A 54,993-nucleotide genomic window follows, 5' to 3' on the forward strand; every position below is an offset into this window, starting at 1 on the left:
ACGATCAATGTCAATGCCTACACCGGAGGCGTCGCCAATTCCGGTTTGGTCAGTCAGGTCGGGGCCGATGTTGTCATCAATCTCGGTGGCGGCAATATCATAACGGTGCTGAGCGCGACCCAGGCCGATGTGCTTGCCCAAATGGTTTGGTAGGTCAATCGGAGAAGCGATAGCCGATACCCGGTTCGGTCAGGATAAAGCGCGGGCTTAAGGGATCGTCCTTCAGCTTCTCGCGCAGATGCTGGGTATGGATGCGCAGATAGTGGTTCTGCTCGGTTGAGCGCCGGCCCCAGACAGCGTTCAGAAGCTGGGCGTGGGTCAAGACCTTGCCGGAATGCTGGATCAGCGCCGTCAACAGGCGGTATTCGATCGGCGTCAGGTGGACGTCTTCGCCGTCCAGCCACACCCGTCGCGCCGAAAGGTCCAGCCGCAAACCGTTGCGCTCGAAGATCTCCAATCTGGGGCCGGCGTCGCGGGCAGCGTGACGCAGGGCCACCTTAATCCGGGCCAGCAGTTCGCGCGGCGCAAACGGCTTTGTCAGGTAATCGTCAGCGCCGCTTTCCAGCGCCTCGATCTTGTCGGCCTCCTGCTCACGTGCCGACAGGACGATGATCGGCACCTGCGACCACTCCCGCACCGCGCGGATAAAGTCCTGGCCATCCTGGTCCGGCAGGCCGAGGTCGAGCAGAACCAGGTCCGGTTGGTTAAGGGTCAGGTTCTGCACGCATTCCTTCGCTGTGGCGGCCTCCAGGACACATCGCCTCAAGACCCCGCAAGGCAAGGCCCTATGCGCTCTTCCTAAACAGACCTCAGTACCCGTGTTTGACACTATCAAAGCCGTAATGGGATTCCGACAATTCCACTTGCGCGGCCTAGAAAATGACCAGGCAGAGTGGAGCCTCGTTACAATGGCATGGAACATCAAGCGCATGTTCAGCCTCGCCCCAACCTGAAGGGTCTCCTAAGCGATTAACTAACCATACCGAAGCGCCTGGGCGGACCCGGCTGTCTCAAAAAGTCAGGTTTCGATCGAAAAAAGATTGATCATCATGAGCCAGGTCGTGACCGAGCTACCATGAGCTTTGGCTTGCGCCAAACCGATCGCACGGTCACAAATTGATTTTAACCGTGTCCGACAGGCTGCTGGGCGCAAGCGCATATGGCCGGCGTATAGATGCGCCACAGGCCTGTATAGATTCTATATAGGCTTAAGGAGGCTGGGCGTTCCTGTGAACTCAGGGCTTCTGCGCCGCTCGGGTGGACGGGTCGTCGTTACCGATGATCCCAACGGCAAGCTCGGCCTGGGCCCGGACCAACTGGGCGGGGTTCAGGTTATAAAAACCGATGATCACGGCACCCAAGGCCGCCATGGCGGCCGGTACCAGGCCGATCAGAATACGGATATGGTCCAGCAATTCGGTCGAGGCTTGGGTATTGGCGGTATAGCCCTGCACGGTGAGGGCCCACGCGATCAGGGTAATGGCTATCGTGGCGCCGATCTTGCGGGCCACCATCAGCAGGGCAAACGTCATGGCGGTGGCGCTCTTGCCCGTGCGCCAGGCATTGAAATCGGCGACGTCGGCATACATGGCCATGGTGATGGCCCAGATCGGACCAAGCGCCAGGCCGCTCAGCAACTGGCAGAACAAAATCAGGCCGATCTGGTCGTGAGGCGCCAGGTAAAGCCCGAGGCTGGAGGCCGCCGTTAAACCCAGCATGTAAGCGATCAGGCTGCGTCGATGAAGCCAGCGCGTCAGGGTCGAGGTCATCGCTGCCCCGGCCGCCAGGCCCAGGCCGAACAGCATGATGAAGCCGGTAACCAGGCCCGGATCGCCAATATAGTATTTGACGTAATAGGGTGCCACGCCGGTATGCAGGGCAAAAGCGACCATTTGAACCAGGGCCAACGCGAATAAGACCACCCACGGCCTGCAGGTGAACAAATCGCCCACATCAAGCAGCGGATTGGTGTTGGGAGGGGCTTGCGGCGTAAAGCGTTCGTGGGTGTTGAGGAAGAGATTGATAAATATCCCAGCTGCGACGACGCCGAACAGGGTCATGGCGAACTGCCAGCCCAGGGCCTCCTCGCCGGGACCGGTAAAGCCGACCAGTTTCGGCGTTAGCCAGGTCAGAAAGACCATGGCCAGGAAGCCGCCGCCGAAGCGGGCGCTCATCAGGTATTCGCGCTGGCCGGAATCCGGCGTCAGAGCGCCGGAGATCGCGTTGTAGGGGACCATGATGGCGGTATAGATCAGGTTCAGCAGGCAGAAGCTGATATAGACGGCGGGCAGACGGCCGGCTTCGAAGAAGCTAGCGGTTGAAAAGGCCAGTACGCCGGCCGCCGCCAGTGGCAGGGAAAGCCAAAGGAAGTAAGGTCTGTAACGGCCGAATGTGGTATGGGTGCGATCGGCGATGGCGGCGAAGATGGGCTCGGCGACGGCACTGCTGACGCGCATGCAGACCAGAAGACCGCCAACGGCTACGGCGCTCAGGCCTACCACATCGGTGAGGTACAGCATTAAAAACGCTGTCAGCGGCGCCCAGTACAGATTAAAACCGATGTCGCCCAGGCTGTAGCTGACGGTTTCGACTGTGCCGACCCTTTGATAGGCCGCAAGACCAGCCCTGGATGTTGCAACTGTCGCCATTTGGGTTCGCCACTCCGAAACCGGACTATGGGGCAATAGTGTGAGGAAACCGTAAAACGCGCGTCATTTTACATCTGTTATGACCGTATAACGTCTTAAAATTCATAAGTTTACGGGTACTCGATCTTGCAGTGGCGACTCAATCTATTGAGGTGACGTTTGTAGTACGTCGTGGCGGGTTGGATATAGAAAGAAATTGCTGGCCCGGAGGCGGTAAGGTAGCTACCACTACGGCAAAATGTTTTGCGGGAGCCGTCATGTCCAATTCCTTTTCCATCTTCAGCCGCCGGGCATTTTTGGCCAGCACCGCGGCCATGGCCGCCACCTCGGCCTGCGCGAAAAGCGAAGACCTGAGGCTGTTTGTCGGCACCTATAATGGCGACGATGCCAAGGGCCTTTATCCGCTGAATTATAGTACGGCGACCGACACTTGGAGCGTTGGTCAGCCCGTGCCTCAGGTGGAAAACCTGTCGTTTGGCGCCTATAGCCCGAAATTCAAACGGCATTACCTCCTCAATGAAAGCGATAATGGCCGTGTCGCAGCCTGGACCTCCGCCAACGGCAAGTGGACCCGGACCAGCGACCAGTCGAGCGAAGGATCTTCACCCTGTTACGCCGCCCTGTCCAGGGACGAGCGCGCTTTGGCGATTGCCAATTACGGCGGTGGTAATATCGTGGTCTACCCCTTGAGCGACGCTGGTGAGTTGCTGGCTTCTGCCGCCAACCGCAAAAATAGCGGATCCGGCCCGAACAAAGACCGCCAGGGTGGTCCGCACGCCCACTGGGTCCAGTTCTCGCCGGACCAAAAGCACATCTACAGCGTCGATCTCGGGACCGATCAGGTTCTGGCCTATGGCTACGATGCCGCCCGGCGCACGGTCGCAGAGGCCGTCACTGCCTTTCAGGCGCCGCCGGGATCGGGGCCTCGCCACCTGGCCTTCCATCCGGCGGGGGAGGTTGCCTTCCTGGTGACGGAACTCAGCAACCAGTTGATCAGCCTGAAGAAAAATGCCGACGGAAGCCTCACGCAGATACAGACTGCGTCACTGCTGCCGGCCGATTTTGCCGGCAAGAGCCAGGCGGCCCATATTGCCGTCAATGCTGCCGGCACGCGGGTCTATGCTTCCAACCGCGGCCACCATAGCATTGCTGTGTTCGAAACCGATGCCCTTGGCGGGTTGAAACTGCTACAGATCGCCCCGACCCTGGGTGATTGGCCGCGCTTCTTTGCTCTCTATGAGGACCACAAGCGTGTCGCCGTAGCGCACCAGCGCAGCAACGATATCGTCATCTTCACGCTCAATGATGACGGTACCTTGACACCGAAAAACCAGAAGGTCGAGGTGCCGCGTCCTGTCTTTATCGGGGCGGTGTAACCACTTCAACGTAATAGGTTTTCCCGGACTCGAAGCCCCGGATCAAATTGCCGTCAACGGTTGCTCCCGAGCAGATGACGGTTGTCGTCGTAACCGCAGCGTCGCTGCGGATGGCAAGGTCGAAAATTGCACCGCGGAAGCGCCGGGTGACGCGCGCCGTCGGCCATTGCGATGGCAGTTGCGGTGAAATGCGCAGGCCGTCACGGCAACCCTTCAGCCCGAAAAGGCCCTCGATGACGCTGCGATAGATCCACGAAACTGTGCCGGTGTTGAACAGGTGCGACGACCGACCCGCCGCCTCAGGAAACTGGCGCTGCGCGCCGCGATAATAGTTGGGCACGAAGACTGGCATCTGGCCGCGACGAAGGTAGTCGGCGTCATCCGGTCCGACCAGCATCCGGCGCAACAGTTCGAAGGCCTTGTCGCTCTCGCCGACCTGATAGAGGCTGTAGATGTAGAAGGCGGCGGCGTGGTTATAGACCGAGCCGTTTTCGGCGACGCCCGGGTGCTTTTGGGTCAGTCGGCCGACGTCCTCACGCATATGCGTATAGGCGGGCGCCAGCATTTCGACGCCAAAAAGCGTCTCAAGTTCCGCTTCTATAGCTCTGATCATTATAGGCTTTTTAGTATCGTCTGCAACCCCGCCCATAAGGGCAAAACTTTGCGGGTTGAGGTATATCCGGCCTTCATCATCGGCCTTGACTCCGAACAGGACGCCGTCGTCGGTGATGCCCCGGCCATACCAGTCGCCGTCCCAAAGATGACTATTGGCTGCGTCGCGGAACCTGGCGCCGGCAGAAGCGAACTGCGTGATATCGCGGCCATCGTTGGCCAGGATCTGCGCCCACAGGTTCAGGCCATAGGCGGTGGCGATGGTGAGCCAGCCTGATACGCCCTTGCCCTTCCAGCCAACCATGTTCATCGGGTCGTTCCAGTCGCCCTGCTCGATGAAGCTGAGGCCGCGATAGTCGACCTTTTCAATCAACCATTGCATGGCCCTCGAAACACGGTCCCGTACGGTTAGTGGCCTCCGGGTTTCCTGGTCCGTCACCATGACGTCGAGAACGTCGTAATCGCCGGTTTCATCGAGATAGGCCTCCAGCAGCATAGGCAGCCAGACGCAGTGATCGGTGTGCGGAACCTGGTTGATATATTTCAACTCGGCACCATCATACAGGGTGATGCCGTCAGGCATGGAACCGTTGCCATGCTGTTGCGACAAGGCTTTGAGCAAGGTGGCGCGCACAGTCTGTGGGCGGATATAGACGTTGCCCATAGCGTCCTGCAGGAAGTTGCGCGTTTGCGGATCGGTGGTCAGTCGGTTGGTGTCGCCGTGGTAGTGGACCTGACGCGGCAGCCAGCAATTGATGAAGGTGGCGAGGTGCTCTTCATCAAAATCAATATTGAGCGATCCCGCACCGTGGGCCATATAGGCGGTATACTCCCTGCGGGCGCGTCCGAAGCCAGCGGGGGACAACCAGGCGTCTTTGGCCCGCTGGATCTCGGCGTGGTCGAAGGCCGGGCCGAACAGGAAACGATGCGTCACCGTTTCACCAGCCGCCAGGTCGTGGTCAAATTGCAGCGCTGCGATCGGATTTTCGTACAGGGCCGTGCCGCCCAAAAGGCGCTCAGCCACCACGGCGTCAGGGTGGTGCAGTCCGCCTTCGCCTTCGAACGGGCGCTGACAGGTCTCAAACGCCACAGGTACCGTTTCGGACAGAAGAAACACTTTGTCCTTCAGCTCCTTGTTCTTGAAATAGTCGGCGACCTTTTGGTAGGGCGTGACCGAACTGGCTACGATGCCGTTAAGGGTGGCGTCGAACCGCGCCGCCTGATTCATCCAGCTCATGAGGCCGAGAGGAAAGACCGGGTAAAGGCTGAGGCGACGCGATGCGGCACCGGTGTTACTCAGGCGCAGCTCCCACAGTTCGACAGCTTCGTCGACCGGCAAGACCAGATCGAGTTCGAGCCGCAAGCCCCCCTGTTCTAGCACCCAGCCAATGGTTTCTGGCCGGACGTTGAAAGCGAACCTGTCCCAGGACGCGCGAACCGGCTCATAGGGCGCGGAGCGCAGGTCGCCGCTGTCGCGGTCTTTAAGGTAGAAGAAGCGGCCGGGATGGTGGGCATAGGTGCCTTGCTCCGGCAGCATGAAGTGCTTCTGTTCCAGAACCTGGGCGCGTGCGTATTTCGACGGCTCCGGCTGCATGAACTGGGCGGTAGCGTAACCGCGAGCGTTCATATGGATCATCATCCGCTTGTTCCACAGGTAACCTGCGGCCAGGGGGAGGGCGGTCGGGCTGTTCAAACGGCACAGCCGGGCCTCGAAATCGATCAGGGGCATGGGGAGGCTTCAGATCCTGGACCTGCGCGCGTCCAGGTCGGCCTGGATGGTTTTCAGCCTGGAATCGTCGAGATTATAGAGGAGGAGGATCAGGACCGACAAGAAGGCTACGATGCCGGGCACGATGCTCATCAGCAGGACAATGCCCTCCTGCGACGCGCCTGTCTGGGCCTGTTTGGCGACGTAACCCATGGAGGTCAGTACCCAGCCAATAACGGCCGAGGCCAGGGCTCCGCCCGTCTTTTGCGAGAAGGTGGCGGCGGCAAAGGTCATGGCGGTGGCCCGTCGGCCTGTCCTGTGTTCGTTGTAGTCGGCCGCGTCGGCATACATGGAAAAGGTCAAGGGTGATTTCGGTCCCAGGCACAGTCCTATAGCCGCCTGGAGTACGTACATCAGAGCCATATTGTCTCTTGGTATCAGGTAGAAGGCGCAGGACAACAGGCCAACCAGCGTCATCAGGATGATCAGCAATCGTTTCTTGTCGACAAAGCGCGTCAGGACCGGAGTGATCAGCGAACCGACTGCCAGGGCAACGCCATAGACGGTCAGGAACATGCCGGCATCGCTATCGTCGCCACCGGCAAAGTATTTGATGTAATAGATGCTGGCTCCGGCGCGAGTGCTGATTGTCACCATGATGACCAGGGCCAAAGCAAACAAGATTACCCAGGGACGGTTCTGCATCAGATCGCCGATATCCTTCAGCGGGCTGGCCTGGGCTTCCGAACCCGGCTGGACGCGCTCACGCGTCACCAAGGCCAGGATCGCGAACAGGAAACAGGCCAGCAGACCGTACAGCGCCATGGTTGCCGGCCAGCCGTCTATGGTTCCCAACTTGTCGAACCATCCCACAAATTTGAGCGTGAAGTAGTTGACGAAAGTGGTGCCAAGGAAGCCGCCCACGAAGCGAAAACTGTTGATCTGGGTGCGGATTTGCGGATCGTTGGTAAGCACGCCGGACAAGGCGCCATAGGGAATGTTGGCGACCGAATAGAGGGCGCCCATGGTGCCGAAGGTCAGGGCGGCATAGACCAACTTGCCGTTCAGCGATAGATCGGGGGTGACGAAGGTGATGACGCCGAAAATGGCCAGTGGAAGGCTGCCCCATAACAGCCACGGACGAAACCGCCCCCATTTCGACCTGGTCCGGTCGGCCACAGCGCCCATAATCGGATCAACGCAGGCGTCGATCAGCTTGACGACGAGTAACATGGTCCCCGCAGTAGCCGGATCCAGGCCGACGCTGTCCGTATAGAAGTACAGCAGAAAGGTCGAGATGGTCGCCCAATAAAGGTTGAAGCCGAAGTCTCCGAACCCGTAAGTAATGCGCTCCAGCCATGAGGGCTTGCCGCCGCGCTGCGTCGTTTCTGTCATCTTCCCAACCGTTTTTGTTTTATCGTTGAGAACGGTGTTAGCAGCCGAACGCCGTTTTGACCAGGGTTGTCACCTCAAAAAGCGCGCGCTTTTGCTGCGGCAGGTAAGGAGTTCGCGGTCACCATTTTGCTGTGAAGGCTCGATTTCCGAAGCTTCATGCCATTCGTTGAACGACACGATCAGGATCCAGTCGGGATCGGCGGCGATGGCGGCGTCCCACAGGGCGCGGAACAGCCTGCCCCGGTCCCGGTCGATGACCGGTCGCGGTTTTGGCCGGTCCGGCACCAGGCGATCGTCATATCCAGGCATGAGCGTGGCGGTCTTGACGCGCAAGGCCTTCTGGTAGCCTACCCAGCCGCTGTAGAACTGACGGCGCCACAACCAGGAGATGTCGCGCTTTTGGTTGAGATAGAAGGCCATGTCGTAGATATGGACGCCGTCGAAATAAGGCGCGCGTTCTGCGATCTGGTTGCGACCGTTACCAGTAGCGATAAACGCCAAAGCGCCCTTGGCATTTTGTTCGATCAAGGCCTTGGCTTGCTTCCAGCCCTCAAGGCCAAGAGTTTGCAGGACTCGATCATAGAGGAAGACGACGGGCCGGCCATCCAGTGTCAACCATTGCCGGTGACCGGCGTGGGTTCGGTGAAGGTACAGAACCTGTTCGGCCAGGGCCTGCGGTGTCGCGGCGTTCTCGACATAGGCGCAGACCTTCAGACCGGCCTTGCCAGCGGCGCGGAGCAGCTTCGGCAACTGTTGATCTGTGGCATCGTTCGGCCCCCACCACGAGGCAATGAAGCCGCTAATGCCGTTGGCTTTCGCCTGGTCGACATGGCGGGTGATGACGGCGTCATCCTGGCTGTCGTAAGGCCCACGGATGGGCATGTTGGGCGAGCCGGGATTTTGCCAGTGCGCCTGCGCGTCCTTTGTGCGGTACCAGCCGTAATAGAAGGCCAGGACCTCTTTCTTCGGTCGCGTAGCCGCCAGGACGCGCAGAGGCGCCAGAACCAGAGCCGACAGTGCCGTAAGCAGACTACGCCTCAGCATCAGGTTTAACCATTCGTGCCTTCTTGCGGATTTCCTTGAGTTTTAAGCCCTGGCGCACAGACAGGGTGCCATTCATCGCACCCTTGTCAGGATCGGCAAACGCGCGGCCATAGGTCTTGATGCGCAAGGCGACATCCTCGATGAACTCGCTTTCCCAGGGCGACAATTCGACGCCGGACTGGGCGGCGTCGTGGCGGGCTTTTTTCAGGGCGCGCAGAGTCGCGCTTTGCAGGGATTTTTGCTGAGCCTTGCGTTGTCCGGAGGGCGAGGGCGGGGCGGCTTTCATACCGCTGCCAGGTCTCATGGCCGTCTTGGTTTGCAGCGATTTGGCGCGCTTGAGCGGCTTTCCGGGTTTGGAGGTGAAGGCCATGACCAAGATTTGAGCGCGGTCATGGCCTGCGTCAAGCCTTACATGCCTATGGCCGACATGTAGAGGTCGAGCAGGGCGTCCTCTTCGTCACGCTTGATCTTGTCCTTCTTGCGGATCGACACGACCTTACGCAGGATCTTAACGTCGAAGCCTTCACCCTTGGCTTCGGCATAAACTTCCTTGATGTCGTTCGCGATTACGGCCTTGTCTTCCTCCAGACGCTCGATGCGCTCGATGATGGTGCGCAGGCGGGTCTGGGCGGCGCCAGTGATAACGTCATTGGAGGTGATGGAAGCGGCGTCGTCGGCCATGGCGATAATCCCGAAACTGAAAAAGTTGGACTGAACCATAGCCAAGGTGATTCGCCACCTCAACGCCCAGTTTGCAGATGACGCGGATCGCCTGTGGATAGTTACAAAACGCCCGCCGCAGCCAAGGCCGGACGCAGGGTTTTCGGATCGTCGAACAGATGGGTGACAAAGCCTATGGACTTCGCAACATCAATATTGGCAGCATTGTCGTCCGTGAAGAATATCTCCTCAGGCGGCAGGCCTAAGCGACGCAGCGTAATGTCGTAGATGGCGGGATCGGGCTTGATCACCTTTTCGACGCCCGAGACGATGATGTCGCGGAAATAGCCGAACACCGGGCTTTTCGAGAAAACCATGGCGGACTTCTCGGCAGGCATGTTTGTCAGGGCGTACAGGGGCACGCTGTTTTTGTGCAATTCTTCGATGATGGCGACGGTTTCAGCGACCAGCTCGCCGAGCATCTCTTCGAAACGCTCGTCAAACGCCAGGATTTCCGCCTTATAAGACGGATAGGTCAGCAGTCGTTCCTTGCGGTTCTCGGCGAAGGTCACGCCTGCGTCATGGGCTGCGTGCCATGACATCGGCACGACGGTCTCCAGTACGAAGGCGCGTCGTACCGGATCGGCAATCATCGCGTTGTACAGATTGGCGGCATGCCAGGTAATGATGACATTGCCGACATCAAACAGAACGGCCTTAACCATAAATATCATCCTGACATGAAAAAACGCTTGAAATCCATAGACTTCAAGCGTTTTTTTGAACTAACGTAACTGGGCGCCGGAAAGATTAGCCCTGCTTGGCCTTGAAGCGCGGATCGGTCTTGTTGATAACATAGACGACGCCTTTGCGGCGCACGATCTTGCAGTCGCGATGGCGACCCTTGAGCGACTTGAGCGAGCTGCGGACTTTCATGGTTCTACCCGAAAATGACTGTGTTATGTCAACCTGGCGCGACGCGCTTTGCGATGACCGGCATGACAAGAGCGGTGGCTTCTAGGTGAGCGCCTCAATTTTGTCAACGCGATAAAGCAGCCCTGAACCACAATTTGGTGCACTGCCCGTTATTTTCGTTGCAGGTGTGGCCTTTAATGCCTTGGAAATCGACTCACAATCGGGGTAGATTGTCGCAAAGTCAGGAGCCCACATGCGCCTTCGTTATCTCAGCCTGTTCGCCCTGTTGAGCGCCTGCGCTACCAGCACACAGCCGCCTGCGCCCATGCCAGAGGTTCCGGTGGCGCCCCCCGTTGCGTCGGGTGAGCCGGCACCGGCCTCTTCCGGTTCCGCCTCTTCGGCGCCTGCCGCAGCTCAGCCCGCCCCGGCGCCGGTGCCGGCCATTTCCTACGCCAATTTCGACCAGTGGAAGCAGAACTTCATCAGCAAAGCCGCTTCGCGCGGCTTCGATCCCATGTTTACCAGTCAGGTGCTGGAGGGCGTTAAGCCGCTGACCAATGTTCTGTCGTCGGATAACCAGCAGCCCGAATTTTCCAAGCCGGCCAGTTCCTACATGCGCCAGTCGGTCAGCCCGCCGCGCGCCGCGGCTGCCCGCAGCAAACTCGACGCCAATACCCATGTGCCCGTCATCGTCACGACCTTTGGTGTGCCTGCGCATCTTCTGGGCGGAATCTGGACCATGGAAAGCGATCTTGGCCGCGTCCAGGGCAATATAGATGTCATCTCGGCCCTGGCGACCCTGGCCTATGACGGCCGCCGCCGGGTGTGGGCTGAAGACGAGTTGATCGCTTGCCTGACCATTCTGCGCGACCACAAGATCGGACGCGAGACCTTGAAGGGGTCGTGGGCCGGGGCGATGGGGCAGACCCAGTTCCTGCCGGATAACTATCTTCGCCTCGGTACCGACGGCGACAAGGACGGCATTGTCGACATCTGGAAGTCCGATTCCGATGCCTTGGCGTCATCGGCCAACCTCCTGGCCAAGGCGGGATGGAAGACTGACCAGGATTGGGCTGTCGAGGTGATCCTTCCGTCCGGGTTTGACTACTATCTCAGCGAAACCGCCAGGAAGACACCGGCCGAGTGGGCGGCGATCGGCGTCAAGCGGGCTGATGGTGGCTACTGGCGGCCGTCTGAGCAGGCCGAGCAGACCACCTTGCTGCTGCCATCGGGCGCGAGGGGGCCGGCCTTCCTGGCCCTGCCGAACCACTATGTCATACGCAAATACAACAACTCGACCAGCTATGCCCTGGCGGTAGGCCTGATCGCTGATCTGATCGCCGGCAAGCCGGCTTTGAAAACGTCGTGGCCGGTAGAGCCGCCCCTGAGCCTCAGCCAGCGCAAGACGTCGCAGGCGGCTTTGACTGCGGCTGGCTACGACGTCGGGACGATCGATGGAGTCATCGGCGTCAAGACCCGCCAGGCGATAAGGGAGTGGCAAAAAGCGCGGGGCGAGGTGGCGGACGGCTATCTCAGCTTCGACCTGGCCAACCGATTCGTGGTCATGCAGGGCGGGACTCCAGCTTCGCCGCCGTCTTAGAGCGGGATGAGTTCTGATAGAATCAAAACCCCGCTCTAAGTTTCTGTTTTGTCGCGCAATTTATCCGAAAAGTGCTGCACACTTTGTCGGATTACGCTCTGGAAAACACTTAAACACGAACGCTACGAACTTTTTGGCGTGAGCTTAATACCAGCCCGCGATGACCTTGACTCATCGCGGACTGGCAAGCGCGCCAAAGAACGTTCTTGGGCGCCCGAGCTTATGCGAGGAGCCATGGGGGGCGCCTAGTCCGGCGCTTGAGCTGAAAACATGCGAATACCAAGCGTCATTCTTTATGAGGCTTGGTATAAGCTGCTCGCGAGGCGGCTCTGACTTATGTTTTCGCTCCCTTTACAAAGCGGCTTCGCGGCGGTTCGTGATTTTCGTGATTAAATCCTCCTTTCTGAAGCTGGTAAAAATTCACGGTTAAAATTCGCCATCAGGAAACCGGGCCTTAATGATTAACCGAGATAGTGGGCGAAAGATTCGCGCGTGGGCCCTCAATGTTTCAGATTATCGGTATCGTCCTCCTCTTCGGCATGGTGTTTGGCAGCTACATGCTGGCCGGCGGCAACTTCGCGCCCATCATCGAAGCTGCGCCCCATGAGTTTATGGCCATCGGTGGCTCCGCTGTTGCCGCCAGTCTGATCAGCAATTCGCTGACGACCCTAAAGGGCATGGGTGGCGGCATGGGCAAGGTTTTTGGCGGCCCCAAATGGAAAGCGTCAGACTACCGCGACCTGTTGTCGCTGCTGTTTCTGCTAACCAAGACGATGAAGTCCAAGGGCGTCATTGCACTTGAGAGTCACATCGAAAAGCCTCATGATTCCAGTATCTTCAAGCGATTTCCCAAGATTGTAAAAGATCACTTCGCCGTCGACTTCATTTGCGACACTCTGCGCATGATGACCATGAACCTGGAAGACCCCCACCAGGTCGAAGACGCCATGGAAAAGCAGCTCGAAAAGCACCACCATGAAGCCCTGCATCCCGCCCACGCCCTGCAAAACATGGCCGACGCCCTGCCGGCGCTTGGCATCGTTGCCGCCGTTCTGGGGGTTATCAAGACCATGGGCTCTATTACCGAACCGCCGGAGGTGCTGGGCGCCATGATCGGCGGCGCGCTGGTCGGTACCTTTATGGGCGTGTTCCTGGCCTATGGCCTGGTCGGTCCATTCGCCACGCGCATGTCCGGCGTGATCGAAGAAGAGAGCGCATTCTACAAGATCATCCAGTCGGTCCTCGTTGCCCACCTGCATGGCAATGCCGCCCAGATATCTGTCGAAATCGGCCGTGGTTCGATCCCCAGTCCGTCACAGCCCTCCTTCCTCGAAATGGAAGAGGCACTCAACAATATCCCGGCCGAAGCGGCCTGACCGATCGGTTAACCGTTATTGGCGCTGCCACGATGTGCCATCAGTTCCAGCGAAAACCAGGGAATCACCCTCTGTTTGCGTTGATCTCCCGGCGGGGCGCCCCGCGCCGGACTGGATTTCACCTCCGGACGGAGGCTTTTTGGGCTGTGTATAGCCGCGAATTCATCCTTTCTGTTGAAAAAGCCGGTCACAATCGCATCTGCGATCACAGTTTTGTGAAATAGCTCTTGCGAGACTCAGACGTTTTGAGTATGACTTGGTTCGTGGGCGTAGGCTTAAAGGTCCTGACGCTCTAACGTTAGAATCAAGGATCTGATCATGACCTCCAAAATCGTTCGCGTCGCCCTGATCGCCGCTGTTGCTGCTGCTTCGCTGTCCGTTGCTGCTTGCCAACCGAAGGCCACTGAAGCAACCGACGCTGCTTCGGACGCCGCTTCGGCCGTTGTTGAATCGGTTGAAGCTTCGGCCGAAGTCGTTGCTTCGGACGCCGCTTCGTCCTAATCCATTCGCCTCCGGGCAATGTATAGAGAGGGGCCGTACCTTTGGGTGCGGCCCTTTTTCTTTGCCCTCTTTTGATGTAGAGATGAGCCATGCGCTTTCTTCTGATCCCCGCTCTGACCATGGCCGTGCTGGGGCTCGCCGCCTGTGGCGACAAGCCTGCCGACAGCCATGAGGCTGCTGAAACCGAAGCTCCCGCCGATATGCCGATGGATGCGGCCAATGCTGACGCCGCCGCGGCCTTGGAAGCCGCTGTCGCGGCTGAGCCTGTCGCGGTCGCAGCGGGCGCACAGTCAGCATCCTCTTCGGCTGCAGCGTCCGCATCCGCCCCCGCGGCACCGGACAGCAAACCCGCCGCCGACCACCACTAGGTGACCGAAGCGGATTTCTATTTCACGGACGACGGCACGCCGCGGTCGGAGCGTTTCGGCGACATCTACTATTCTCCTCAGGACGGCCTCGCCGAGAGCCGAACAGTGTTTCTCGAGGGCTGCCATTTGCGCCAGAGCTGGGCCGGCCCCCGGGCTGAGGGCCGTGACTTCACAGTATTGGAATTGGGCTTCGGCACCGGGCTGAATATTGCCGCTGCCGTGCAGTTGTGGATCCGCAGCGGATGTCCTGGCAATCTGCATGTATTTACCGTTGAAGCGTTCGTGATCGCGCGTGATCAGGCGGCGACCGCGCTCGCAAACTGGCCTGAACTGGCGGAGTTTGCGCAAGCATTGACCGCTCAATGGCCCGCCAACCGGCGCGGTTTCCATCACATGGATTTTCCGCAGTGGCGGGTGAGCGTCACGGTCGCCCTGATGGAGGTCGAGGCGGCGCTGGATGCCTGGGAAGGGCAGGCGGACGCCGTCTTCCTCGACGGGTTTTCCCCCGCTGTGAATCCCGATATGTGGTCGCCGGCGGTTTTCGCCCGCATCGCAGCCCATACCCGGCCTGGCGCCCGACTGGCGACCTTCACGGTTGCCGGACATGTCCGTCGCGGTTTGCAGGCGGCCGGTTTCACGGTCGCCAAATGCCCGGGGTACGGGCGCAAGCGCGAGCGGCTGGAAGCCGTATTCATCGGTGAATGCCAATCGCCGTCGCCACGGCCGCGACGTATCGCCATTGCCGGCGCCGGCATAGCCGGAGCCTGTCTGGCATGGCAGGCTGGCCTGTTCGGCGTAGAGGCCGACATTTTTGATCCAGCGCCCGGCAGTGGGGCTTCGGGCAATCCCGCCGCTCTGGTGACGCCACGTCTCGATGCCGGCGACAATCCTATTTCGGCCCTGTTCGCCGACGCTTTCGCCTATGCGGTCGGCTTTTATGGCCGGCTAGCCCCGCAAGCCGTGATAGGAAGAGGGGTTTGGCAGTGCGCCCTGGATGACCGTGAGCAGGCGCGCTTTGGACGGATTTCACAGCAGGCCGGATTCGCTGCAGGCGACCTGGTGCCGTTTGGTGCCGGGGAACTGCCGGACGCGCCGGACCTCGGCGGTCTGCAAATCACGCCGGCGCTGTACGTGTCACCGGCGGAGCTTCTGGGCGTCCTGATGGCGGGGAGGCCGATTGTCCGGACACCCTTGCCGGACGATCTCAGCGGTTATGACGCTGTCGTCCTGGCTTGCGGTGACGGCATTCTTGATCGTCCAGACGTGGCTTTACCGCTGCAACCGGTGCGCGGGCAGATCGAAAGTGCCGCTGAGGACATGGACCGGGCGATGGCCTGGGGCGGTTATGCGGTGCCCCAGGCGGCAGGGATGCTGTTTGGGGCTACGCACGACCGCGGCGATCGTGGCACCGATGTACGCCGGGCGTCATCTGAAGCTAATCTCGCCAACCTGGCCAGGCTTCTGCCGGATCGTGCCGCGGCATTGCGTGATGTTGAGCTTGTTTCGCGCGCATCCGTGCGCGTGACCTCGCGCGACCACTTGCCAGTCCTGGGCCCGGTCGTGGACCCAAGACTGGGCGAAGTCACGCCGGCGATCCATGTTCTGACGGGCCTGGGCTCGCGCGGGTTTTGCCTGGCGCCGTTGCTGGCCAAGGCGGTTCTGGCGAACCTGACCGGTCTGGCGCCGCCCCTGACGGCCGCGGCGGCAAGGTTACTGCGCCCCGGTCGCTTTGTCGGGCCGTGACAACCGTTGAAAAACAGCTGTACCGACGCATTCCAGTAGCCAGGTGAAATTGCGATCGCGGCGGATGTTGTGAGACGGGCCCTTTTCAAAAAACCTATGACGACTCTTTAACCACGGCGTTCATCCACCGTTCAGGCGAGCGGGCGTAGCGTCACATGCAAAGTAAGGGATAGTGACATGAAACGCGTTCTTATGGTCTGCACCTGCGCTGCCACCTTGGCGCTGACAGCCATTGCGGCCGTCAGCGTGTCCTATGCCGGCTCGGCCCGTCCCGGCGACGATAGCCGCCAACTGACCCGCAATCGCAGCCAGTGTTTCGATCCCGACTTCGTCCGCAGCTATCAGACCCTCAACGATCACAAGGTCATCGTCACATCGGACCGCAATGAGGCCTTTGAACTGACACTGGGTGGGGTGTGTATCGGGCTGGATACCAGCTTCCAGATCGGCATCCGCTCGCGTCACGGCTTCAGTGATATCTGCGGTCCGTTCGATGGTGAGATCGTCTGGAGCGACGGCCTGCGTGGCCTGCAGTCGTGCCCGATAACCGCAATGCGTCACCTCGAAGGCGAGGACGCGGCGCCCTATGTCCGTGGCAAGCGGTCGGACGAGCGTAGCGACAGGCGTTCGGAAGACGGCAAATCACAAGAGGAATCATGACCATGAAGATTCGAAAGCCCCTCGGTTTCACCATTGCCGGCCTTGGCGCCGGCATGTTGGCCGTAACCCTGGTCTCGACGAGCCAGGCTGGCCCTTCCGATGACCGTCGCTCTGCCGATCGTGAAGTCCGTGGTGAGCGCGTGACCCCGCGCTGCCTGGACGGCGACAATGTCGGCCGGACTCACGTCGTCGATCAGAACACGCTTCTGGTCTACGACCGATTTGACAATGCGTACAAGCTGGACGTCGGCGGTCCCTGCCGCAGCATGAATGACATGTCCGTAATCGGTTTCGAATTCAACGGTTCGACGCAAATCTGCCGCGCCCACGACGCCATGCTGTTGCGCCATGAGCCGCCCAGCAGCATGGTTACACGCTGCCTGATCAATGGCATTCAGCCGCTGACCCGCGAAGAAGCGGCCGAATTGGATAATTAAGGGGTAAATATCATGAAGTTTCCGAAACTGGACAGAGTCGGCTGGGCCTTCCCGATGGTACTCGGTGTCGCTGTGGTCGGCACGGCCTTTGCCTTTGCCGCATCAGGCAGCCTGGCGCGTGAGGACTCTGATAAGCCGTCGGCCGCGCGCTGTGTATCGACTCCGCTGGAAACCAGCGACATCGTCGACCGAAAGACCCTCTATATTGAGGATCGTTCCGGCAACGCCGCCATCCTCACGATGAGCAATGGCTGCTTGACGCAAGGTGAACCGGTCGGGTTCGAGTTTTTCGGTGGGAGCCAGATTTGCAAGCCGATCGATGCCAATGTCACCGGCGGCATAAGCAGTGCCGTCCCGCTGCGCTGCATGGTCAAGTCTGTCCAGCTTTTGACACGCGAGGAAGCGAAAGACTACCGTTCGCGGTGATTGGGTGCAGGAGCACATATATGCGCAAACTCGTATTGGGCCTTGCTGGGGTGGCTGCCGCGGCGGCTGTTTTGACAGGCGGGGTGCTGGCGAAGGACGAAGATCGCGGCCGTGGTGTGTCGGCCGATAGATGCGTGGCGCGTCCACTCGATCAGACCAAGATCATCGATGAAAAGACCCTGTACATCGACGACCGCAGCGGGCGGGCCGTTCTGTTGCATATGTCAGGGGCTTGTCTGCATGACCGCCACGAGGCGATCGGTCTGGAGTTTTCCGGTGGCATGTCGCGCATCTGCGATCCGTTGGATGTCGATGTAACCGGGTCAGTGATGACCATGCCGTCGCGCTGTATCATTGCTTCGGTCGAGGCCCTTACGCCCGCACAGGCCAAAAGCTATCGCCAGATGCGGTGACCTTGCCGATGCCAGCCGCAAGGATTGGGTTGTCGCGCGGCCAGTGTGGAGGGCCGGAACATGCGCAAGGTTTTTCTGGTGATCGGCGGCATCGACAACTCGATACCGGTGATGTGCTCCGTCACCAAGGTCGAACGGCTCAGCCGAACTGAAGCGGAATCCCGTGCACCCAATCACGGGCCGTGGTGATTTCTTAACTTCGCCACAGTGCCTGATGGCGGGGACCGTGAAGGATATGGACGGTTAAGTCCGGATTGACTTTGCTCAGTCGTTGTCCATCTTGAGCGCAGCGATGAAGGCTTCCTGCGGGATTTCGACGCGGCCGAACTGCCGCATCTTCTTCTTGCCTTCCTTCTGCTTTTCCAGAAGTTTCTTTTTGCGCGTCGCGTCGCCGCCGTAACACTTGGCGGTCACGTCTTTACGCAAGGCTCGGACGGTTTCGCGCGCGATGATGCGGCCGCCGATGGCCGCCTGGATCGGGATGACGAACAGGTGCTGGGGGATCAGGTCCTTCATCTTCTCGCACATACCGCGGCCGCGCATTTCGGCCCGGTCGCGGTGGACCAGCATGCTGAGCGCATCGACCGGTTCGGCATTGACCAGGATCGACATCTTGACCAGATCGCCTTCGCGATAGTCCTCGATGGTATAATCAAAGCTGGCATAGCCCTTCGACACCGACTTCAGGCGATCGTAGAAGTCGAACACGACTTCGTTTAACGGAAGATTATAGACCACCATGGCGCGGTTGCCGACGTAGGAGAGGTCGACCTGCACGCCACGGCGGTCCTGGCAGAGCTTGATAATCGCGCCGAGATAGTCGTCCGGGCAGAAGATGGTCGCCTTGATCCACGGTTCTTCGATGTGCTCGATATAGACCGGATCGGGCATGTCGGCCGGGTTGTGAAGTTCGATAACTTCGCCCTTGTTCAGGTGGATCTTGTAAACCACCGAAGGCGCCGTGGCGATCAGGTCGAGATTAAACTCGCGCGTCAGGCGCTCCTGGATGATTTCCAGGTGCAGCAGCCCCAGAAACCCGCAACGGAAGCCGAAGCCGAGCGCGGCGGAGGTTTCCATTTCGAAGCTGAAGCTGGCATCGTTCAGACGCAGCCGGCCCATGGCAGCACGCAGATCTTCGAAGTCGGCGGCATCGACCGGGAAAATACCGCAGAAGACGACGGGCTGGACTTCCTTGAAGCCCGTCAGTGCCTTGTCGGTCGGCTTGCGTTCGTCGGTGATGGTGTCGCCGACGGCGGCGTCGGAGACTTCCTTGATCTGGGCAGTGAAAAAGCCGATTTCACCCGGCCCGAGACTGGCAGTATCGGTGGCCTTGGGGAAGAAGACGCCCAGCTTGTCGATCTTGTAGGTGGCGCCGGCGTTCATCAGCTTGACTTGCTGGCCTGGCTTCATAATGCCGTCGAAGATCCGCACCAGCACGACGACGCCGAGATAGGCGTCGTACCAGGCATCGACCAGCAACGCCTTCAGCGGCGCGGAGGCGTCGCCCTTGGGTGGCGGCAGGCGTTTGACGATGGCTTCCAGGACGTCCTCGATGCCGAGGCCGGACTTGGCTGAAGCCAGAACCGCTTCGGAAGCATCGATGCCGATAACATCTTCGATCTGGGCGCGGACTCTTTCGGGCTCGGCGGCCGGCAGGTCGATCTTGTTAAGGACCGGAACGATTTCGTGGTTGTTGTCGATGGCCTGGTAGACATTGGCCAGGGTCTGGGCTTCGACGCCCTGGGAGGCATCGACGACCAGGATCGAGCCTTCGCAGGCGGCAAGCGACCGCGACACTTCGTAGGCGAAATCGACGTGGCCCGGCGTGTCCATCAGGTTCAGGATATAGGTCTTGCCGTCATGGGCCTTGTAGTTGAGACGAACGGTTTGGGCCTTGATGGTGATACCGCGCTCACGCTCGATATCCATGTTGTCGAGCACCTGCTCCTTCATCTCACGCGCGGTGAGACCGCCGGTGTACTGAATCAAGCGGTCGGACAGGGTGGACTTGCCGTGGTCGATATGGGCGACGATGGAGAAGTTACGGATAAGCGAGAGATCGGTCATGGGCTGCGCGATAGCATGATGCGGCTGGAGAGGGAAGGCCGGGCGGAAAGTAGCCGGCAAAAAGCCCGAAACCTTTCGGTTTCGGGCTGTAGCGCACGCGCTTTTCTAAGCTTACTTGGGCAACACGACCTTGTCGATGACATGGATGATGCCGTTCTTTTGCTTCAGATCGGTCGCCGTAACGGTCGATACGCCGCCGGATTCGTCCGTCAGTTTGACAGAGCCGTGCACCAGCGTGGCAGTCAGGGTGTCGCCGCTGACGGTTGTGAAGGCGTAGCTGCCGCCATGCGCATTGATCGCGGCGATCAGATCGGCCGCCGTCACCTTACCTGCGACGACGTGGTAGGTCAGCACCTTGGTCAGGGTCGCCTTGTTCTCCGGCTTCAGCAGGGTATTCACTGTGCCGGTGGGCAAGGCCGCGAAGGCGGCATTTGTCGGCGCAAAGACGGTGAAGGGGCCTGCGCCAGACAGGGTTTCGACCAGGCCGGCGGCTTTGACCGCCGCGACGAGGGTACTAAAATCGGGGTTGGCAGCGGCGGCTTCAACAATCGTCGTCTTGGCCATCGCGTATCCGCCTTCACTGTGGCTGCCCGCCATGGCGGGCACGGAAAAAGCCGTAGCGCCGAAAATCAGGGCAGCGGTCAGCGCCCGCAGGACGTTGCGGTTGGTCATGAGTCGTCTCCATTGGATTGAAAATGCGAAAGGGTGTTGAGAAGCGCTTCTGGTAAAGTGTACGCTGGCAGAACTGACTTGGATCGCAGGCGGCGGCTGGGCGCGACAATCCGGTTGGCTGACGACGTCGTAAGCCTGAAGCAAAGGAGATGTTCTATGGACCGACGTTTGTTTCTCATGGGCGCGGCGGGAGCCGCTGCATCACCGGCATGGGCAGACCCCGTGGCACTGGGCGCCGATCTTCCCCTGTTGCGGCGGATCTATGAGACCCTGCATCCTGGCCTATACCGCTATCAGACGCCGCTGGCTTGGGCGAAGGACTGTGAGGATTTGGCGGCGGCCCTTCGCCGTCCCGCCGATGTCGCGCAGCAGTATCTGGCGCTGTCGCGGCTGGCCGGGCGGGTAAAATGTGGCCATACCTATGCCAACTTCTTCAACCAGTCCAAGGCGATCCGGCGTCGCCTTATTGAGCCCGCCAACAGGCTGCCTTTCCATTTGGTCTGGCTGGGTGACCGGATGGTCGTCACCGGCAATCCGCTGGGTGTGGACGGCATCGCGCGCGGCACGGAGATTCTCACCATTGATGGCGTTGCGGTAAGCCGAATTCGCCGGTCCATGCTGCCTTTGATACGGGCCGACGGTAATAATGACGCCAAACGATGCGCGCTTATGAATGTCCAGGGCGTCGATCGTATCGAAACCTTTGATGTCTATTACCCATTGTTATTCCCGTCCGATCGCCCGGTCTTTAAACTCGGTATCGCGGGGCGGGGACAGGTGTCGGTCGACAAGATCGATCTGGCGACCCGCCAGAAAACCATGCCACCGGGCTATGACGAAACCCGGTCGGACTACTGGAGCCTGATCTGGCGCAAGCCTGCTATCGCCGTCCTCACCATGCCGGGCTGGGCGCTGTACGACGTCACCTGGGATTGGCGTGCGCGGCTGGATGGCATGTTTGAAGAGATGGCCGCCAGGGGCGCGCGCGGGCTTATTGTTGATATCCGCGAGAATGAAGGGGGCGTCGACTGCGGCCATGAGATCATCGCCCGGCTGATCGACACGCCGTTGCCGCTGGATTCCGACTATGAGCGCCGGGTGCGGTTCCGGACCACGCCGGCCGACATAAGTCCGTACCTCGATACCTGGGACCAGTCGTTCGAACGGCTGGGAGAGGGGGCAGAGGACCTAGGCGACGGTTTCTTCCGGCTCAAGGCTGACGAGGAGGGTGTCGCCGTCATTACACCCAGGGGGCCGCGTTTCAAAGGCAAGGTCGTCGTCCTGTCTTCGGCCCAAAACAGTTCGGCGACCTTCCAGTTTATCTCCCTGGTCAAGCGTCACGGCCTGGCGCGGGTGTACGGCCAGACGACCGGTGGCAACCAGCGTGGTATCAATGGCGGCGCCTTTTTCTTTGTGCGACTGCCCAACAGCGGCCTGGAAATCGATCTGCCGTTGATCGGCACGTTTCCAAAAACGCCAAGGCCGGATGCCGGCCTCGAGCCGGATGTCTTCGTGGAACCATCGCTGCAGGACATCGGTTCCGGGCGGGATGCCGTTCTGGAACGAGCGATCGCCGATCTGGCCTGAAGTTGGCTGGGCGACGTGCCGCCGCAATGACCACGGATCGGTCTCTGGCGAGGGCAAAAAAAAGCGCACTTCCGTTTCTCTGATTTTGTACTATCATTCAAATTTCAAAAATTAGAATTCCCGGGCGCACAGCCGGGGATCCATGCAGGGAGACGTGAACTATGCTGAACCGCAGACATTGTATGGCTGGCCTGACAGGGGTGTCGCTGTTCGGATTGGCGGGCCTGGCCCGGGCGGCCGATCCATTGCTGGTCTATGCCGACGGGGTGATGCCGGGCTGGTGGATCGGCGGCTGGGCCGGGAATACGCCTCAGTTTCCGCTGGGCGATCAGAAGCCGGTTGAGATTACCATGGAGGGCTGGAACGTCTTCACCTTCCAGACAGGTAAGCCTTTGGATACGGCGCCCTTCAAGACCCTGACCATCGTGGTGCATGGCGGCGAGACCGGTAAGCAGGAATTCAAGATCTCCGCCAAGCTGGGCGACAAGCAGGTGTCCCAGGAACTTAACGTAAAATGCGTCAAGGGCGAGTGGGGACGGGTCGACATTGCGCTCAGCCGGCTGAAGATCAAAGGGCTGATGGATACCTTGTCCCTGCAGAATAAGTCACCCGACAAGATGGCGCCGTTCTACGTAAACTACGTCCTGTTCCAGTAGATCACCTGTTACGCAGCTTTTGATGGGACCAGGATGGCGTCGACCCCTTGGACGAAGCCTTTTCCTTTTTGACGTCAGGGGGAGTGATGCAGGTCTGAAAGTCACGATCACTTTTGATCGACAAGCTATCATTTGCCGCCGCAGGAGCCCTCAAAGGACCGCCGCCGATGGTGTCCCGGCTGTAACTGTCGCCATGGTCGACGACTTGGGTCTTGTAACTGGGGCAGTGATGTGACGCCGGTCACGAAAGATCAGGAGGACGTAATGCCACTCAGAGGAAAGTCTCGGGCTTTTCTTCGTCTCTGCACCCAAGGGAAGAGGACGAGATCTGGGCGAAGCGAAAGCGACCTTTTTCTTAGGCCTACTTAAACAATTCCAGCGGCACGGCGTCGGCCATGGCCTTGTAACCGGCTTCGGACGGGTGCAGGTGATCACCGCTGTCATAGGCCGGAAGCAACCGGTCGGGCTGGGCCGGGTCGCGCATGGCGGCGTCGAAGTCGATCACCGCATCGAAATTGCCCGGAGTCCGTATCCAGGCATTTATCGCCTGGCGGTCGGCCTCGTTGACTGGCTCCGGATGATAATAGGTGTTGCCGGCATAGGGCATGATGGTGGCGCCATAGACCTTGATCCCTTGGCTGCGCGCCTTGTGGACAAGCTGCGCATAACCCGAAGTCACCTGGGCCACCAGTTCGGCATGAGCCTCCTGCGTTGCGGGCGCATCGCGGGTTAGTGTGCCCAGGTCGTTGACACCCTCCAGAAGGATGACATAGCCGACATTGGGCGGTGACAGGACTTCGCGGTCGAAGCGCGCCAGGGCATTGGGGCCCAGTCCGTCCAGCAGCATGCGGTTGCCGCCGATACCGCCATTCAACACCGGCAGAGGCCGGCCGGCCGCGGCCAGTCGCTTCATCAAGCCGTCGCCCCAGCGGGTGTTGCGATTGTCCTTGACGCCATAGCCGTCGGTGATCGAGTCTCCGAAGGCGACGATCGCCCTTGTCTTCGGTTTTGCGGCGACCTCCAGGCCGGAGATCAGGTACCAGCGTTGAAACACGGTGGCGTCGCTCAGGCTGGCATCGTCGACTCGGTTACCCTTGACCAGATAGGACGGCGTGCGTGCGCCGGGGTGGCCCGTCTGGACCGTTGGCGGCGTGGCGATGTGGAAGCTGATGGCGGTGTCGCTCAGGCCCGGCAGGTCTATGGCCACCGGATCGGACAGGTAGTCGGCGCCAGAGGGAATGGTGACCTTGTCGCGGCCGGCGAACAAGACCTTAACGGTGGTGGCGGTATCGATGGTGGACGTGTCGGGCGTTGCGATGCGGGCAATGCGTACCGAATCGACCGTCAGCGGTTCCTTGCCGTAGACATTCGACAGGCGCAGGCGATAGGCCTTGCCGGGGTAGGTCACGCGCACGACTTGACGCAGGGTGGCGTCGGTCAGCTGCTCCGGCGTCAGGGCGTTGTTGCCTTCGGCGATCATCTGGGAGGAGCCCCAGGCGGCAACCCAATGTTCCTTGTCTTTCGCCAGAACGGGCGGCGCCAAAACCAGACAGGCAGCAAGAGCAAGAGCGGAAAAACGCAGATGGCGCATGGCAGTCCCTGTGACATTATCGTTGGAATTGGTCTGACCTTAAAATGTGTCGGTCGCCCTGACAAGAACGGTTTTGGTTGCATCCGAGAGGATGTCCTTGACACGGCTTCGCGACCTTCTAGCATTCGCTGCCTGAGCTTTCCGGAGGTTTCGATGTTCAAGTCCGTGTTGTTGGCGTCCGCTGCCCTGATCGTCGCCACGCCGTCCCTGGCGCAGTCGATCAGCGCCGCGCGTATCTCCCGCGATATCATGGTCGTTTCCTCCGACGCCTTTGCCGGGCGCGGCATCACCACGCCGGCCGAACAGAAGACGATCGATTACCTCTCAAAGGGCTTTGCTGCGGCGGGTTTCGAGCCGGGCGGACCGGACGGCAAGTGGACGCAGGAAGTGCGCCTGCGCCAGTTCAAGGTCGTCGACCCCAAGGTCAATCTGGCCTTTGCCGATGGAACGAAGCTGGATCTGCGTCAGGGTGAGGAGATCACGGTCTCGACGCGCGGCACCACGTCGGACGTTAGCTTCGACAAGACGCCGATCGTCTTCGTCGGCTATGGCGTTACGGCGCCGGAACGCGGCTGGGATGATTTCAAGGACGTCGACGTCAAGGGCAAGATCATCGTCGTGCTGATCAACGACCCGGATTTTCCCGAGCCGACCCTGAACACCTTCAATGGCAAGGCCATGACCTATTACGGGCGCTGGACCTACAAGTACGAGGAGGCCGCCCGTCGTGGCGCCGCCGGCGTCATGATCATCCATGATGCCGATGCCGCCTCCTATGGCTGGGCGACGGTCAAGAACTCCAACACCGGGCCAAAATTCGATATCGTCCGTCCCGATCCGTCCGCCGCCAGCCCGAAACTGGAATCGTGGATCAGTCTCGATACGGCGCAGAAGCTGTTCGCGGGCTCGGGCCAGGATCTGGGCGCGCTGCGGGTTGCTGCGCGGTCTAAGGATTTCCGGCCGGTCGAACTGAGCGCCACCTTGAACGGCAGCTACACGGTCGACTCGACCGAGATCGTCACGCACAACGTTATCGCACGTCTGCCGGGGGCGACGCGGCCGCAGGAGACTGTTATCCTGGGCGGCCATTGGGACCACCTGGGCGTTGGCAAGCCGGACGCCAATGGCGATGCGATCTTCAATGGCGCTGTCGACAACGGCACTGGCATCGCCGCGCTTCTGGAGTTGGCGCGCGCCTTCGGCAAGGCACCAAAGCCGCAGCGCAGCGTGGTGCTGATTGCCTTTACCGCCGAGGAAAGCGGGCTTCTGGGCTCGGAATACTATGCCAGCAATCCTGTCTATCCGCTGAGCCAGACGGTGGCCGGCATCAATATGGACGCACTCAATGTCAATGGGCGCACAAGGGACCTGGAAGTCACCGGAGCCGGTCAGTCGTCCCTGGAGGACCTGTTAAAGCTTTACGCGGCCGGGCAGGGGCGGACGTTGACGCCGGACCAGACCCCGGAAGCCGGTTTCTTTTTCCGCTCGGACCACTTCCCCCTGGCCAAGCGCGGCGTACCGATGCTGTACGCGGCGTCGGGCAAGGACATGGTCAAGGGTGGCGTGGCGGCCGGCGAGGCCTTCGACAAGGACTATGTCGAGAAGCGTTACCATCAGCCGGACGACGAATGGTCGGCGCGGTGGGATCTGTCCGGGATGGTTGAAGATGTGACGCTCTACTATCAGATGGGCCGCGCCTTGGCGAATTCCGATATGTGGCCGACCTGGCGCGATACGTCGGAGTTCAAGGCGGCGCGCGACAAGACGGCGGCGGAGCGGAAGTAGCCGGCAGCCGTGCCCTCAGTAGGCCACGAGACAGATGTCGCCTGCCATGCGCGGATACCCGCTTTGCGCGTTAAGAATGAAGGCAGCGGACGGAATTGCGACAAGCAAAAGCGGCGCCATCACCCAGCCGATCCGCCGCCTGTAAATGGCGACATAAACCGCGCAGCTGAAAATCAGAATGGCATGAACCGCTATGTTTACGAACTCAAGCGCGCTGTAACGCTCGCAATAGCCTCGATAGCCGATTAGCCAGGGGCCGATCACCAACATACTTGGAATCAGAAGATAAGTTGCAACTATCACCCAAAAGGCCGGGATGGGGGCTTTCGGCAATTTTCCGAATGTTCGGTCCATGTGTTGATCCTAGGCAATTCCGCATCCGGAATGACCGACGTGGACTGGTATTGAGACGTAGGCTGTCGCGATTCCGGTTATGGACATGAGGTTCAGGGCGAGCCAGACAAGCAAGGGAATTGTCCAAATCAAGCGGTGTCTGGCAAATACCGCAATCATCCCGATCATGGCGATCCCGGCCAGACACAAGACAAGGCCTGCGACCGTCTCCAAAGTCAGGCCGGCGCAGAAAATAGATGAGCGTACGAAGACGAGGCCGGCGCCGAACCCGTAGGCAGCCATCAGCAAAATAACGGGGGGAACCGGAGATGTGCGCGGCGGTCCGAATGTTCTGTCCATATTGACGCCCCCAAGGATGGCTTGAGCATGACATAGATGGTTATCGCTGTCTAACCGCCGTTCACCATTGGGGCGAATTGCGGCGGGACCTCGCCTCAATCGCGACACAGGGCGCTGTCAATGTTCATCTAACGGGATGGGCGCGTAAGGATTTATTGGTAAATCATACCTTAAACATACGGCGACCGATCCCTTGTCCTGTCAGGAGAGTCGCTTATGCAGCGCCGTCATTTCATCGCCGCCGGTATGGCTGTTTCCACTGCTTCGCTGATTCCCGGTCTGGTCTACGCTCAGGATGGCGTCGTCGAAGCCACGCCTGAACCTGCACCCGAAAGCGAAGGCAAGGCCAACACCTATAGCCGCGACGAAATTCTCGCGGCCGGTTCCGACTTTTTGGGCGTCACAGTCGAAGCGCTGGGCGGGGCGCTGGAGAAGATCTTTGCCGACTATGGTGAGCATCCGACGGCCTATATCGCCGGCGAAGAAGCTTCGGGCGCCGTTGGCGTCGGGGTGCGCTATGGCAAGGGTAACCTGTTCATGAAGGCAACGCCCGATCCGGTACACCTGTACTGGCAGGGGCCGTCGATCGGTTTCGACACCGGCGCCAATGCGTCGCGGGTCTTCTCGCTGGTCTATAACTTGCGCGAACCTATCTATATGTATCGCCGTTTCCCTGGCGTCGAAGGTTCGGCCTATTTCATCGGCGGGCTGGGTGTCACCTATCAACGCGCCGAGGGGATTGTGCTGACGCCAATTCGCGCGGGGGTCGGGTTCCGGCTGGGCGCCAGTATCGGTTATATGAGCTTCTCGAAGAAGCGTCGTATTCTGCCTCTATAGGTCGACGCGGCACCCTTCGCGGGCACTGCGCAAGCCGGCTTCGATCACGCGCATGACCTGCAAAGCATCGCTGGCCGGAACCGGATTGGGCTCAGCCTTGTCGATAGCACGGGCAATGGCCCGGTAGTAGGCGAGGTAGTTTCCGGGTGTGCTGGTTATCAATTCTATCTTTCCGGAAATATCGATTAGATGGCTGTCACGGTCATCGCCCCAACCGTCGTCGCCCGGTGTGCGGCCGGCTTTCAGCATATCTTCTTGCGGATCCATACCGTACTTGACGAAGGCGCCTTGGCTGCCCTGAACCTCGAAGGCCGGGCCAACAGCCAATGTCAGCATGCTGGAATGCAGGATCACGCGCAGCGGACCATAGAACAAAGTGACGTGGAAGAAGTCGTCAGTCCGGGCGCCGGGACGCTGGTTGGCGATATCGGCCGAAATGGCCTCCGGCCAGCCGAACAGGGTCAGGGCCTGGTCGACAAGGTGTGAGCCCAGGTCGAACCAGATACCCGAACCCGGACCGTCGCGTTCGCGCCAGCGGTCACGGACTTCGGGGCGCCAGCGGTCATAGCGCAACACCGCCTGGTAGATGTCGCCAAGCCGGTCACGAATGCGGTTGAAGGTGAGAAAGTTGCTGTCCCAGCGACGGCAGTGAAACACCGACAGCAGTCGCCGGGCACCTTCCGCGTGTCTGATCAGCGCTTCGGCTTCAACCACATCCAGACAGAAGGGTTTATCGATGACGACATGCTTGCCGGCGTCCAGCGCCGCATGGGCCTGGGGGGCGTGCCGGTCGTTGGGCGTGGCGATAACCATCAGGTCGATCGACGGATCGCCGAGTGCGTCTTCAAAGGTGGATACGCGCATCCCCGGGAAGTCGGCATGAACGTCAAGAGGGCGAGACGACACGATGGCGGTCAGATCCAAACCCTCGGCTGCGCGGATCATGGGTGTATGGAGGGTCTTGCCGGCATAACCGTAGCCGACCAGAGCGGTGCGCACCACGGTCATACTTCCAGCCTGCGGCCTTCGCGGGCGCTTACAAAACCCAGGTCAAGCAGGTGCTGGACCAGAAGTGTCTCCTCGATCGCCACCGGCGGAGAGGCGCCGTCGCGGATGGCGGCGACCATGGCCGGATAGAAGGCGCGATAATTGCCGGGCCCGGCGACGATGTTGTATGTGGTTCCGGCCGTCTCACCTTCAGCGGGTGTGAATTGCGCCAAAACCGGTATCGGGCTGTCGGCGCCTGGCACTTCACCGGTCTTAAGCACGGCTTCCTGAATGTCCTCGCCATATCGGACCAGGCTGCCGGCCGAACCGTGAATTGTGATGACCGGCGCCGGCGCCGGAGTGATCATGCAGGCGCGCAAGGTAACGCGGAAACCGCCATACCCGAGGATGACATGGAAGGTGTCGTCGACGACTGCGCCGGGCCGTTGCGCAAAGATGTCGGCCATGATCGTCTGCGGCCGGCCGAACAGATGGACGGCCTGGTCGACCAGGTGCGAACCGAGATTGAGCCAGATTCCGGAACCCGGTCGGGCCTTGTCTCCCCAGCGCGCCGGGTTGACCTGTCGCAATCTGTCGTAGGCAAGAGTAGCGTCGCTGATCGTGCCGAAAGCCTTGTCTTTCAGTAGTTTTTGGGCGGTAAGGATATGGCTGTCCCAACGCCGGTTCTGGAAGGCAGTGACGATTCGCCCGGTTCGGCGGGCGTGGTCAGCTATGCCTTGCGCCTCGGTGCTGTCGATGGCGAAGGGCTTGTCAATAACCACGTGCGCACCGCCGTCGAGCGACTGATGGGCCAGCACGGCGTGGGTGTCGTTGGGCGTGCAGATCACCACCAGGTCGATGCCGCCCTGGGCCAGGGCAGCGCTTAAGTCAGGATAAACATGTGTTCCAGGCCAGTCCCTGGCGATCTCGTCGTGTCGGCGGGTGACGATTCCGGCAACCTCCAGGCCTTCGCTTACGGCTATGAGCGGCGCGTGAATGATCCTTGCGCCGAAGCCGTAGCCAACGAGCAGGACCCTAAGCATAGTTGAAACTGATCGAGATACGGGGCTCTTCGCTAAGGTTCATAAGCACCTCATGGCGCAGCCAGCTTTCCCATAGCAGCAGCGTGCCGCGCACGGGCTGGAAGGTGGCAAAATTCTGGCGGTCGATCCGGCTGGACGTAAGGCGCAGGGGCGCGGCCATCATCTGGGGCAGGCGCGGGTCTTCGAACCGGATAGCACTGGCGCCCGGAGGGATCGAAACATAAAAGGTCCCGGAGACGGCACAGTGCGGATGCACATGGCCGCTGTGGGCGCCATACTGGTCGAGGATATTGACCCACATCGACACCAGTTTGAGCTTGCGGTTGCTGAGATCGAGCTCGACCTGGGTGGCAAAGCTATTGACGTGGATGTCGAGCTGACGCTTCAGTTCCTCAAACACCGTGGCGTGCCTGGATATATCCTCCACCGAGCCGTAGGAGGTGTAGCCGAGATAGCTGTGTTTCTGGCACCAGTCCTGGCCGGTGACATCGTCGTCGGCGACACCGCGGCAGGCGTCTTCCAGTTCGTCGATCTTGTCATTGAACCCGGCGATGCCGGTCAAGTCAGCTTTGTAGATTTCGGTAACGAACAACCGCGACAAGTTGGGCGATAGGGTAATGTCGGTCATAACTCTAACTATGCGCAAAGCCGTGGACAGGGCAAGACCGGAAAACGGGAGGCGGAATACGTATTCATGTCGCCGGGGTCTATGGCGGCTGCCCGTGATGGACTATCCCTGTAAAAAAACAAGCTTTCGTACAGAGGAAATTCCCATGCCGTCATTCCGTCGTCTTCCGGCGTTCACCCTTGCCGTGACCGTGATCGGGGCATTTGCGGCAGCCGGTGCTGTGGCGCAGGACACCGCTCCGGCTGCTGACGTATCGCAAAGCTCCCAGGCCGCGCCGAAGTACCAGACCGTTGCTTCGGCTGATTCGCCGGACAAGGTGCTGCATGTCGATGTCTTGCTGACGACGGACGGCAACCTGTCCTATCAGGTCTTGCGCAACGGGGAGGTCGTGATCGAACCGTCGCGGCTGGGTTTCATTCTGGCCAATGCCCCCAAGCTTGACCGCTATTTCGTTTTCGACAAGAGCGCCACCAGCAGCCACGATGACACATGGGAACTGCCATGGGGCGAACGCAGGCACGCCCGCAACCGCTATACGGAGTTGCGCGTCGATGTTGCCCAGCCGACCTGGGACAATCGCAAGATGGCGGTTGTTTTCCGCATCTATGACGACGGTGTTGGCTTCCGTTACGAGTTCCCGGATCAGGCGCAACTGGCCAAGGTCGAGATCATGGACGAACTGACCGAGTTTGCCGTGGCCGATCCGGCCACCGCCTGGTGGAACGTCGCCGGTGAGTGGAACCGCGAGGAGTATATCTACAAGGAAACGCCGCTAAACCAGGTCAGCGAAGCCCAGAGTCCGATGACGTTGAAAACCGACAAGGGCGTCTATATCTCGTTCCACGAGGCAGCCCTTGTTGACTATGCCGGCTACTGGCTGCGCCGCGTTGATGGTCAGCGCCTGAAGACTCGTCTGGCGCCGTCGGCCATGGGGGCACCGGTCGTGCGTCAAGCGCCGTTTACGACGCCATGGCGGACCCTGCAGATCACGCAGTCCGCCCCGGCGCTCTATAACGGCTCCGACCTGATTCTGAACCTGAACGAACCGAACAGGCTGGGCGACGTGTCGTGGGTGAAGCCGTACAAATATGTCGGTATCTGGTGGGGCATGCACCTCAACAAATGGACATGGGAGGCCGGCCCGCGTCACGGGGCAACGACTGAAAACACCAAGGCCTATATCGACTTCGCCGCCCGGAATGGCTTCCGCGGGGTCCTGGTCGAGGGTTGGAACAAGGGCTGGGAGGACTGGTTCGGCAAAGGTTTCAACTTCTCCTTCACGCAACCCTATCCCGACTTCGACCTCGCGGCCATCTCGGCCTATGGTCTGAAGAGGGGGGTGCACCTGGTTGGGCACCATGAAACCTCAGGCAATGTCGCCGTCTATGAACCGCAAATGGTCGACGGCTTCAAGCTGTACCAGAGGTACAAGGTTGACTCAGTCAAGACCGGTTATGTCGCCGATGCCGGCGGAGCCCGGGTCACCGCGCCGGACGGCAGCGTGCGCTACGCCTGGAACGACAGCCAGGAAATGGTGCGGCACTACCTGCTGACCGTCACCGAGGCCGCCAAGTACCATATCGCTGTCAATCCGCATGAGCCGATCAAGGACACCGGTCTGCGCCGGACCTACCCGAACTGGGTGTCGCGCGAAGGCCAGCGCGGCATGGAATACAATGCCTGGGGCGATCCGCAGAATCCACCGGAGCACGAAGCCAACCTCGTCTTTACCCGGATGCTGTCGGGGCCGATGGATTTCACGCCGGGTATTCTGAGCCTGCAGGGCCAGGGCAAGCCCATCCCGTCGACCCAGGCCAAGCAACTGGCGCTGTATGTCGTCCTATATTCGCCGATCCAGATGGCGGCGGACTTGCCGGAGAACTACGCCAGGTATCCGAAGCCGTTCCAGTTCATCAAGGACGTGCCGGTCGATTGGGAGCAGTCGGTGATGCTGAACGGCGAGATCGGCGACTTCGCCACCATCGCCCGCAAGGACAAGGCATCGGACAACTGGTATGTCGGGGCGGTGACGGATGAACAGGCACGCGATGTCGAGGTGCCGCTGGCTTTCCTCGAGGCCGGCCGCAGCTATACGGCGCAGATCTATCGTGACGGCCCCAATGCCGGCATGGAAGGCGATGCGCGCTTTGACATCGTCATCGAAAGCAAGCCGGTGACGGCGGCGGAAACGCTGAAGATCCGCCTGGCCCCCGGTGGCGGTATGGCGATCCGATTGGTGGCTGGCAAAAAGGCGAAGTGATCAGAAGACGTCCGGTTCGGTCGGCGTCAGGGGTTCCTTTGTCGCCGGCCCATACCGCTTCGAGCCGTCGGTGCCAGGAAGGGCAGGGTTCTTGAGCGCCAGTCGATTAAAAGACGTCCTGACGCGTTTGCCGATTGCGTGGATTGGGAGGACCGTATCGGTTTTCTTCCTTACTGCCCGGCAAGAGTGCCAAGGCGACAATAAGGCCGATGGTGTAGAATCCAAGACCGTTTCCGATCCAATAGAAGCCTGCCCATCGCCCGTATTCGGTCTGGAAATCACTGGAAACGTCAAGATAGTTCGCCACGCCCGCGGCAAGGCTATTGAGGAGCGGGAGTAAAATCGGCAGGGCCGGCCACCATGCCCAACCCAAGTCGTGTAGCCGCTTGACCGCAACCGAAAAGCGCGGCCACATCATCAGGAGCGTGACAAGTCCGGCTGCAGCACTGACGATCATCCAGGACGAATCCGTGACGCCGCGTTGCTGTTGCAAAAGCGGAACGACAATCCACGGCACGGCGAGGAGCATAAGTAGCGCGGGGATTTCGAACAGGGAAAACTGAACGCGCGAGACCCGACCGCGCGTCGAAAAGAAAAACGACCAGAATTTGAATGGTGCTTTTGCGGCCATGGTGCTCCCCTGTCCGGAGGCTAACACCATGGCCGCAACAACTGCAATCTATTCCACCACCGGGCAGTCCGGGCCGGCCAGCTTGCGCTGGTAGGCATCGACCAGAGCCGTGTAGGGCGGGACAAAACTGTTGGCAGCCAAAAGCGTGCCGTCGCCCATGGTTTCGGCCTGAGCGACCCGGATTTCGAAGTGCAGGTGGATGGTGGTCGGGGTGCCGCCCATATTGTTGGACACCAGGCCGATCTTCTGGCCACGCACGACGGACTCTCCCATGGCGACCCGCAAAGACGACGACTGCAGGTGCAGGTAACGGTAGATGCGGTGCGGGCTGGAATTGCCGGTCAGGGCGACCGTATAGGTACCAACCTGGGTGATGACGCCGTCTTCGGCGGCTACCGCCCAATGCGTGTTGGCGGCGCAGGTTGCCGGCCTGATGTCCTGGCCCTGGTGGCCCTGGCCCGTGCTGCAGACGACATTGTTCCACGACCGCGTTTCGCAGAAATTGTCCTGCCATGGATAGCTGTAGTTGGCGGAGGCGCATTGGCCGCCCGAGGGGCCGTTGGAGCCGCCGGCCTTGTAGACCTGGCTATTGGCATAGGCCAATCCGTTGATCGGGAAGCACATGCCCGGCGCCCAGTTGGAAACGTCGGTGTAGCCGGCACCGGACCCGGCTATCAGGTCGCCGGCTGCGTCATGGGGGAAGTCGACCATGGCAACCGAAGACTCGGACGACGAGGACGATTCCGAAGAACTGGAAGTTTCTGACGCCGAAGAGGTGACGCTGCTGCTCGATGAGGTCGAGCCGGAGCCGGTTGGTTCGCAGGCGGTAAGCGCCACCAGCGAGGCCATCAGAATCAGGGAAGCTGTCGTTTTCATGCTCAGTTCCCCTTGGTGATGTTGCTGATGGTTTTGGAGACCTGGTTCAGCCAGTTGTTGTCTTCCTTGATCTGGACCTCGGCCTCTTTCTGGGCTTCGGTGCCCATCGCGACGTCGTCCATCTGAGCGATGACATTACGGATATAGGAGTCGGTCTTGCAGTCCGGGGTATTGACGCTGTCGCAGGAGACATCGATCGAATAGACGACCCCGTAGCGGGTGAAGGTGCCTGTCCAGCCGTCCTCCATCTGGCCGATGCGAACGTCCTCTGCCACGCCGGCGAGACGGGCAAATGGCCGCTTGGACACGGAGCCACTGTCACTGGCCACAAAGCTGCGGTTTCCGTAGACGGTAACCTGGACGCCGTCCCTTTGTGGTTGGGGCATGTTAATGGCATAGGCGTCGCCGAAGGTGACCATCTTGGCCTTGGCGGTGTCAACCACTCCACCTTCGCGCGGCAGAATGACGGGAAGGCGGGTCTTGTTCAGTTCGGGACTTGGCAGGCGGGCCTTCAGGCCGCCGCTGACGCGGGCCTGCTTTTTCATGCGGCCATCCTGATCCATGGCGGCTTGCCAATTGACCTTGGCGGGGGGCATCGGCTTGCGCAGCAGAACTGACTTGCCAGCAACGATATCGCCGCGGAAGGGCTCACGGGTCGCCACAGAGGAATCAACGGGGCGGACGGCCGTCATCGGCTTATCGGTATCGGCTTCGGTCAGCACGGCGCGGTTAAGGGGCTGAGCGGGCGCTGTGGCATCGCTGCCCTGCACAGTTTCGGCCTTTAAATTCTGATAGGCAATCTGCTGGCTCGGCTTTGCGTCTTCCGGCGCCTTGTCCTGAGCATAGGCGGAGAAAAAAACAACGCCGGCACCGAGCACGACAGCTCCGCCTCCGGCGACAAGCGCGATACGCGCAAGTCTGGACTTGTCAGGTTTTGACATTTTGTCGGCACTCCCAATCGCGGGCGCCGTCGCTTTGCCGGCCCCTGAACAGCGTCCTGAACCTACCAGAAGGTTAATCCTTTGTCACCGGGTGGGCGCATGAAAAAGGCCGCCCTGCCGGTGGCGGGGCGGCCCGTAGTAATTACAACGCAGTTTTACTCAAGTTCGAACACGGCCGAGACGCTGACGCTGAGCTGCAGCTCTCCCGATGACACGGGGGTCGACTTGTCCATGGCGGCTTCGGCGCGCATCATCATCATCGGCTGGGGCGGATGATAGCCAGGTCCACCTTCCGACAGGGTCTGGACCCGCTTGACCTTCATGCCAAGCGCAGCGGCGTAAAGATTGGCGCGTTGCATCAGAAGTTTGACGGCCGACTGACGCGCCTGGTCGGTGAGGGCGGCATCGTTCTTCAGGCCGAAATTGATGTTGTCGATCTGGTTGACACCCGCAGCCAGAACGGCATCGATGACGGCGCCCGTCTGGTCAAGTTTGTTGACGCGCACCGTCACCTGGTTCATCGCCTGGTAGCCGGTGATCTTGGGCTGGCCGCCTGTGTTGTTGTAGTCGTACTGCGGGCTGAGGTTGAGGCTGGACGTCTGGATGTCCTTGGCGTCGATGCCGGCGGCTTTGAGCGCGGCCATGACCTGGTTCATCCTGACATTGTTGTTCTTCATGGCGTTGGAGGCGTTTCCAGCCTGAGTGACAACGCCGAAGCTGACGGTTGCCATGTCGGGGGCGGCGGAGACTTCACCGTTGGCGGTCAGGCTAAGAGTGGTCGGCAGGCTGGCGGGTGAAATCATCATCGGTGTCATGGTCTGGGCAGAAGCGGACATGGGGGCTGCGGCCAGGGCGGCGGCACACACCGACAGGGTCAGGGCTTTGAGGATGGAACGGGTCATTTGGGGTCTTTCTGTTACTTTATGTGCGCCTTAGATCAAAAGTGGCAATCCACCCTTTGGTACAAGGCCCGTGCGACGGTAGGCTCCGTCGTTGCTATCGGTTTACGAAAACGTCGCTGAACATGGACTGAATGAAATAAGGTTGAAATGTGGTGCGCGCAAGGCCGCCGGTTCCGCACCGTTTGGCCGCCCCGCCGTCTCAAAATTCCGATTTTCTGCCGAAGGCTGGTAGGCGAGGAGGGACTCGAACCCCCAACCAGACCGTTATGAGCGGTCGGCTCTAACCATTGAGCTACTCGCCCCCATGACAGGGCTTCCGCAATCGCAGAAGGCGGCGGTGCTAACATGCACAGCGAGACGTTTCAAGCCGTAGCCGAAACCGTTGCCACTTTCGGCCGAATAATGGTCAGGGCCCGCAGGGCCGATGGTTCTGGCGATAGCGGCTGACGATACGGCGTTCTCGGTTAAGTTGCTTGAGGCCGTACGGGCTCTTTTCGCGAATGAGCACGCAGTGAAGGCTTGGTGAGGTGATCCAAAGATCGAACAGTGTGCTTATACCAATCCACGATGACCTTGACTCATCGTGGATTGGCAAGGGCGACTGCCCGCCCGAGCTTTTGCGAGGAGCCATGCGGCGTTTGAGCTGAAAAAATGCGAATACCAAGCGTCATTCTTTATGAGGCTTGGTATTAGAGATACGCGCTTTTCGCACTTTTTAGAAAGATCAGCCTGATCGATGCAATCTTTGGTCGCCGTCTAACCCGCCATATCGGCATATTTGTCGTGGCGGCGAAGCCAGGCAGCGGCATAGCCGCAGATCGGAATCACCTTCAGATTGCGTTCTCGGGCCGCGTCCATCACGCCTTTCATCAGACGCCCGGCCGTGCCCTTTCCGCGCAGGGCCGCGGGTGCTTCGACGTATTCGATAGAGAGGGTGTTGCCGTTCACCCGGTAGTCGGCAATGGCGGTGGAGCCGTCTTCGCTCAGTTCGAAACGGCCGCGCGCTGGGTTATCGATGACGTCGGACATAGGGCTCTCCTTGGATAGGCCGCGCACTCTGCTTATCCTGGGATCAAAAAAACACGATCTACCAGGCCGTGACGGGACAGGCATTGCCGGCCAGCTTGCGCTGATAGGCCGCCACCAGGGCACTATAGGGCGGGACGAAAGTGTTCACCGGCCGCAGGGTTCCGTTCACCGGTTCTGCAACCGACAGCCGGATTTCGAAGTGCAGGTGGACCGAGGTGTAGGACGCTCCTTTGGGGCCGAAATCGCCGACCCGGCCCAACTTTCGGCCGGCCGCGACCACGGTCGTTGTGCCTTCCAGTGGCTGCCAGCGGGCGATGTACTCCGGGTTCATATGCAGGTAGCGATAAATGCGATAGGGCGCCTTGGTTCCGCGGACGGTCAGGGTGTAGCTGGCGACGTCTTTGATGACCACGTCTTCCGGCGCGATGGCCCAGTGGACGCTGCGGTGGCAGGTTTCCGGGCGGATGTCCTGGCCTTGATGGCCCTTGGCGCCGTGACAAAGGGCGTTATCGCCCGAGCGTTTTTCACAGAAGTTGTCGCGCCACGGATATTGATAATTGGTCGGGTCGCAGCTGCTGCCGCGCAGGGTGTTGGCGGCGGTAATCCAGCCAGACTGCTTGGGGTCGCTGTAGGCCTTGGCGTGCAGGGCGTCATAGGTTGCCTTGGACGCCATGCCCTCAGCGGTGACATAGCCGTCGCCACCCGGACGGTAGAACTGGCTGTTGGCATAGGCCAGGCCTTCGAGCGGGAAGCACATGTCCGGCGACCAGTTGTCGGCCACGGTCGTCGCCTTGTAGCCCGGATCAGCATTACTGGTGGCTGACCAGGGGAGGGGAATGGTGCTGGATGACCACGACCACGGCATGAGGTCTGTCGCCGGCAAATAGGTAAACCCGCCAGGCGCTGAGCTCTCCACCGAAGCCGCGGCAGAAGCTGCCTCCGAGTCGTCGATATCGGCGGTCGTCGAACTGGAGATGGCCGAGGACGATGTCGCGCCGCCCATTGGAATGACGGGCAGGCCATATTTCGCACCCTGGCACTGATAGAGCAAGCCCAGGGCAAGGATCAGGATGATGACGGCGATGACGGCGCTGCCGCCGGAGCTATTGTTTCGGCTCATGGCTTCACCGGATTGTTGGCGGCCTGGCGCTTGAGAATGTCACGATTGACCGGAGCCGCCACGGCGTCGGTCGGCTTTCCAGGATTTGGGGGCGGCTGGGTCGTGTTACCGCCACCGGTGGCGGCAACGAATTCCCGTTCGGCCTGAGCGCCCAGAACAACCTCCGTCATGCCGGCGGCGATTTTACGGATGTAGGCAGAGTCGGCGCAATAGCTCATCGCCGCATCGGCGTCGCAGATGACTTCGATGGTGTAGGACATGCCAAAGCGCGAAAAACTGGCCATCCAGCCGTCCTCTGTCTGGCTAAACAGGGCTTCGACCGGCTGGCCGCCCATATTCACCTGATCGAACTTGACACCCTTGAACATGCCCGGCTGTGAGGCGACGAAGACACGGGTGCCGCTGAGCAGGACCGTCAAGCCCTTGACCGGCTGCGGCAGATTGACGTCATAGACGTCCCCGAGCGACATGAAGGCCAGGCCATCGCGGCTGACCCCGGTCGTGGCGTCGGGCAACAGGATTGGCAAGGTGGTGGTATCGACCTGCTCGTTGCGGACGCGTAAGCCACGCGTCCCCCGAGATTTGGCGGCGACTCCGGGGTTATAGACCCGCGACAGGGTTTTCCAGTCGATAGGGGCAGGTTCCAGGACGCGCGGTGCGGCATCCTGGGCCTGGGGCGAGACGGCAATGCCGCCGCCCAGCATTACGGCCAGGGCCACCGCAGCCAAAGGCATTATCTTGCCGTTCACGAAATCAGCCCCCTTGAGCGAAGTCCAATAAATTTAAGCAATGCAAAAACCGTGAAGTAGTGTTAACAGGTATTAACGCCAGAGTCCCGTGCGTTGATATTATTTCAGAGGGTGAACATTTTTCGCCACAGGGGTGTCAAAATCGTATTGCAATATCTATTCTGTTTGATTGCCTGAGCGGGAATCAGGCAATCCTGTTTCCCTGCGACCGTTGAACCCAAGACTTTTGTGTCGTGTGGCCAACGGCCCCAAGATATTTTTTTGTGGCCTGCGGCCTCAAGATATTGTGTTTTGTGGCCTGCGGCCCCAGGGGCTTTTGTATTTTTCAGGCTTCGGCCAAGGACTTCGCACCCATGCTGGACAAGGATCGCGGCACCTATTCGCCCCCAACCGAAGACAATCTTAGCTACGAATCGCGCCGCACGGCGTCGCGCGATCAGGCACCGTTGACCTTGATTATCAGCGGCATAGTGCTGGTAATCGTCTTGCTGGCGGCGGTGTTGTTCTACAATTCCAGCCTGAGCAAAAGCACCCGCATCCCCACCGAAGTCGGCGAAACCCTGGGTGAGTTCCGGGACGACAAGGTCACCGACGCCAAGGTTCTCAACGACTCAGACATGGCCGATGGCGAGGCGGTGTTCGCCCCCAGCGCAGAAACGCCGACCCTGCGCGATTCCGCGGCTTCGGTCGAAGCTAACCTGGCGCCGCCGCCCGTCACGCCGATCGAAGGGCCGCTGCCATCGCAGCAGACGCCGGCCGACACCACCCCGGTTCCGGGGGCTGTCGCCAAGCCGGAGGCAAAGCCAGACGTAAAGTCCACTGGCACACAGCAACCGGTGGCTTCGACCGGCTCGACCTCGGTCCAGATCGGCGCTTTTGACAGCCAGGAAAAGGCCAATGCCGAATACAACAAGGTGGCTTCCAACTTTGGCCTGTTCGTCGGTGGTGCTGGCAAGAGTGTGCAAAAGGTCGAGACCGAACGCGGCACATTCTATCGCACCGCCTTTACCGGCCTGTCGGCGGAAAAGGCCAGGTCCTTCTGCGCCGCGCTAAAATCGGCCGGCCGCGACTGCATTGTCAGGTAATGGCCAAATCGTCGAAATTGGCCGATGTCCGGGCCTGTATTGTCGGACTGAGCGGCACGGCATTGACGGTGGAAGAGCAACGCTTTTTCTCCGAAAACGCACCTCTCGGCTTCATTCTTTTCCGTCGCAATATCGAGACACCCGCCCAGACCAAGGCCCTGGTCACCGCGCTGAAGGGCTGTGTCCGTCATAACCCGCTGATCCTGATCGACCAGGAAGGCGGCCGGGTGCGCCGCCTTAAGCCTCCGCACTGGCCGGACTATCCCCCCGCCGCGCGGTTTGCCGAAGTGTGCAATGACCCGTCGGAGCAGCGCGAAATGGTCCGTCTTGGCGCCCGGTTGATGGCCAACGACCTGTATGAGTTGGGCATCAATGTCGACTGCGTGCCGGTATTGGACGTGCCGCAGCCCGGTGCCCACGACATTATCGGCGACCGAGCCTATGGCCTGACGGCCGATGATGTTGCCGTGATGGGCCGCGCGGCCTGCGAAGGCCTGCTGGCCGGCGGCGTCCTGCCGGTCATCAAGCATATCCCCGGACACGGCCGGGCAGGGGCCGACTCGCATACCGACCTGCCCAGGGTCGAAACGGACTTGGAAGAGCTGCTAAAGGTTGATTTTTATCCGTTCCAGGTCAATGCCGACATGCCGATCGCCATGACCGCGCATGTGCTGTACTCAGCGATCGACCGGCGAAATACGGCGACCACTTCGAAAAAGTGCATCAAGATGATCCGTGACGTCATCGGCTTCGACGGCCTGCTGATCTGCGACGACCTGTCGATGAACGCGCTGAGCGGCGACTTGAATCACCGGGCAAGGGCCTCGTTGAAGGCCGGTTGCGACGTCCTGCTGCATTGTAACGGCCAAATGGATCAGATGAAGGCCGTTCTGAGCGAGACGCCCAAGTTGCGCCGCAGTGCCCGGCGGCGCGCTGAGGCTTGTTTCCGCCGCCTGCTGAGCATCCCTGAGCCGCTGGACGTGCCCGACGCCCGGGCACGCTTCAATGTCGTCCTGGCGCGCGGGGCGCCGCTTGAGGTCAAACTGGATCCAACAGAGGTATTGGCCGGCGCGCCCGCAGCCATAGAACAGGCGTGAGCCGCGAACGCGCTGCACCGTCCGGTCTTGATCACGACGTCCGGCAGTCGCGGCTGGACTTTAACGGTTCGACGCCGGACACACCCGAGGACATCGCTCCCGAAGAAGCCCTGGTGCTGCAACTCGACAGCTACGAAGGTCCTCTGCATGTCCTTCTGGCCCTGGCGCGGTCCCAGAAGGTCGACCTGCTCAAGATCTCGATCACCCGCCTGGCCGAACAGTACCTGACCTTTATCCAGGAGGCACGCAAGCTGCGCTTTTCGCTGGCGGCGGACTACCTGGTCATGGCGTCGTGGCTGGCCTATCTCAAGTCGCGCCTGCTACTGCCCAGGACCGAACGCAAACAGGGTAACGAGCCGGCGCCGGAAGACCTGGCGGCCGCCCTCGCGTTCCGCCTAAAGAAGCTGGAGGCCATGCGCAAGTCGGTCGAGTCGCTGACCGAGCGGCCGCAGTTAAAGCGCGACGTCTTCGCCCGCGGCGATCCGGAAGCGCGGCTGATTATCCCGTCGTCGCGCATCGAGGCCAATGTCTTCGACCTGATGAGCGCCTATGTCACCCAGCGCCGGCGCGAGACCGAGCGCCACTATGATCCGACGCGGCGCATCGAAGCCTATTCGCTGGAAGATGCTCGCGATCACTTGCGTTCGCAGCTGCCGTCGCTGAGTAGCTGGACGGCGCTGGACGACGTCGCACCCCAACCGCGTGGCGGCGTAGGCCCCAAGCGTATTTCCTACCTGGCCTCGACCCTGTCAGCGTCGCTGGAACTGACCAAGGAGGGGCAATTGCAACTGCAGCAGCTGGCGACGTTCGACACCCTTTACATGCGCAAACGCACCCCCCTCATGCCGATCGCGGAGGTCAAGCCGCAATGACTCCTGAAACCCTTGAACGCGCTGTTGAGGCATTGTTGTTTGCCGCTGCCGGCCCGCTGTCGGCCGCCGAGCTGGCCTATCGCCTGCCTGAGGGTGTCGATGTTGGGCAGGCCCTGGCCAGCTTGAAGGCGCGCTATGCCGGCCGCGGCGTGGCGCTGGAGGTTATCAACGACCGCTGGCAGTTCCGCACCGCCGCCGATCTCGGCTATCTTATGGTCGAGGAGCGCGAGGAACCTCGGCGCCTGTCCAAGGCGGCGCTGGAGACCCTGGCCATTATCGCCTACCATCAGCCGGTGACGCGCGCCGAGATTGAGTCCGTCCGCGGCGTCGGTCTGTCGCGCGGCACGCTGGATGTGCTGCATGAAATGAACCTGATCCGCTTGCGCGGCCGCCGCCGCACACCCGGCCGGCCGGTGACCTACGGCACAACCGAGACCTTCCTGGAACAGTTTTCCCTGCCCAGCCTGGCCGACCTGCCGGGCGTGGCAGAAATGCGTGCCGCCGGCCTGCTCGACCTCAATGTGCCGGCCGACTTTATGGTGCCAGACCCGTCGTCGGGCCAGGTTCTCGAGGATGCGGCGATGCTGGAGGATATGGAGGAAGTGGAATTTGCCCAGGACTTCTTCGAAGCGAAATGAATTTCTTTGCAGACCAGGCTGTAATCTGCGCAAAAATGCTTCCAAATTCGGTCACAAAAAGCCTATAAGGACTGAAATTTGCATTGCGCCCGCCTATGGTTATGGCGAGAGGCGCCAGGGAGAGTAGTATTATGGGTGCATTCAGTATCTGGCACTTGCTTCTGATCGGTGTGGCCGTGCTGTTGCTGTTCGGCGGTCGCAATCAGATTTCCAACCTGATGGGCGATGCCGCCAAGGGTATCAAGGCCTTCAAGGATGGGCTGAAAGACGGCGACGACGACGACACCAAGAAGAAAAAGGCCGACGAAGAGCCTAAGGCCTAAGTCGTCGCCGTTAGTCTGAGAAACTCCATATCCAAGAGAAAGCTGCCATCATGTTGCCCGGTCTCGGCGGCAGTGAGCTGATCATCATTGCGATTGTCGCCCTGGTCGTGGTCGGGCCGAAGGATCTGCCGAAGTTGCTGCGCAATCTCGGCAAGTTCATCGGCAAGATGCGCAACATGGCCGACGACTTCAAATCCTCTTTCGATGACATGGCGCGCCAAAGTGAGCTCGACGATCTGCGCAAGGAGGTCGAGGCCCTGCGCTCGAACAACCTGACCACCTCTTTACAAAATGAGATGAGGGCGATCGAGAGCGATGTCAGCGTCAGCCTGAACAAGACGGATACGCCGGTGCCGCCGGCCGTGACCACACCGGTGGACGCAAAAATGGCCAATCCTCAACTTGAAGGCCTGCCGCCGAAATGGGATGCCGGTGAGACGCAGGGCGACCCCGTTGTGGCCCCGGCCAGGAAGACGCGCGCCCGCAAGCCCAAGGTCGTGGCCGATATCATGCCCGAAACGACGGCGGAGCCCCCGATGGAGTCCGATGCCGAACCGATCGTCGCGCCTGTCAAACGTTCGCGCCGGAAAGCTGTTTCGTGACCGATCCCGATACCTTACCACAAATCGTCGAAGACAAGCACAAGCGTAGCCTGGTGACCCAGGGCGCCGCGCCGAAGGCGTTTGACGACGACGAGATCGAGGCGTCGCGCGCGCCTTTGATGGACCATCTGGTCGAACTGCGCACGCGGATCGTCATCATGGCGGTCGCCTTCCTGATTGCCTGCATCGGTTGTTTCGCGGTCGCCAAGCCGATCTACGAATTCCTGCTGCATCCCCTTAAGGTCGCCAGCGCCATGCTGGAGCAGACCAAGATCAACGGCCATGGCGGCAACCCGTTCGACATGATGTATGTCCTGCTGGGCCTGAAACAGGTAACGCTGAACAAGGATCTGTCGCTGATCTTCACGGCGCCGCTGGAGTTCATCTTCACCCAGATGAAGATGGCCATGTTCGGCGGCATCATCGTCAGCTTCCCGATCCTGGCCTGGCAGTTGTACGGTTTCGTTGCTCCGGGCCTCTACCGCCGCGAACGCAACGCCTTCCTGCCGTTCCTGTTCGCCGCACCGATGATGTTCGTGCTGGGCATGGCGCTGGTCTACTTCATCATCCTGCCGACGGTGCTGTGGTTCTCCCTGAGCCAGCAGATCGTGGCACCCGGTGTGGCCATTACCGCCATGTACAAGGTGTCGGACTATCTGTCGCTGATCACCACCCTCATGTTGGCCTTTGGTTGCTGTTTCCAACTTCCGATCGTGATCACCCTGCTGGGTCTGACGGGCATACTGACGTCGAAGATGCTGCGCAGTTTCAGGCGTTACGCCATCCTGGCGATCGTCGTGGTTGCGGCGGTCGTAACGCCGCCAGATCCAATCTCGCAGCTGCTGCTGGCCATCCCGATCATCCTGCTGTACGAGGTTTCCATTATCTGCGTGAAGCTGATCGAATGGCGGCGCAAGGACAAGCCCGTGGCGACGGACACCGAGGTTGAAGCCTGAGGCGCATTTTGGGTTTGCCCAAATCACTGGCTTTGCGTATCTAGCCCGGACCCCTTTTTCCTCTCCCCGTCCGCGGGGAGAGGACGAGCGCCGAACGAAGTGAAGGCGATCGGGCGAGGGGCCGTTCCACCAAAATCCAGGGCTAGACCACCATGCACGACATCAAGGCATTGCGCGACACTCCCCAAGTCTATGTTCAAGGCTGGAGCTCGCGCGGCCGTGAGTCGGCGCAGTCCGATGTTGATTCGCTGACGGCGCTGGATACCGAACTGCGCGCAGCCCAGACAGCTTTCCAGAACGCCCAGGCCCGCCGCAACGAGGCGAGTAAGCAGATCGGCCAGGCCAAGGCCCAGAAGGACGAAGCGAAAGCTCAGGCCCTGATGGCCGAGGTCGAGGGTTTGAAAGCGACTCTTGAAACCGAGGAAGCGAAACAACGCGATCTGGGCGAAAAGCTGCGCACCGAACTGGCGTCGCTGCCAAATATCCCGTTCGAAGATGTGCCGCAGGGCGCCGACGAGCATGACAATGTCGAGCAGCGCCGCTGGAGTGCCCCCGTCAAGCTGACCTTCACGCCGAAGGACCACGCGGATCTCGGCGAGGCCCTCAAGATGATGGATTTCGAAGCCGCCGCGAAAATCAGCGGCTCGCGATTTGTGTTTTTGAAAGGCCAGTTGGCGCGGATGGAACGCGCGATCGGCCAGTTCATGTTGGACGTTCAGACGAATGAGCATGGTTATCTCGAGGTCAATCCGCCGGTGCTGGTCAAGGACCACGCCATGTTTGGTACCGGACAGTTGCCGAAGTTCGAGGAAGACCTGTTTAAGACGAGTGAACCCTTCTACCTAATTCCTACCGCGGAAGTCTCCCTCACCAACTTGATCCGCGAAGCGATCACAGCCGAAGAAGAACTGCCGCTGCGTCTGACGGCGCTGACCAACTGTTTCCGCGCCGAAGCTGGTTCGGCCGGCCGAGATACCCGCGGCATGATCCGCCAGCACCAGTTCCAGAAGGTCGAACTGGTCTCGATCACCACGCCTGAGCAATCGGCCGAAGAGCACGAGCGCATGACCAATTGCGCGGAAAGCATCCTCAAAAAGCTGGACCTGGCTTATCGCACCATGCTGCTGTGTACCGGCGACATGGGTTTTGGCGCGCGCAAGACCTATGACCTCGAGGTCTGGCTGCCGTCGCAGAACACCTATCGCGAAATCTCGTCGTGTTCGAACTGCGGAGATTTCCAGGCGCGTCGCATGGACGCTCGCACCCGCAAGGCCGGCGAGAAGGGCACGCGGTTTGTCCATACGCTGAATGGCTCGGGTTTGGCTGTCGGCCGGACCCTGGTGGCGATCATGGAGAACTATCAGGACGAAAACGGCAAGATAGCTGTCCCGGCGGTGCTTCAACCCTATATGGGTGGGCTGACCCAGATAGGGTAAAGGTTTTTGAACCACGAACGACACGAACAGACACGAACTTCAAGGTGTGCGGGAAAGTACGAAGGCGCCGTCATTTATGTAAGGTTTTTCGTGGCAAAAAACCTTACGAAACTTGGCACCGAAGCGGGACGATCGGGAATATCCTAAAGTTCGTGTCTGTTCGTGTCGTTCGTGGTCAAAACCTTTTTTCCACATGCCTTACACGTGAACTGATAATCGGTTGGGTTCGCCCCCGGCACCATCAAACGAATATGTCGTTACTGGCCACTTTTTGTTCTCCCGGATGGTTGCGTTGGCAGCCGAAATCGCCATAAAGATTTCGGATGCGCATCCTCCTGACCAATGACGACGGCGTCGAGGCCTATGGTCTCGAGATCCTCTATAGCATCGCCCGCCGGCTCAGCGACGACATCTGGATCTGCGCGCCCATCGTCGAGCAATCCGGCAAGGGCCGGGGCATTACCCTGCATGACCCGCTGAGGGTCAAGCGGCTGGGTGACAAGCGCTTCGCCGTGTCCGGTACGCCGACCGATTGTGTGCAGATCGCCATCAATGACCTGATGCCCGATGCGCCTGATCTGGTGCTCAGCGGTATCAACCGCGGCTTCAACCTGGCCCAGGACGTCACCCTGTCCGGAACAGTTGCTGGCGCACTGCAAGGCATGACCCTGGGTATTCCCTCGATCGCCCTGTCGCAGTGCCTCGACTTCGATGTCGACCTGATGACCCAGTGGAACGCCGCCGAGGTTCATGGCGCACCCGTCGTCAGTGCTCTCCTCGAAAAGGGCTGGCCGGCCGACGTCGTCATCAATATCAACTTTCCGGACTGCGCCGCCGACGCCGTCACCGGCGTCGAAGTCACCCGCCAGGGCTTCCGCGACGCCCATGAAATGCACGCCATTAAACGCTGCGACCCGCGTGGCCGTGACTACTACTGGATGAACTTCCACGCCTTAGATCAGACCCTGGTCGACGGTACCGACCTGAAGGCCGTGGCTGAACGTCGGATTTCGGTGACGCCGCTGCATCTCGACCTGACGCACTACGAGACGATGCATCGTCTGAAGAAAAGTCTTGGCGGCACGGTGCCGAGGCAGATTCATGTCGCCGACGAGGAACAGGCGGGGGCCGCCGAATGATCGGAGCGCCCGAAGAAACCCGCCTGCAACGGTTGATAAACGGCCTGAAGCTGCAGGGCATTGACGACCGCAAGGTGTTGCACGCCTTAGAGTTCACACCGCGGGACCTGTTCGTGCCGGAGCTTTTCCTCGACAGGTCGTGGGAAGACTCGGCCATCCCGATCAATTGCGGCCAGACCATTTCCCAACCCTACATCGTCGCCCTGATGACCCAGGCTCTGAAGATCGAGGGACGCCATCGCGTGCTGGAGATCGGTACCGGCAGCGGCTACCAGACGGCGATCCTGGCGCGAGTGGCGCGTTATGTCTACACGATAGAGCGTTATCGCTCCTTGATGGTCGAAGCCGAGATCCGCCACAAACGGCTGATGCTGGAGAACATCATCTATCGGTTTGGTGACGGCTGGGAAGGCTGGCCGGAACAGGCACCGTTCGATCGGATACTGGTCACCGCCGCCTTGCCGGACGAGCCTTCGGACCTGCTGAACCAGTTGAAGCCGAAGGGCGTGCTGGTCGGGCCGCTTGGCAAGGGCTCAACCCAGATCCTGGTGCGCTACACGCGCACGCCGGACGGTTTTGAACGCGAAGATATGAGCGATGTCCGGTTTGTGCCGCTGATTTCCGGTGTGGCGAGGGAAAGCTAAAGCGAGGTTGCCAGTGCGCTCTACGCCGCCTCCGTCTCGACGCGCTTCGGCCCTCAAGGGGCCTCGCTCGCTCGACACCTCCCCCGCAGGTGGGGAAGAATATGGTGGGATCAGATTCGTATCCCGAAGTCGCGCAGGGCCGGGCGCAGGTACCAGACGCCGACCGCGACCATGCCCGCCACGCTCAAGATGATGACAGCCGGCAGAAGGGCGTCGCCCAGCGTGATGAAGGCTGGCGCCAGATAGGGCATGACCACGCCCATTACGGCAATGACAGCCGCAGCGCCGGAGATCCACCAGGCCAGATTATCCAGGAAACGGCGGCGCTCGACCTTTTGCATCACGGCGATGACGAAGCCGATGTCGCGCGCCGGCGGTTGCGCCGATGCGTCGGCCTGTAACAGGGCTTTCAGGGCGTCTTCACTCATGACCGTACTCCGAGCAGGGCGGTGAGTTTCTCACGCGCCTTGGCAATATGCGACTTAACCGTGCCGAGGGGAAGCCCCAGAATTTCGGCGGCTTCGCTGTGGCTGTAGTCGCCGGCGAGACACAGGCTGACAGTGGCGCGCTGGTCCAGGGGAAGTTGGGCGAGGGCGGCCTGGACACTGAGGCGGCTGTCAACGGTTGAAGACGCCGTTTGCGGCGTCAAGGCGTGCCACTGAGTCTCACGTGTGACCTGTCGGTTGAAACGTCGGCGGTCGTTCAGTGCTTTGCGATAGGCAATGCCGCACACAAAGGTGCGGAACGAAATCCCCTCACGCAGCCGGTCGATCCTCGACCAGGCCGTGACGAAAGCCTCCTGGGTCAGGTCGTCGGCGTCGTCGGCGGTCACGGCCAGGCGACGGACGAAGGCGCGCACAGCTTGCTGGCTATCGGACACAAGCCGGGAGAAGGCTTCGTCCGAGCCAGAGCAGGCGCGCCGGATCAGGGCAGCATGGCTCAGGTTTTCCATGTGGGGTGCCCTGACGTCCTTAACCGTCAATCGCCAACAATCAATCGTCCACCCGGTCGTAGCGTTTGTCGTCATCATGACGCGGCTTGGGGCCGAACATCAGGCTGAACAAGCGCAAGACAAACAGGGCGGCGGCGGCGACACCGAAGGCCATGCCCAGGGCGGAGAAGACAGGGCTGGCGTTGCCGCCCGCCTGATAGCCGAAGTAACCGAAACCAACAGCCAGGGCGGCAAAGGTGACGACTCCGCCCCAACCGCCATGACGGTGACGATACCGGCCGCGGCCGAAGGCGTGGTCCATGGCTCGGTCCTCGTCGGTTTTCAGTGCGTCCAGCAAGAAAGCCGGAGGCTCCTTGCCCTGGTCGGCATAGGATTTCAGGATGCGCAGGGTTTCGGTGCGGTGATGGTGATGGCTGAACATGCCAAACACCCCCATCAGCATGCCGCCGATCGGGAAGATCAGCCACCAGTAGTCACGGAAAAGTTGCTCGAAGCTCATGATCGTAGCCCTCAAAAGTGGTTGTTGCGGCGCAGGGCGTCAGGCACTGGTTGGCCGCGGTCGAGATAGCTCTTCATCAGTTCCAGCTTTTTCTTCTCATAGCTGCTGCGCAGGATCATTTGCACCAGGCCGTAGACCATGGCCATTACCGGAAAAATCAGCCACCAATACTGGCGGAACAGGTCAGTCATCGTCGCCTCCAAAGAAAGTCTGCAAAAGCGGGCCTTGCCGGGTGTTGGCAGGGCCATCGCGGGCTGTTTTCTTCTCTGCCCGCCTACTCACGCCTTGATGTCCGTCGCCCCCGTCTTTGGATGTGGTCACGCCATTTTTTTTGTTCCGTTTCGGCTTTTGCCTGACTTTTTCGCCTTCATTAGGGATTCGTTATCCATAGCTTAGCATAAAGTAAATTTGTCCACAGAATTGCACCAAGCCTTACCAATTAACGATTTCACGGAGTTCCCTCATGACAGCGCACGCGGGATGGACGCGGCGGAGCCTGGCAGTCGCCGTTGCCGGACTGGTAATGTTGGGCCTTCAAGCCTGTTCCACGACAAGCCTGCGGGAACCAAAATATCCCGTTTACATGCAGGATAAGCCCACGGATCCTGCGCCGGTGGCGGCTGCGCCAGCGCCCACTGCGTCAAAGGCGGCTGATCCGGTCGTTGCCGCTGTGCCGACTTACGGGCCCATCACCACCACCGAACTGCCTCCGGCAGCGCCGCCGCCGCCCGAAACGGCGCCCCCAACGGCGACTTTGACGCCCGTGGCTGTCGCGGCGCCCGTTAAGGATAGCCGCGCTGCCTATGTCTATACTCTCGTGTCCCAGGACACGCTTTACGGCGTATCGCGTCGCTTCGGCGTGCCGGTGAAGACTCTGTATGACATCAACGGTTTCGAGCCCAATGCCATTTTGCGCGTCGGCCAGAAGGTTCTGCTGCCGGAGGGTGCCGTCGACAAGGGGCCAGAAGCGCGCGCCAATGGCGCGACCCTGGCTCCCTTGGGTGCCGCTTTGGCCAGTACAGCTCAAGGCGCAAGGCCGACACCCGCTAAGGCGGTCACCAAGCCAGCTACCAGCCTGCCGCCACCGCCGCTTCCGAAACCCAAAACGGATCCGGCTTCGGCTACCGCTCAGACTCGGGTCCAGCCCCAGGCTCAGCCGCAGCCGCAGCCCAAGCCCACGACGGCTACAACAACCGTTGCCGCCAGGCCGCCCGCCGGAGCTGTGAAGCCCACGGTAACGCCCCCGGCCGCCACGGTGGCTGAGGCAAAAGCTCCCGCAACTGCGCCGATCGCTAAAGCCGCCGCCAAGCCATTGATCGCCACACCACCGCCGGCGGTTGCGGGTTTCCCGACCAATAGCCAATTGGCCCAGATGGGCAAGGGCCTCTTCGCCTGGCCACTCAAGGGCAAGATCCTGGTGCCGTTCGGACAGCTGGCGCCCAATGTCCGCAATGATGGAATCAATATCGCCGCCTCGACCGGCACCGACGTGACGGCTGCCGCCGATGGCGTTGTCGTCTATCAGGGTGACCAGGTGCCGGCCCTGGGCAACACGATTTATGTCAAGCACCCGAACGGCTGGTATACCGGCTATTCGCACCTTTCGGTAATGAAGGTAACCAACAATCAGAAGGTTACCAAGGGCCAGGTCATCGGCTCGGTCGGCGACACCGGCACGATTGACCAGCCCCAGCTTCACTTCGAAGTGCGATATACGCCCTCGACAGATATCGCCCGTCCGATCGATCCAAAACTGGTACTCCCCTGAAGTAGGCTCGAAAGCTGGATCAGGCGACGGTACCATGAACGCCTGCGTCGCGGGCGGGTTGCAAGGCCTTGTGCAAAAGGTCAATGAGGCAACCTGCCGGTGTTTCGCTGTGGCAAATATGCCATTGACCTTTTTCCGGTTCCGCCTATGTATGGCGGACCTTTGAGCCGCCCTCCGTCGCGGCCGTAACGATATTCCAGGAGACGACCGTGTTCGCCACCCCCGCCTTCGCCCAAGCTGCCGGCGCTGCCGCCCCGTCAGGCACCGATAGCCTGCTGTCCATGCTGCCGATGCTGATCGGCTTTATCGCCATCATGTATTTCTTCATGATCCGTCCGCAACAACAGCGCGCCAAGCAGCACAAGGCCATGATCACCGCGCTCAAGCGCAATGACACGGTCATCCTGTCCTCGGGTCTGATCGGCAAGGTTACACGCGTCGAAGACGCCGAGATCATGATCGAAATCGCTACCGGCGTGAATGTTCGGGTCGTCAAGGCGATGATCACTGAGGTCCGCGCCAAAGGCGAGCCGGCTCCGGCCAACGACACCAAGGCCGCATAAGCCTTCCTTCTGCCTCTAGAGTACCGAGCGCCAAATCATGATGACGTTATCACGCTGGAAGGTGGGGCTGGTCCTTTTCGCCACACTTCTGGGCATCCTGTTCTCCCTGCCCAACTTCCTGCCGCAAAGCGTCAAGGACAGCATCTCCGGTTTCGCGCCGACCAAGGGACTGAACCTCGGGCTCGACCTTCAGGGCGGCTCCTATCTGCTGGTGGAGGTTGACACCGCCGCCCTGCAAAAGGAGCGGACCGGCAACCTGGTCGAGCAGGTCCGGCAGGAACTGAACCGAAAGGGGATTGAGACCGCCAGCGTGACCGGTGAAGGCACCCGGGTGCAGGTTCGCATTGTCAATGCTGATCAGGTCCAGGAAGCCTTTACGACGCTGAGCGCGCTGGCCGTTCCGATCCCAAGGAATCCCAGCATCATGGATATGAATGTGACGCGCGGGCCGGATCAGACCATTCAATTGGTTTTTACTGACGAGGGTGTGCGGGCTACCTCGGCGCGCGCCGTTGACACCTCGATCGAAATCGTTCGCCGGCGTATCGATTCGCTGGGCACCAAAGAACCGTCCATCACCCGTCAAGGCGTCAACCGTATCGTCGTCGAGGCGCCGGGTGAAAGTGATCCGGAACAGCTTAAGCGCATCATCGGGACCACCGCCAAGCTGACCTTCCAGATGGTCGACGAGTCGGCGTCGCCGCAGGATCTGGCTGCCGGCCGCGCGCCTCCGGGCTCGATCATCCTGCCGGACGAAAGCCAGGGCGGGGCGCCGCTGGCCGTACGGCGCCAGATACTGGTGTCGGGCAACAATCTGACCAAGGCCAGCGTCGGTTCGGAACAGAACACCGCACGCCCCGCCATCGACTTTTCCTTTGACGGCGAAGGGTCTCGCAAGTTCGGAGAGGCGACGCGCCTGAATGTTGGCCGCCGGTTTGCCATCATCCTGGACGGCAAGATCGTTTCGGCGCCGAATATCATCAGTCCCATTACCGGCGGCAGCGGTCAGATCACCGGCAGTTTCACACCACAAGAAGCGTCTGAACTGGTCAATGTGCTGAACGGTGGTGCCTTGCCGGCACCACTGAAGTTCGAGCAGCAGCGGACCGTGACCGCGGAACTGGGCGCGGATGCCGTTGCCAAGGGCGCCACCGCGACCATCCTTGCTGTGGTGTGCGTCATCGTTTTCATGGTGCTGGCTTACGGCTTTTTGTTCGGTGGCATCTCGGTGCTGGCACTGATCCTGAACCTGGGGCTGCTCATCGGGGGCATGTCGCTGATGCAGGCGACCCTGACACTTCCGGGTATCGCCGGCCTGATCCTGACCCTGGCCATGGCGGTTGATGCCAATGTGCTGATCTACGAACGGATGCGCGACGAGATGCGCGCCGGGCGCAATGTCATCAGTGCACTGGATGCCGGTTTCACACGCGCTATCGAGACCATTCTGGACGCCAACATCACGACGCTCGCGGCGGCGGCAATCATGTATTCCCTGGGAGCCGGGCCGGTGAAAGGCTTCGCTGTGACGCTGATCCTCGGTATCGTCACTTCGGTCTTCTCGGCCGTGATGGTCACTCAGGTCGTGTTGGCGGTTTGGTACAAGATTTTCCGGCCGAAAACCATGCCAATCGCCGACAATGTGTCACCCAAGGCGTGGCCTCTGATCAAGATATTGCCCCAGAAGACCAACTTTACCTTCGTCAAGTTCGCCCGATTTGCCGCCATCTTGTCGGTCTGCGCGGTTGTAGCCTCGTTGTTCCTGACCATATACCCGGCGACGCCGCCGTGCGGTGGTTTGAATTGCGGTGTCGACTTCAAGGGTGGGACGGCGCTGGATATCTCGACCAAGCCCGAAATCATCGATCTCGCCAAGCTGCGTGAGACCATGAACAATCAGGGCCTGCGCGGGGTACAGGTTCAGGGCGTGGACGATGGTTCTGCTGCGCAGATGAAGTTCGAAACGCCGGGTAACGATCCGGTGGCCAAGGTCGATCAGGTCAAGGCCGCGCTGAAACAACAGTTCCCGAACGCCAGCTTCTCCAATACCGAGGTCGTCGGCGCAAAGGTGTCTGGTGAATTGCTGACCGGCGGCGTTACGGCCCTGTTCCTGGCTATCGGCCTGATGATGATCTACATCTGGTTTCGCTTCGAGTGGCAGTTCGGCCTGGGTGCCGTCGTGGCTCTGTTCCACGACGTCATCCTGACCTTCGGGTTGTTTGCCCTGTTCAAGCTGGAGTTCGATCTCCGCGCCGTGGCGGCAATACTGACCATCATTGGCTATTCAATGAACGACACCGTCGTCGTTTTCGACCGTTTGCGCGAGAATCTGCGTAAATACAAGAAGATGCCGTTGCGTGACATCATCGACCTGTCGATCAACGAGACCCTGTCGCGAACCATAATCACCGGTATTACAGCTATAATGGCCCTGACTGGCCTGGCAACGCTGGGTGGCGACACGCTGTTCAGCTTCTCGGTCGCCATGATCTTCGGTATCTTTGTCGGGACCTATTCGTCGGTCTACGTCGCCGCGCCGGTGATCCTGCTGTGGGGCGTTGCGCGTAACCGTGGCGACGCCGAGATCGTCGATCTTGGTGGTTTCAAGCCCGGCAAGAAGAAGGTCAACGACCTGCCGTGAGGTGGAAGCCGGACGCGGTTTTGCGTCCGGCAACCGTTTGGCATAAGGTGAGAGTCGACTCGAACGCTGACAAAGGGGTGCGGTATGGCTGGTTTTCTTTCGAATTTTCGTAATGTGATCGTTCTCAGTCTGCTGCTGGCAGGGCTGGCAATGGCGGGCATCTATTGGGCGTCTGACGCGAATGCCGTTATGTTCGCCATAGCCGCCTTGAGATGGGCCCATGTCGTCTGCGGTATTTTGTGGATCGGACTGCTGTACTATTTCAACTTCGTGCAGATCCGCATCATGCCGAATGTGCCGGCCGAGTTGAAGGCCGGCATCACCAAATACATCGCGCCGGAAGCCCTGTTCTGGTTCCGTTATGCGGCTCTGGCGACCGTAGTTATCGGCCTGTTCCTGGCCTGGCATCGCGGTTCTATCTATTTCAGTGAGACCCTGAGCCTTGGTTTTGCCGGGGGCTATTCCGCCGGTGATATCGGTTTCGCTTTTATCGGCGCCGGTATGTGGCTGGGCATTATCATGATGTTCAATGTTTGGGGCTTTATCTGGCCGGCGCAAAAGATCGCGCTCGGAATCAAGGATGGCACGGCTGAGCAAAAAGCTGCGGCCGCCAAGAAAGCGATGATCGTCTCGCGCATCAACACCCTGTTGTCGCTACCTATGCTGGTCACCATGACCATGTATCAGACTCTGTTTAGCGGCTGAGGGCTATGGCGTCTTCCGAGCTCGAACCGAAATCGGAGGATGTCCGCCTTGCCTGCGCCTTTATACCCGATGTGGAGCGCCGCGGCGGAGTTTTGGCCTTGTTCGCCTTGCTGGAAACCTTGCGTGATATACCTGAG

59 protein-coding genes, 1 tRNA gene and 1 pseudogene (1 of these 61 only partly in view) are annotated in these 54,993 nt (G+C 60.3%); 32 read left to right on the forward strand and 29 right to left on the reverse strand.

Translation table 11 applies throughout. From position 1 onward, the window contains the following. Window positions 1-154: 154 nt before the first annotated feature. Window positions 155-829 carry a winged helix-turn-helix domain-containing protein gene (locus tag ABAC402_RS25070; RefSeq protein ID WP_369751339.1) on the reverse strand — a complete coding sequence of 225 codons (675 nt, stop codon included), beginning with the start codon at window positions 827-829 and terminating at the stop codon, window positions 155-157. Here ABAC402_RS25070 and ABAC402_RS0119825 point away from each other — a divergent pair. Next, window positions 756-953 (forward strand): annotated as a pseudogene (locus tag ABAC402_RS0119825) (transposase); the annotation flags it as partial. The gene ABAC402_RS25070 and the pseudogene ABAC402_RS0119825 overlap by 74 nt on opposite strands. A 282-nt stretch (window positions 954-1,235) precedes the next feature. Here ABAC402_RS0119825 and ABAC402_RS25075 read toward each other — a convergent pair. Further along, on the reverse strand, window positions 1,236-2,648 hold the full coding sequence (locus tag ABAC402_RS25075) for an MFS transporter (RefSeq protein ID WP_023448424.1): 1,413 nt from the start codon (window positions 2,646-2,648) through the stop codon (window positions 1,236-1,238). Window positions 2,649-2,905: 257 nt separating this feature from the next. Between ABAC402_RS25075 and ABAC402_RS25080 the strand changes: the two genes are divergently transcribed. Continuing rightward, window positions 2,906-4,024, forward strand: coding sequence for a lactonase family protein (locus tag ABAC402_RS25080; RefSeq protein ID WP_023448425.1), 1,119 nt, complete (start codon window positions 2,906-2,908; stop codon window positions 4,022-4,024). Here ABAC402_RS25080 and ABAC402_RS25085 read toward each other — a convergent pair. From ABAC402_RS25085 to ykgO, 7 genes are all read right to left on the reverse strand, one after another. Beyond that, window positions 4,008-6,365 carry a GH36-type glycosyl hydrolase domain-containing protein gene (locus ABAC402_RS25085; protein ID WP_023448426.1) on the reverse strand — a complete coding sequence of 786 codons (2,358 nt, stop codon included), beginning with the start codon at window positions 6,363-6,365 and terminating at the stop codon, window positions 4,008-4,010. The genes ABAC402_RS25080 and ABAC402_RS25085 overlap by 17 nt on opposite strands. A gap of 9 nt (window positions 6,366-6,374) precedes the next feature. Beyond that, window positions 6,375-7,739, reverse strand: a complete 1,365-nt coding sequence (locus ABAC402_RS25090) for an MFS transporter (RefSeq protein WP_023448427.1) — start codon at window positions 7,737-7,739, stop codon at window positions 6,375-6,377. Window positions 7,740-7,808: 69 nt separating this feature from the next. Then, a complete protein-coding gene (locus ABAC402_RS25095; protein WP_023448428.1) occupies window positions 7,809-8,783 on the reverse strand; it encodes a hypothetical protein in 975 nt (324 codons plus the stop codon). Beyond that, a complete protein-coding gene (locus tag ABAC402_RS25100; RefSeq protein ID WP_023448429.1) occupies window positions 8,770-9,153 on the reverse strand; it encodes a hypothetical protein in 384 nt (127 codons plus the stop codon). The genes ABAC402_RS25095 and ABAC402_RS25100 overlap by 14 nt, the downstream gene beginning before the upstream one ends. Window positions 9,154-9,191: 38 nt before the next feature. Then, the gene (locus tag ABAC402_RS25105; RefSeq protein ID WP_031235227.1) at window positions 9,192-9,464 is read right to left on the reverse strand and encodes a DUF2312 domain-containing protein; all 273 of its coding nucleotides are present in this window, start codon (window positions 9,462-9,464) and stop codon (window positions 9,192-9,194) included. Window positions 9,465-9,565: 101 nt separating this feature from the next. After that, window positions 9,566-10,168: an HAD family phosphatase gene (locus tag ABAC402_RS25110; RefSeq protein ID WP_031235228.1), complete on the reverse strand. Its 603-nt coding sequence runs from the start codon at window positions 10,166-10,168 to the stop codon at window positions 9,566-9,568. Window positions 10,169-10,253: 85 nt separating this feature from the next. Continuing rightward, window positions 10,254-10,379 carry a type B 50S ribosomal protein L36 gene (gene ykgO / locus ABAC402_RS25115; protein WP_006274063.1) on the reverse strand — a complete coding sequence of 42 codons (126 nt, stop codon included), beginning with the start codon at window positions 10,377-10,379 and terminating at the stop codon, window positions 10,254-10,256. Window positions 10,380-10,611: 232 nt separating this feature from the next. Here ykgO and ABAC402_RS25120 point away from each other — a divergent pair, with 232 nt between their 5' ends. The 10 genes from ABAC402_RS25120 to ABAC402_RS41080 all read left to right on the forward strand — a co-directional run bounded on the left by ABAC402_RS25120 (window position 10,612) and on the right by ABAC402_RS41080 (window position 18,071). After that, window positions 10,612-11,958 carry a lytic murein transglycosylase gene (locus tag ABAC402_RS25120; protein WP_023448432.1) on the forward strand — a complete coding sequence of 449 codons (1,347 nt, stop codon included), beginning with the start codon at window positions 10,612-10,614 and terminating at the stop codon, window positions 11,956-11,958. Window positions 11,959-12,461: 503 nt separating this feature from the next. Beyond that, window positions 12,462-13,334 (forward strand): flagellar motor stator protein MotA, encoded by an 873-nt coding sequence (gene motA / locus ABAC402_RS25125; protein ID WP_023448433.1) that lies wholly within the window; start codon window positions 12,462-12,464, stop codon window positions 13,332-13,334. 318 nt (window positions 13,335-13,652) lie between these two features. Then, window positions 13,653-13,835: a hypothetical protein gene (locus ABAC402_RS25130; RefSeq protein ID WP_023448434.1), complete on the forward strand. Its 183-nt coding sequence runs from the start codon at window positions 13,653-13,655 to the stop codon at window positions 13,833-13,835. Window positions 13,836-13,924: 89 nt separating this feature from the next. After that, complete coding sequence (locus ABAC402_RS25135) at window positions 13,925-14,203, forward strand: hypothetical protein (RefSeq protein WP_023448435.1); 279 nt, start codon at window positions 13,925-13,927, stop codon at window positions 14,201-14,203. Continuing rightward, window positions 14,204-15,946, forward strand: a complete 1,743-nt coding sequence (gene mnmD, locus ABAC402_RS25140) for a tRNA (5-methylaminomethyl-2-thiouridine)(34)-methyltransferase MnmD (protein ID WP_023448436.1) — start codon at window positions 14,204-14,206, stop codon at window positions 15,944-15,946. 177 nt (window positions 15,947-16,123) lie between these two features. Further along, on the forward strand, window positions 16,124-16,606 hold the full coding sequence (locus ABAC402_RS25145) for a DUF6491 family protein (protein ID WP_155847315.1): 483 nt from the start codon (window positions 16,124-16,126) through the stop codon (window positions 16,604-16,606). Then, window positions 16,603-17,043, forward strand: coding sequence for a DUF6491 family protein (locus ABAC402_RS25150; RefSeq protein ID WP_023448438.1), 441 nt, complete (start codon window positions 16,603-16,605; stop codon window positions 17,041-17,043). Before ABAC402_RS25145 ends, ABAC402_RS25150 begins: the two co-directional genes overlap by 4 nt. Before the next feature lie 12 nt (window positions 17,044-17,055). Then, complete coding sequence (locus ABAC402_RS25155; protein ID WP_023448439.1) at window positions 17,056-17,469, forward strand: hypothetical protein; 414 nt, start codon at window positions 17,056-17,058, stop codon at window positions 17,467-17,469. A gap of 20 nt (window positions 17,470-17,489) precedes the next feature. After that, window positions 17,490-17,882, forward strand: a complete 393-nt coding sequence (locus ABAC402_RS25160) for a DUF6491 family protein (RefSeq protein ID WP_023448440.1) — start codon at window positions 17,490-17,492, stop codon at window positions 17,880-17,882. 60 nt (window positions 17,883-17,942) lie between these two features. After that, the gene (locus tag ABAC402_RS41080) at window positions 17,943-18,071 is read left to right on the forward strand and encodes a hypothetical protein (protein WP_023448441.1); all 129 of its coding nucleotides are present in this window, start codon (window positions 17,943-17,945) and stop codon (window positions 18,069-18,071) included. 75 nt (window positions 18,072-18,146) lie between these two features. Here the strand turns inward: ABAC402_RS41080 and lepA are convergent, their stop codons facing one another. Continuing rightward, window positions 18,147-19,949: a translation elongation factor 4 gene (gene lepA / locus ABAC402_RS25165; protein ID WP_023448442.1), complete on the reverse strand. Its 1,803-nt coding sequence runs from the start codon at window positions 19,947-19,949 to the stop codon at window positions 18,147-18,149. A 111-nt stretch (window positions 19,950-20,060) separates the two neighbouring features. Next, window positions 20,061-20,621, reverse strand: a complete 561-nt coding sequence (locus ABAC402_RS25170) for a fasciclin domain-containing protein (RefSeq protein ID WP_023448443.1) — start codon at window positions 20,619-20,621, stop codon at window positions 20,061-20,063. A 156-nt stretch (window positions 20,622-20,777) separates the two neighbouring features. On the opposite strand from ABAC402_RS25170, the gene ABAC402_RS25175 reads away from it, so the two are divergent. Next, complete coding sequence (locus ABAC402_RS25175; RefSeq protein ID WP_023448444.1) at window positions 20,778-22,208, forward strand: S41 family peptidase; 1,431 nt, start codon at window positions 20,778-20,780, stop codon at window positions 22,206-22,208. A 161-nt stretch (window positions 22,209-22,369) separates the two neighbouring features. After that, entirely contained in the window at window positions 22,370-22,864 is a 495-nt protein-coding gene (locus ABAC402_RS25180) for a hypothetical protein (protein WP_031235231.1), read from the forward strand. Between the two features lie 361 nt (window positions 22,865-23,225). On the opposite strand, the gene ABAC402_RS25185 is transcribed toward ABAC402_RS25180, so the two are convergent. Beyond that, on the reverse strand, window positions 23,226-24,455 hold the full coding sequence (locus tag ABAC402_RS25185; protein WP_023448446.1) for an SGNH/GDSL hydrolase family protein: 1,230 nt from the start codon (window positions 24,453-24,455) through the stop codon (window positions 23,226-23,228). Between the two features lie 153 nt (window positions 24,456-24,608). On the opposite strand from ABAC402_RS25185, the gene ABAC402_RS25190 reads away from it, so the two are divergent. Then, the gene (locus ABAC402_RS25190) at window positions 24,609-26,240 is read left to right on the forward strand and encodes a M28 family metallopeptidase (RefSeq protein WP_023448447.1); all 1,632 of its coding nucleotides are present in this window, start codon (window positions 24,609-24,611) and stop codon (window positions 26,238-26,240) included. 15 nt (window positions 26,241-26,255) lie between these two features. On the opposite strand, the gene ABAC402_RS0119835 is transcribed toward ABAC402_RS25190, so the two are convergent. Further along, window positions 26,256-26,594, reverse strand: coding sequence for a hypothetical protein (locus ABAC402_RS0119835; RefSeq protein ID WP_031235232.1), 339 nt, complete (start codon window positions 26,592-26,594; stop codon window positions 26,256-26,258). A gap of 9 nt (window positions 26,595-26,603) precedes the next feature. Further along, on the reverse strand, window positions 26,604-26,933 hold the full coding sequence (locus ABAC402_RS0119840) for a hypothetical protein (protein WP_031235233.1): 330 nt from the start codon (window positions 26,931-26,933) through the stop codon (window positions 26,604-26,606). A gap of 216 nt (window positions 26,934-27,149) precedes the next feature. Between ABAC402_RS0119840 and ABAC402_RS25195 the strand changes: the two genes are divergently transcribed. Beyond that, window positions 27,150-27,770 (forward strand): DUF1134 domain-containing protein, encoded by a 621-nt coding sequence (locus ABAC402_RS25195; protein ID WP_023448450.1) that lies wholly within the window; start codon window positions 27,150-27,152, stop codon window positions 27,768-27,770. Here ABAC402_RS25195 and ABAC402_RS25200 read toward each other — a convergent pair. Genes ABAC402_RS25200 through ABAC402_RS25210 form a run of 3 tightly spaced genes read right to left on the reverse strand, consistent with a single transcriptional unit; the run spans window position 27,765 to window position 30,428 of the window. Further along, window positions 27,765-28,778 (reverse strand): oxidoreductase, encoded by a 1,014-nt coding sequence (locus ABAC402_RS25200; protein WP_023448451.1) that lies wholly within the window; start codon window positions 28,776-28,778, stop codon window positions 27,765-27,767. The genes ABAC402_RS25195 and ABAC402_RS25200 overlap by 6 nt on opposite strands. Continuing rightward, window positions 28,775-29,800 carry a Gfo/Idh/MocA family oxidoreductase gene (locus ABAC402_RS25205; RefSeq protein WP_023448452.1) on the reverse strand — a complete coding sequence of 342 codons (1,026 nt, stop codon included), beginning with the start codon at window positions 29,798-29,800 and terminating at the stop codon, window positions 28,775-28,777. The genes ABAC402_RS25200 and ABAC402_RS25205 overlap by 4 nt, the downstream gene beginning before the upstream one ends. After that, window positions 29,793-30,428 carry a TIGR02466 family protein gene (locus ABAC402_RS25210; RefSeq protein ID WP_023448453.1) on the reverse strand — a complete coding sequence of 212 codons (636 nt, stop codon included), beginning with the start codon at window positions 30,426-30,428 and terminating at the stop codon, window positions 29,793-29,795. Before ABAC402_RS25210 ends, ABAC402_RS25205 begins: the two co-directional genes overlap by 8 nt. A gap of 145 nt (window positions 30,429-30,573) precedes the next feature. On the opposite strand from ABAC402_RS25210, the gene ABAC402_RS25215 reads away from it, so the two are divergent. Then, window positions 30,574-32,688 carry a glycoside hydrolase family 97 protein gene (locus ABAC402_RS25215; protein ID WP_023448454.1) on the forward strand — a complete coding sequence of 705 codons (2,115 nt, stop codon included), beginning with the start codon at window positions 30,574-30,576 and terminating at the stop codon, window positions 32,686-32,688. Window positions 32,689-32,794: 106 nt separating this feature from the next. Here ABAC402_RS25215 and ABAC402_RS25220 read toward each other — a convergent pair whose 3' ends face one another. The 8 genes from ABAC402_RS25220 to ABAC402_RS25250 all read right to left on the reverse strand — a co-directional run bounded on the left by ABAC402_RS25220 (window position 32,795) and on the right by ABAC402_RS25250 (window position 38,936). Continuing rightward, window positions 32,795-33,319: a DUF805 domain-containing protein gene (locus ABAC402_RS25220; protein WP_023448455.1), complete on the reverse strand. Its 525-nt coding sequence runs from the start codon at window positions 33,317-33,319 to the stop codon at window positions 32,795-32,797. A gap of 48 nt (window positions 33,320-33,367) precedes the next feature. Next, window positions 33,368-34,195, reverse strand: a complete 828-nt coding sequence (locus tag ABAC402_RS0119845) for a M23 family metallopeptidase (RefSeq protein ID WP_031235234.1) — start codon at window positions 34,193-34,195, stop codon at window positions 33,368-33,370. Window positions 34,196-34,197: 2 nt separating this feature from the next. After that, window positions 34,198-35,136, reverse strand: a complete 939-nt coding sequence (locus ABAC402_RS25225; protein WP_023448458.1) for a hypothetical protein — start codon at window positions 35,134-35,136, stop codon at window positions 34,198-34,200. A 155-nt stretch (window positions 35,137-35,291) separates the two neighbouring features. After that, complete coding sequence (locus ABAC402_RS25230) at window positions 35,292-36,038, reverse strand: SIMPL domain-containing protein (RefSeq protein ID WP_023448459.1); 747 nt, start codon at window positions 36,036-36,038, stop codon at window positions 35,292-35,294. A gap of 226 nt (window positions 36,039-36,264) precedes the next feature. Then, window positions 36,265-36,340 (reverse strand) — tRNA-Ile (locus tag ABAC402_RS25235). 454 nt (window positions 36,341-36,794) lie between these two features. Then, the gene (locus tag ABAC402_RS25240; protein ID WP_023448461.1) at window positions 36,795-37,067 is read right to left on the reverse strand and encodes a GNAT family N-acetyltransferase; all 273 of its coding nucleotides are present in this window, start codon (window positions 37,065-37,067) and stop codon (window positions 36,795-36,797) included. 58 nt (window positions 37,068-37,125) lie between these two features. Next, the gene (locus tag ABAC402_RS25245; RefSeq protein ID WP_023448462.1) at window positions 37,126-38,187 is read right to left on the reverse strand and encodes a hypothetical protein; all 1,062 of its coding nucleotides are present in this window, start codon (window positions 38,185-38,187) and stop codon (window positions 37,126-37,128) included. Next, a complete protein-coding gene (locus ABAC402_RS25250; protein WP_023448463.1) occupies window positions 38,184-38,936 on the reverse strand; it encodes a hypothetical protein in 753 nt (250 codons plus the stop codon). The genes ABAC402_RS25245 and ABAC402_RS25250 overlap by 4 nt, the downstream gene beginning before the upstream one ends. Before the next feature lie 353 nt (window positions 38,937-39,289). Between ABAC402_RS25250 and ABAC402_RS25255 the strand changes: the two genes are divergently transcribed. The 10 genes from ABAC402_RS25255 (at window position 39,290) to ABAC402_RS25300 (ending at window position 47,728) form a co-directional block, all read left to right on the forward strand. Then, window positions 39,290-40,021 (forward strand): SPOR domain-containing protein, encoded by a 732-nt coding sequence (locus ABAC402_RS25255; protein ID WP_031235237.1) that lies wholly within the window; start codon window positions 39,290-39,292, stop codon window positions 40,019-40,021. Then, window positions 40,021-41,118, forward strand: a complete 1,098-nt coding sequence (gene nagZ, locus ABAC402_RS25260; protein WP_023448465.1) for a beta-N-acetylhexosaminidase — start codon at window positions 40,021-40,023, stop codon at window positions 41,116-41,118. The genes ABAC402_RS25255 and nagZ overlap by 1 nt, the downstream gene beginning before the upstream one ends. Continuing rightward, window positions 41,115-41,990 (forward strand): ScpA family protein, encoded by an 876-nt coding sequence (locus tag ABAC402_RS25265; RefSeq protein WP_023448466.1) that lies wholly within the window; start codon window positions 41,115-41,117, stop codon window positions 41,988-41,990. The genes nagZ and ABAC402_RS25265 overlap by 4 nt, the downstream gene beginning before the upstream one ends. Then, window positions 41,987-42,628: an SMC-Scp complex subunit ScpB gene (gene scpB / locus ABAC402_RS25270; RefSeq protein WP_023448467.1), complete on the forward strand. Its 642-nt coding sequence runs from the start codon at window positions 41,987-41,989 to the stop codon at window positions 42,626-42,628. The genes ABAC402_RS25265 and scpB overlap by 4 nt, the downstream gene beginning before the upstream one ends. Before the next feature lie 131 nt (window positions 42,629-42,759). Beyond that, a complete protein-coding gene (tatA, locus tag ABAC402_RS25275) occupies window positions 42,760-42,951 on the forward strand; it encodes a twin-arginine translocase TatA/TatE family subunit (RefSeq protein WP_023448468.1) in 192 nt (63 codons plus the stop codon). A 50-nt stretch (window positions 42,952-43,001) separates the two neighbouring features. Then, on the forward strand, window positions 43,002-43,553 hold the full coding sequence (tatB, locus tag ABAC402_RS25280) for a Sec-independent protein translocase protein TatB (protein WP_023448469.1): 552 nt from the start codon (window positions 43,002-43,004) through the stop codon (window positions 43,551-43,553). Between the two features lie 119 nt (window positions 43,554-43,672). Then, window positions 43,673-44,509 (forward strand): twin-arginine translocase subunit TatC, encoded by an 837-nt coding sequence (gene tatC, locus ABAC402_RS25285; protein ID WP_052025266.1) that lies wholly within the window; start codon window positions 43,673-43,675, stop codon window positions 44,507-44,509. 152 nt (window positions 44,510-44,661) lie between these two features. Then, a complete protein-coding gene (gene serS / locus ABAC402_RS25290; protein ID WP_023448471.1) occupies window positions 44,662-45,945 on the forward strand; it encodes a serine--tRNA ligase in 1,284 nt (427 codons plus the stop codon). A gap of 323 nt (window positions 45,946-46,268) precedes the next feature. Further along, window positions 46,269-47,084, forward strand: coding sequence for a 5'/3'-nucleotidase SurE (surE, locus tag ABAC402_RS25295; RefSeq protein ID WP_023448472.1), 816 nt, complete (start codon window positions 46,269-46,271; stop codon window positions 47,082-47,084). Next, entirely contained in the window at window positions 47,081-47,728 is a 648-nt protein-coding gene (locus tag ABAC402_RS25300) for a protein-L-isoaspartate(D-aspartate) O-methyltransferase (RefSeq protein ID WP_023448473.1), read from the forward strand. The genes surE and ABAC402_RS25300 overlap by 4 nt, the downstream gene beginning before the upstream one ends. Window positions 47,729-47,838: 110 nt before the next feature. Here the strand turns inward: ABAC402_RS25300 and ABAC402_RS25305 are convergent, their stop codons facing one another. Genes ABAC402_RS25305 through ABAC402_RS0119860 form a run of 4 tightly spaced genes read right to left on the reverse strand, consistent with a single transcriptional unit; the run spans window position 47,839 to window position 49,370 of the window. After that, window positions 47,839-48,156 (reverse strand): hypothetical protein, encoded by a 318-nt coding sequence (locus ABAC402_RS25305; protein WP_023448474.1) that lies wholly within the window; start codon window positions 48,154-48,156, stop codon window positions 47,839-47,841. Beyond that, window positions 48,153-48,680, reverse strand: a complete 528-nt coding sequence (locus tag ABAC402_RS25310; protein WP_023448475.1) for an RNA polymerase sigma factor — start codon at window positions 48,678-48,680, stop codon at window positions 48,153-48,155. The genes ABAC402_RS25305 and ABAC402_RS25310 overlap by 4 nt, the downstream gene beginning before the upstream one ends. Window positions 48,681-48,720: 40 nt before the next feature. Further along, window positions 48,721-49,179: a hypothetical protein gene (locus ABAC402_RS39135; protein WP_023448476.1), complete on the reverse strand. Its 459-nt coding sequence runs from the start codon at window positions 49,177-49,179 to the stop codon at window positions 48,721-48,723. Between the two features lie 11 nt (window positions 49,180-49,190). Next, complete coding sequence (locus tag ABAC402_RS0119860; protein ID WP_031235241.1) at window positions 49,191-49,370, reverse strand: hypothetical protein; 180 nt, start codon at window positions 49,368-49,370, stop codon at window positions 49,191-49,193. Between the two features lie 392 nt (window positions 49,371-49,762). On the opposite strand from ABAC402_RS0119860, the gene ABAC402_RS25320 reads away from it, so the two are divergent. The 5 genes from ABAC402_RS25320 to ABAC402_RS25340 all read left to right on the forward strand — a co-directional run. After that, window positions 49,763-50,947 carry a M23 family metallopeptidase gene (locus ABAC402_RS25320; RefSeq protein ID WP_023448478.1) on the forward strand — a complete coding sequence of 395 codons (1,185 nt, stop codon included), beginning with the start codon at window positions 49,763-49,765 and terminating at the stop codon, window positions 50,945-50,947. Between the two features lie 209 nt (window positions 50,948-51,156). After that, window positions 51,157-51,510, forward strand: a complete 354-nt coding sequence (yajC, locus tag ABAC402_RS25325) for a preprotein translocase subunit YajC (RefSeq protein WP_023448479.1) — start codon at window positions 51,157-51,159, stop codon at window positions 51,508-51,510. A gap of 37 nt (window positions 51,511-51,547) precedes the next feature. Then, window positions 51,548-54,151 (forward strand): protein translocase subunit SecD, encoded by a 2,604-nt coding sequence (gene secD, locus ABAC402_RS25330; protein ID WP_023448480.1) that lies wholly within the window; start codon window positions 51,548-51,550, stop codon window positions 54,149-54,151. An 84-nt stretch (window positions 54,152-54,235) separates the two neighbouring features. Continuing rightward, a complete protein-coding gene (locus ABAC402_RS25335; protein ID WP_023448481.1) occupies window positions 54,236-54,856 on the forward strand; it encodes a membrane protein in 621 nt (206 codons plus the stop codon). 5 nt (window positions 54,857-54,861) lie between these two features. Then, window positions 54,862-54,993, forward strand: partial view of a squalene/phytoene synthase family protein gene (locus ABAC402_RS25340; RefSeq protein ID WP_023448482.1) — the 5' end (the start) only. The gene runs 543 nt beyond the window's last position; the window shows 132 of its 675 coding nt (coding positions 1-132); it begins with the start codon at window positions 54,862-54,864; its stop codon lies off the right edge, out of view.

Source organism: Asticcacaulis sp. AC402, assembly GCF_000495835.1.
Lineage (GTDB): Bacteria > Pseudomonadota > Alphaproteobacteria > Caulobacterales > Caulobacteraceae > Asticcacaulis.

Bases quoted from the DNA above. Each gene is read 5' to 3' on its own strand.
- ABAC402_RS41080 (WP_023448441.1), top strand. From the start codon at position 17,943: ATGCGCAAGGTTTTTCTGGTGATCGGCGGCATCGACAACTCGATACCG.
- ABAC402_RS25305 (WP_023448474.1), bottom strand. From the start codon at position 48,156: ATGAGTGAAGACGCCCTGAAAGCCCTGTTACAGGCCGACGCATCGGCG.
- ABAC402_RS25075 (WP_023448424.1), bottom strand. From the start codon at position 2,648: ATGGCGACAGTTGCAACATCCAGGGCTGGTCTTGCGGCCTATCAAAGG.
- ABAC402_RS25310 (WP_023448475.1), bottom strand. From the start codon at position 48,680: ATGGAAAACCTGAGCCATGCTGCCCTGATCCGGCGCGCCTGCTCTGGC.
- ABAC402_RS25195 (WP_023448450.1), top strand. From the start codon at position 27,150: ATGCAGCGCCGTCATTTCATCGCCGCCGGTATGGCTGTTTCCACTGCT.
- ABAC402_RS25145 (WP_155847315.1), top strand. From the start codon at position 16,124: ATGAAACGCGTTCTTATGGTCTGCACCTGCGCTGCCACCTTGGCGCTG.
- ykgO (WP_006274063.1), bottom strand. From the start codon at position 10,379: ATGAAAGTCCGCAGCTCGCTCAAGTCGCTCAAGGGTCGCCATCGCGAC.
- ABAC402_RS25200 (WP_023448451.1), bottom strand. From the start codon at position 28,778: ATGACCGTGGTGCGCACCGCTCTGGTCGGCTACGGTTATGCCGGCAAG.
- tatC (WP_052025266.1), top strand. From the start codon at position 43,673: ATGGACCATCTGGTCGAACTGCGCACGCGGATCGTCATCATGGCGGTC.
- ABAC402_RS25225 (WP_023448458.1), bottom strand. From the start codon at position 35,136: ATGTCAAAACCTGACAAGTCCAGACTTGCGCGTATCGCGCTTGTCGCC.
- ABAC402_RS25170 (WP_023448443.1), bottom strand. From the start codon at position 20,621: ATGACCAACCGCAACGTCCTGCGGGCGCTGACCGCTGCCCTGATTTTC.
- ABAC402_RS25320 (WP_023448478.1), top strand. From the start codon at position 49,763: ATGCAGGATAAGCCCACGGATCCTGCGCCGGTGGCGGCTGCGCCAGCG.
- ABAC402_RS25080 (WP_023448425.1), top strand. From the start codon at position 2,906: ATGTCCAATTCCTTTTCCATCTTCAGCCGCCGGGCATTTTTGGCCAGC.
- ABAC402_RS25175 (WP_023448444.1), top strand. From the start codon at position 20,778: ATGGACCGACGTTTGTTTCTCATGGGCGCGGCGGGAGCCGCTGCATCA.
- ABAC402_RS25240 (WP_023448461.1), bottom strand. From the start codon at position 37,067: ATGTCCGACGTCATCGATAACCCAGCGCGCGGCCGTTTCGAACTGAGC.
- ABAC402_RS25095 (WP_023448428.1), bottom strand. From the start codon at position 8,783: ATGCTGAGGCGTAGTCTGCTTACGGCACTGTCGGCTCTGGTTCTGGCG.
- ABAC402_RS25155 (WP_023448439.1), top strand. From the start codon at position 17,056: ATGAAGTTTCCGAAACTGGACAGAGTCGGCTGGGCCTTCCCGATGGTA.
- ABAC402_RS25335 (WP_023448481.1), top strand. From the start codon at position 54,236: ATGGCTGGTTTTCTTTCGAATTTTCGTAATGTGATCGTTCTCAGTCTG.
- ABAC402_RS25100 (WP_023448429.1), bottom strand. From the start codon at position 9,153: ATGGCCTTCACCTCCAAACCCGGAAAGCCGCTCAAGCGCGCCAAATCG.
- ABAC402_RS0119860 (WP_031235241.1), bottom strand. From the start codon at position 49,370: ATGACTGACCTGTTCCGCCAGTATTGGTGGCTGATTTTTCCGGTAATG.
- motA (WP_023448433.1), top strand. From the start codon at position 12,462: ATGTTTCAGATTATCGGTATCGTCCTCCTCTTCGGCATGGTGTTTGGC.
- ABAC402_RS25130 (WP_023448434.1), top strand. From the start codon at position 13,653: ATGACCTCCAAAATCGTTCGCGTCGCCCTGATCGCCGCTGTTGCTGCT.
- tatB (WP_023448469.1), top strand. From the start codon at position 43,002: ATGTTGCCCGGTCTCGGCGGCAGTGAGCTGATCATCATTGCGATTGTC.
- ABAC402_RS0119845 (WP_031235234.1), bottom strand. From the start codon at position 34,195: ATGAAAACGACAGCTTCCCTGATTCTGATGGCCTCGCTGGTGGCGCTT.
- ABAC402_RS25230 (WP_023448459.1), bottom strand. From the start codon at position 36,038: ATGACCCGTTCCATCCTCAAAGCCCTGACCCTGTCGGTGTGTGCCGCC.
- ABAC402_RS25205 (WP_023448452.1), bottom strand. From the start codon at position 29,800: ATGCTTAGGGTCCTGCTCGTTGGCTACGGCTTCGGCGCAAGGATCATT.
- ABAC402_RS25110 (WP_031235228.1), bottom strand. From the start codon at position 10,168: ATGGTTAAGGCCGTTCTGTTTGATGTCGGCAATGTCATCATTACCTGG.
- ABAC402_RS25245 (WP_023448462.1), bottom strand. From the start codon at position 38,187: ATGAGCCGAAACAATAGCTCCGGCGGCAGCGCCGTCATCGCCGTCATC.
- ABAC402_RS25210 (WP_023448453.1), bottom strand. From the start codon at position 30,428: ATGACCGACATTACCCTATCGCCCAACTTGTCGCGGTTGTTCGTTACC.
- surE (WP_023448472.1), top strand. From the start codon at position 46,269: ATGCGCATCCTCCTGACCAATGACGACGGCGTCGAGGCCTATGGTCTC.
- ABAC402_RS25150 (WP_023448438.1), top strand. From the start codon at position 16,603: ATGACCATGAAGATTCGAAAGCCCCTCGGTTTCACCATTGCCGGCCTT.
- ABAC402_RS25300 (WP_023448473.1), top strand. From the start codon at position 47,081: ATGATCGGAGCGCCCGAAGAAACCCGCCTGCAACGGTTGATAAACGGC.
- ABAC402_RS25105 (WP_031235227.1), bottom strand. From the start codon at position 9,464: ATGGCCGACGACGCCGCTTCCATCACCTCCAATGACGTTATCACTGGC.
- serS (WP_023448471.1), top strand. From the start codon at position 44,662: ATGCACGACATCAAGGCATTGCGCGACACTCCCCAAGTCTATGTTCAA.
- ABAC402_RS25180 (WP_031235231.1), top strand. From the start codon at position 22,370: ATGCTGAACCGCAGACATTGTATGGCTGGCCTGACAGGGGTGTCGCTG.
- ABAC402_RS25190 (WP_023448447.1), top strand. From the start codon at position 24,609: ATGTTCAAGTCCGTGTTGTTGGCGTCCGCTGCCCTGATCGTCGCCACG.
- ABAC402_RS25255 (WP_031235237.1), top strand. From the start codon at position 39,290: ATGCTGGACAAGGATCGCGGCACCTATTCGCCCCCAACCGAAGACAAT.
- ABAC402_RS25085 (WP_023448426.1), bottom strand. From the start codon at position 6,365: ATGCCCCTGATCGATTTCGAGGCCCGGCTGTGCCGTTTGAACAGCCCG.
- tatA (WP_023448468.1), top strand. From the start codon at position 42,760: ATGGGTGCATTCAGTATCTGGCACTTGCTTCTGATCGGTGTGGCCGTG.
- ABAC402_RS25090 (WP_023448427.1), bottom strand. From the start codon at position 7,739: ATGACAGAAACGACGCAGCGCGGCGGCAAGCCCTCATGGCTGGAGCGC.
- ABAC402_RS25215 (WP_023448454.1), top strand. From the start codon at position 30,574: ATGCCGTCATTCCGTCGTCTTCCGGCGTTCACCCTTGCCGTGACCGTG.
- ABAC402_RS39135 (WP_023448476.1), bottom strand. From the start codon at position 49,179: ATGAGCTTCGAGCAACTTTTCCGTGACTACTGGTGGCTGATCTTCCCG.
- ABAC402_RS25135 (WP_023448435.1), top strand. From the start codon at position 13,925: ATGCGCTTTCTTCTGATCCCCGCTCTGACCATGGCCGTGCTGGGGCTC.
- ABAC402_RS0119835 (WP_031235232.1), bottom strand. From the start codon at position 26,594: ATGGACCGAACATTCGGAAAATTGCCGAAAGCCCCCATCCCGGCCTTT.
- ABAC402_RS25160 (WP_023448440.1), top strand. From the start codon at position 17,490: ATGCGCAAACTCGTATTGGGCCTTGCTGGGGTGGCTGCCGCGGCGGCT.
- ABAC402_RS25185 (WP_023448446.1), bottom strand. From the start codon at position 24,455: ATGCGCCATCTGCGTTTTTCCGCTCTTGCTCTTGCTGCCTGTCTGGTT.
- secD (WP_023448480.1), top strand. From the start codon at position 51,548: ATGATGACGTTATCACGCTGGAAGGTGGGGCTGGTCCTTTTCGCCACA.
- nagZ (WP_023448465.1), top strand. From the start codon at position 40,021: ATGGCCAAATCGTCGAAATTGGCCGATGTCCGGGCCTGTATTGTCGGA.
- ABAC402_RS25120 (WP_023448432.1), top strand. From the start codon at position 10,612: ATGCGCCTTCGTTATCTCAGCCTGTTCGCCCTGTTGAGCGCCTGCGCT.
- lepA (WP_023448442.1), bottom strand. From the start codon at position 19,949: ATGACCGATCTCTCGCTTATCCGTAACTTCTCCATCGTCGCCCATATC.
- ABAC402_RS25220 (WP_023448455.1), bottom strand. From the start codon at position 33,319: ATGGCCGCAAAAGCACCATTCAAATTCTGGTCGTTTTTCTTTTCGACG.
- ABAC402_RS0119840 (WP_031235233.1), bottom strand. From the start codon at position 26,933: ATGGACAGAACATTCGGACCGCCGCGCACATCTCCGGTTCCCCCCGTT.
- scpB (WP_023448467.1), top strand. From the start codon at position 41,987: ATGACTCCTGAAACCCTTGAACGCGCTGTTGAGGCATTGTTGTTTGCC.